Origin of the sequence: Paludibacterium sp., assembly GCF_019232825.1 — a bacterium.
Lineage (GTDB): Bacteria > Pseudomonadota > Gammaproteobacteria > Burkholderiales > Chromobacteriaceae > Paludibacterium.
In genome coordinates, this window is the sequence record NZ_JAFAND010000016.1 from 1 (window position 1) to 44727 (window position 44727).

A 44727-nucleotide genomic window follows, 5' to 3' on the forward strand; every position below is an offset into this window, starting at 1 on the left:
ACCTCGGGGCCCGCGCTCGTTGCGGCTTGAGGCCGCAACGCCACCCTAGCGGGCAAGGGAGAGCATGGCAAGGGAGCGTGGCTGACAGGCGGAACGCTTGGCGTGAACGGGCGCGCGGGCTACACTCCTGTCTTCCTCCGTTTCCCGATCTTCTTGCCGATGTTATCGCGTTCTCTTGGTTTTCTGTTTCCGCTGGCGTTGTTGACCGCGTGCTCCAGCATGCCGCCCGCGCCGGTCAGTAGTGGCGCCGTGTCCCATTCGTATCCCGTGCCGACGGCGCAGGGGGCGATCAGCTTCAGTCCGGAGCCGGTCAGCGCCTTGCCCGACTGGCAGCGGCAAGATTTGACCGGTTCGCTGCGGGCGCTGCGGCAGAGTTGCCGCGTGGTGGCGCGCGAGCCGCAATGGTCGGCGCCTTGCCAAGGGGTGACGTCGCTGACCGATGCCGACAATGCCGGCATTCATCAATTTTTCGAATCGCGCTTCACCGCGTGGAGAATGCACGACGGCGCGCGCGACAGCGGGTTGATCACCGGGTATTACGAACCGATCCTCAACGGCAGCCGCAGTCAGAGCGCGGCCACGCCGTACCCGGTCTATGGCGTGCCGAGCGATTTGGTGTCGCTGACGCTGCCGGCGTCGGCGCGCAACGCGGGCGCCTTGGTCGCGCGCCGGGTGACGGCCAACCGTCTGGCCTTGGTGCCCGGCGCCGCCGTGGCGGCGCCGGGGCAGGTCGCGGTCAATCCGGCGGATTTCCCGCCCGAGGCCCGCGCCCAGCTCAAGGGGCGTATCGAGGACGGCCGGCTGGTGCCGTATTACACCCGGGCGCAGATCGCCGCCGGCATGGGCGTCGACCATGCGCCGGTGCTGGCTTGGGTGGAGGATTCGGTCGAGCTGTTCTTCCTGCAAATTCAGGGCGCCGGACGCATTCAGCTCGATGATGGCAGCATTTTGCGTGTCGGCGTGGCCGATAACAACGGCTATGGCTATCAGTCGATCGGCCGCTGGCTGGCCGATCAAGGGGAAATGTCGTTGGGCGCCGCCTCGATGAGCGGCATCCAGAACTGGGTGCGCATGCACCCGGAGCGCCAGCAGGCGCTGTTTAACGTCAATCCGCGCTATATCTTCTTCCGCACCATGCCGGACAGCGGCGAGGGGCCGGTCGGCGCGCTGGGCGTGCCGTTGACCGACGGCTACAGCATCGCCGTCGATCCGCACTATATCCCGCTCGGCACACCGGTCTATCTGGCGACCACCCAGCCGCACTCGCAGTCGCCGCTCAACCGGCTGGTGCATGCGCAAGATACCGGCAGCGCCATCCGTGGCGCGCTGCGCGCCGACTTCTTCTGGGGGTATGGCGCCGAGGCCGGGCTCAACGCAGGGGGCATGAAACAGGCGGGCAGCATGTGGCTGCTGCTGCCCAACGGCACGACGCCGTCACTGTGATACAAGAGGCGGGAGCGTCGCTCCCGCCTTCCGAGCACGCTCAGAGCAGGGCGACGTGCACGCGCTTGTTGCGCGCGCCTTTGTTTTCGATCTTCTTCACCTGTACCCGACCGACTTCCGCCGTGCGTTGCACGTGCGTGCCGGCGCAGGATTGCAGGTCGACCCCTTCGATTTCCACTAAATGCACTTCGGTCGCGTCCATCGGCGGCGGCGCGGTCAGCGTCTTAACCAGGTCGGGCTGTGCGCGCAACGCTTCTCCCGTGGTGAGGATCAGCCGCACAGCGTGATCCTCGGCGATCAGCCGGTCCAGTTCCCGCTGGATGGTGTCCTTGTCGAGCACCACGCCTTCGGGCAGGTTGAAGTCCATGCGGCCGCCTTCCTGGTTGAGATTGCCGCCGGTGACCTCGTACGGCAGCACGACCGACAGCAGGTGCTGACAGGTATGCATGCGCATGTGGCTATAGCGGCGGTCCCAGTCCAACTCCAGCGTGACCCGCGCGCCGGCGGGCAGCTCGGCGGCGCCGGCGAGGTAATGGACGATTTGCCCGCTCTCGGGATCGCGCAACGTGTTGACCACCGGGTAGCAGGCGCCGTCCGCGGTGCACAGCGTGCCGGTATCGGCCGGCTGGCCGCCGCCGAGCGGGTAGAAGATCGTGTCGGCCAGCACGAGCCCGCCTTGGGCATCATGGCTGACGACAGTGGTGTCGATCCGTTTTTGGTAGGGGTCTTGATAAAATTGTTCGGCCATGGCGAGCGTTCCTCAGTCTTGTTGCGCGAAGGCGACGACCACGCGCTTGTTGCGCTTGCCCTTGTTCTCGATTTTTCTCACCACCATGTGGCCGACTTCGGCCGTGCTGCGCACATGCGTGCCGCCACAGGGTTCGAGACTGACACCCTGAATTTCCACCAGATGCACGTCGGGCTTGTCGAGCGGCGGCGGCAGCGCCATCGAGGCAATCAGATCGGGCTGGGTGATCAGCTCGGCGCTGGGGATCATTTTCATGACGACCGGACGGTCTTCGTCGACCATACGGTTGAGCCGCGCCTCGATGTCGTCCTTGTCCAACTCTTCGCCTTCCGGCAAGTTGAAATCCAACCGGCCGCTATCCGCCGTCAAGTTGCCGCTGGTGACCTCATATTTGAGCACTTCGGACAACATGTGCAGGCAGGTGTGCATGCGCATGTGACGGTGGCGGCGCGCCCAGTCGATATCGACCGTGACCGCGGTGCCGGAGGGGGGGAACTGCGCGTTTTCGGGCAGGAAATGCACGATGTCGCCGCTCTCGGGGTCGCGGCGGGTATTCTCGATCGGCAACGCGGTGCCGTCCGCCAGGGTCAGCGTGCCGGTGTCGCCCGGCTGACCGCCCCCTTGCGGATAGCAAAGGGTGTCGGCCAACACCACGCCGCCGTCGCGATGGCGTACGACGTGGGTATCGAGACGGGTTTGATAGGGGTCGAGGTAGTAGCCTTCCTGCATGGTGATGTTCCTTGCTGCGAGAGAAGAATATTCTTACAGCGTGAGGGCGGGGAACGTCAAATGCAACAGTGGATTCACTGCGATAGAGCAAGGGTCAACCACATCCGCCTGTATCAATGCCGCATCGGCCACGGCATCCAGAAGGGATCGCCGCGCATATCGTTGATGTATTCGCGATGTGCCGGGCGGTATTTGGCCAGGAAAGCCGGTTCGACATCCGCCGGGCAGACCCCCTCGTAGTCCTCGCCGCGCTCGCCGACCTTGTCGCCGTTTTCCGGCGTGCAATAACTTTTCAGCCCTTGCTCGCGCGCCGCCAGATAGGCGGCGCGGTCGAAATCGATGCCGAAGCGCGCGCAGGATTCGACGTGCTTGTCGAGCCGCCACAGGCCATAGCCTTGCTGGCCGTCCTTCATTCCCAGTTGCGCCGGCGTGATGGTTCGGCATTCCTGCTCGTTGAGCGTGGCGCAACCGCTCAGCGCCAGGGTGCAGCAAAGCAGCAGCGGCAAGGTTTTCATCTTATTGCCTCGCGGTACGCAGGTTGGCAGGCAGGCGCGCTGCCGGGTCATTGCTGCGCCAGGGGTTGATGTCCAGACCGCCGCGGCGGGTGTAGCGCGCGTACACGGTGAGCGTTTCCGGGCGGCACTGCCGCAGGACGTCGGTGAAAATGCGCTCGACGCACTGCTCGTGGAATTCGTTGTGCTGGCGGAAGCCGATCAGATAACGCAGCAAACCCTCGCGATCGATGCGCGCGCCGCGGTAATGCAGCGTGACGCTGCCCCAGTCGGGCTGGCCGGTGACCAGGCAGTTGGATTTGAGCAGATCGGAGCAGAGGGTTTCCTCGACCACTTCGCCGGCATCTGCGTGCAGCCGCGAGGGATCGGGACTGTAATCGTCGATGGCGATGTCGAGACCGTCGATCGATTCTCCCGGCAGCTCGGCGAAACGCTCGGCGGCGAAATCGGCGGGACGCGTCAGCGCGACCGCGACCGGCGCGCCGGCGGCTTGTCTCAGGTCGCGCGTCAGGCAGTCGACGAGCGCCCGATCGTCGTCGAGCCGCGTTTGATTGAAGGTGTTCAGATACAGTTTGAACGACTTCGATTCGATCAGGCAGGGCGATTCGGCCGGAATGGCGAAGGTGGCGATGGCGATTTGCGGTTTGCCGCGGGCATTGAGCCAGGACAGTTCGTAGCCGTTCCAGATGTCGACGCCGCGAAACGGCAGCCTGGCTTCATCGACGCCGATTTCCTCGCGCTTGACGCGGCGCGGGATCGGAAACAACAGCGAGGGGTCGTAGTGGTCCTGGTAATCGACCTTTTTGCCGAGCGGCGAGTGTTCAGGTTGCTGCGTGGTCATGCGGGGATAAACTCCATCATTAGGGTCTGCAGGTTATTCTACGGCGCGTTGCTGCGCGAACGCGCCCTACATCCATCGTAGCGTGCATTCGCCGCAGGCAATGCACGTCCTTATAGTGTGCTAAGGGTGTTGCAAGTGACGCGGACGCAGTCCGAGCGTCCATAACGCCAAAAAATAACCGCTGGCGCCGAGCCCGATCAGCAGCGCGAGCCCAAGGACGCGGCTGCCGCCTTGGCTGTCCCAGCCGGCGGGCAAGCGGGCTTGCGTTTGCCAGAGTATCAGCGCCATGGCGGCCAGCGCGGCCGCGAGCCGGGCCAGGTAGGCCGGCCATCCCGCGCGGGGGCGGTAAATGCGCGTCCGCCACAGTTCATAGAGTAGCAGGCCGGCATTAAACAGCGAGGCGAGACCGATGGACAGGGCGAGCCCGGCGTGGCGCAGCGGCGCGATCAACAGCAGGTTCAGCGCCAGGGTCGCCAACAGCGTCCATAGCGCGATGCGCACCGGCGCGCGCAGGTTTTGGCGCGCGAGAAAACCCGGCACCAGCACCTTGATGAGTATCAGGCCGGTGAGGCCGAGCGCGTAGGCGACCAGCGCCTGGCGCGTCATGGCGGCGTCGAAGACGGTGAAATGGCCGTAGCGGAACAGCGTGTTGGTCAACGGCCCCGCCAGCATGCCTAGCCCGAGCGTGGCGGGCAGCGCCAACAGCAGCGTCAGACGGATGCCCCAATCCAATAGCCCGCTATAGGCGGCGTGGTCGCCTTCGAGCGCGTGCCGGGCGAGCGACGGCAGCAAAATGGTGCCGAGCGCGGCGCCGAGCACGCCGGTGGGAAACTCCATCAGCCGGTCGGCGTAATACATCCACGACACGCTGCCGCTGGGCAGGAACGACGCGAAGGTCGAGTTGAGGAGCAGCGAGATCTGCGCCACCGACACGCTGAAGATGGCGGGCAGCATGCGTCCGACCATGCGCCAGGCGGCGCGGTCGGAGAGATCGAGCCGCGGCCGTGGCAGCAGATCGAGGCGCTTGAGCGCCATGAGCGGGTAGGCAAGCTGCAGGCAGCCGCCGACGAACGTCGCCCAGGCCAGCGCCATGACCGGCGGCGTGAAGCGGTGCGCGAGGCCGAGCGCGAAGGCGATGAAGGTGAGATTGAGGATGGCCGGCGTGAAGGCCGGAATGCCGAAACGGCTCCAGGCGTTGAGAATGCTGCCGGCCAGCGACGACAGCGAGATCAGAACGATGTAGGGCAGGGTGACGCGCACAAGCGCCACGGTCAGGGTGAACGTCGCGCCGTCGCGGCCGAAGCCGGGCGCCATGAGCCAAACCAGCGCCGGCGCGGCGAGCATGGCCAGCGCGGTGAACACGGTCAGCGCGAGGCCGAGGGTGGCGGCAAGCCGGGCGATGAAGGCGCGGGTTTCCGCATGGCTCTTGCCATGGCGATGTTCGTTCAGCATCGGCACCAGGGCTTGGGCGAACGCGCCCTCGGAGAACAGCCGGCGCAGCAGGTTGGGCAGCTTGAACGCCACGAAGAAGGCATCGGTGGCGACCCCTGCGCCGAATTGGCGCGCGATGAGCGCGTCGCGCGCAAAACCGAGGATGCGCGACAACAGGGTGATGCTGCTGACCCGGGCCAGCGTTTTGAATAAATTCATGCCAGTGAAGCAGGGGGAGGGCGAAAGGCCTCAAGTGTAGCGTAAAGCCCGGCCCACGTTGTTTTTCCCGCCGCCGCGCCACCGTGTTGGCCCCCTGTCGGGATTCTTCTTGCAAAACTACAACTTAAAGCATAAAATCGCGGGTTTCAGATTCAGTTCACCAGGAGAAAGTTTCATGGCTAATAGCGCACAAGCTCGCAAGCGTGCACGCCAGGCTCTCATGCAGCGCGCGCACAACGCCAGCCTGCGCACTGCGTTCCGTACCGCAGTGAAGAAGGTCATCAAGGCTATCGAAGGCGGCGACAAGGCTGCCGCGCGCGAAGTCTTCCAAGCGTCGGTTAAGGTCATCGACCGTATCGCCGACAAGGGCGTGTTCCACAAGAACAAAGCCGCTCGCCATAAGAGCCGTCTGTCCGCCCAGATCAAGGCCATGGCTGCCTAAGCTGTTCGGCCGTACAGACATACGCAATAAGGCTCCGCAAGGAGCCTTTTGTGTTTTTGGCCGCGCGCGGCGCTTACGCGGGCTCGGCCAGCAACGCCGCGGCGGCGCGCGCCATCTCGCCTTCCTCGTCGGTCGGCACGATGTAGGCGTGGCGCAGGCTCGTCGGCGCGGTCAGCCGCCGCGCCTGCGCGAGGTTGGCCGACAGATCGAGCTCGAAACCGAGCCAAGACAGCTGTTTCAACACCCGCGCGCGGATTTCCGGCGAGCGCTCGCCAATGCCGGCGGTAAAGATCAGCGCATCGATGCCTTTCATGCAGGCGGCCAAGGCGCCGATTTCGCGCACGACGCGATAGCAGAACAACTCCACCGCCTCGCGCGCCGCCGGCAGCGTGCTGGTCAGCAGCTGGCGCATGTCGGCCGATAGCCCGGAAACCCCCAAGAGCCCCGAATTCTTATACAGCTCGCGCCGCACCTCGCGCACCCCCATGCCTTCGTGCTCCATCCAGTAAAGCAGCACTTCCGGATCGATCGCGCCAGGCCGGGTCGACATCATTAAGCCTTCGACGGTGGAAAACCCCGTGCTCGCCGCCACACTCTCGCCGCTGGCCAGCGCGCAGGCGCTGGCGCCGCTGCCGAGGTGACACACCACCACGCGCGCCTGATCGAGTCCGAGCGCGGGCAAACGGCGCGCGATCGATGCATAGGACAGGCCGTGAAAGCCGTAGCGGCGGATTCCCTCGTCATGCCAATGGCGCGCGATGCCGAAGCGGGTGGCGACCTCCGGTTGCGTGGCATGAAACGCGGTGTCGAAGCAGGCGATTTGGCATAGCGCGGCGTCGAGCGCGCTGAAGGCGTCGATCACGGCCAGGCTGACCGGCTGATGCAGGGGGGCCAGCGGCACCCATTCCTCCATGCGCTCGCGCACGTCGCCGGTCAACCGCACCGGCTGCGTATAGACGCCGCCGCCATGCACCACGCGGTGCACCACGGTGTCGACGCGCATGCGGTGGTCGGCCAGTGTGTTGATCATCGCCGCGACCGAAGCCTCCTTGCCCGGTTCCTGCAAGGGTTTTTCCTCCAGACGATTGCCGCGGGCATCCGATAAGGTGAGGACGCTGCCGGCGGCGTCGCCGAAACGGTCGATCAGGCCGTCAACCAGCAAGTCGGCGCCATTGTCGGCGTAGACACGGAATTTGAGCGTCGCGGATCCGGCGTTGACGGCAAGCAGGCTAGGCCTCATGCGATTTTCCCGATCTTGCGCCGGCGATGCGCCAGCAGGTTGGCGATGGCGGCCGATGCCAGGCGGCCGGGTGCGTCTTCGGAACGGCTGGTGAGCACGATGGGCGCGCGCGCGCCCATGACGATGCCCGCCGAGGCCGCCGCGGCGAGATAGGTCAGCTGTTTGGCCAGCATGTTGCCCGATTCGAGGTCCGGCACCAGCAAAATATCCGGACTCCCGGCCACCGGCGAAACGATGCCCTTGGTGTCGGCCGCTTGCAGCGAGATGGCGTTGTCGAAGGCCAAGGGGCCATCCAGCACCGCTCCCCGGATCTGGCCGCGGTCGGCCATTTTGCACAGCGCGGCGGCGTCGACCGTGGAGGCGATTTCCGGTGTGATGGTCTCCACCGCGGACAGGATGGCGACCTTGGGTTCGGCAATGCCGAGCGAATGGCATAAATCGATGGCGTTCTGGCAGATGTCGCGCTTGGTCATCAGGTCGGGGCTGATGTTGATGGCGGCATCGGTGATGAACAGGTAGCGCGGGTAGCTCTCCACCCGCATGATGAAGACATGACTGATACGGCGGTCGGTGCGAATCCCGGTGTTGCGCGCCAGGATCTCGGTCATGAATTCGTCGGTGTGCAGGCTGCCCTTCATCAGGATGTCCGCCGCGCCTTCGCGCACCAGCGAAACGGCCGTTTCGGCGGCGGCGTGGCTGTGGGGCGCATCGATGATTTCGATATCCTGCAGGTTGATTTCGATGTCTTCCGCCAGGCGGCGGATTTTGCTTTCCGGGCCGATCAAAATCGGTGTGGCCACCCCGTCCAGCAGGGTGTCGACGGCGCCTTGCAGCGACTCGCGGCTGCATGGGTGCGCCACCGCCATGGGCAGCGGCCCCAGCCGTTTGGCTTCGTCACGGATGTCCTCGAAGGCGTGCGTATCGCGTAGCAACATGGAGACTCCCCTGTTCGATGTCATTAAGCCATGATATTGAAGCCGCCGTCGACGTAGACCGTGGCGCCGGTCAGGGCGCGCGCGGCGTCGGAGATCAGAAAAGCGGCGACTTGACCGACATCCTCGATGTCCACCAGACGGCTTTGCGGCGCGCGCGCGATGGCCTCGCTGATCAGACTGTCGAAGTGGGCGATGCCCGAGGCGGCGCGGGTCTTCAGCGGTCCGGGCGAGAGCGCGTGCACGCGAATGCCCTTGGGACCGAGCTCGTGCGCCATATAGCGGCTGACGCTTTCCAGCGCGGCTTTGACGGGGCCCATGATGTTGTAATTTTCCACCACTTTGTCGGAGCCGTAGTAGCTCATGGTCAGCAGCGTGCCGCCGGCCGACATCAATGGTTCGGCATGGTGCGCGAGTTCCAGGAAGGAGTAGCAGGATACGCGCATCGCTTGCTGGAAGCCGGGCAGCGAACAATCCACCACGCGGCCGTGCAGATCCTCCATTGGGCAGTACGCGATCGAGTGCACGACGAAATCCAGTTTCCCCCAGGTTTGCCGTATTTGCTCGAACACCGCGCTCATCTGATCAGGCTCTTCGACGTTGAGCGGCAGAACCAGCTGCGCGTCCAGGCCTTCGGCCAAGGGGCGGACGTATTTCTCCGCTTTTTCGTTCAAATAGGTGACCGCGAGTTCGGCGCCGTGTTCGCGCAATACGCTGGCGCAGCCGTAGGCGATGCTTTGGTCGTTGGCGATGCCGACCACCAGTCCCTTCTTACCTGCGATGATGTTGCCAATGCCGTCCATGAAACCTCCATGCCAGATGAATGCTTCATGTTAGCTGGATATTGTTGCAATGCAATATACGCGACACGTCCGTCGGCAAGGTGGCTGCGATAACGCGCGTTGTCAGATATAATCCTGCATTCTCCTTGAGTTTGCGCCGGTTGACCTCATCTGCGCCTCAGGTGCGGTAGCCGGGCGCCGCCCTTTCGATCGAGCCCCGGGTTTGTGAATGCCATGATTGCGGAGTATGCAATATGCCGATTTATGAGTACCGCTGCGACGACTGTGGCAGCCAAAAAGAACACCTGCAAAAAATGACCGACGAGCAGATCGCCCAATGCCCGTCCTGCGGCAGCACCAAGTATCGCAAGCTGCTGTCGGCCGCCGGTTTTCAATTGAAGGGCAGCGGCTGGTACGCCACCGACTTCAAGGGCGGCGGCTGTCCGGCGGCGTCCGATGCCGCCTCGGGTGGCCATAGCTGTTCCGGAGCTTGCAATCACGGCTGATATGAAACCGATCAAGATGACCCTCAAGGGGTATTTGGTCACAGGCCTGTTGCTGTGGCTGCCGCTGGCGGTGACGCTGTGGGTGCTGAACCTGATCGTCGGCACGCTGGATCAGACGCTCAACCTGCTGCCGGACGCATGGCGCCCCGAGCACCTGATCGGCGTCAACATTCCCGGCATGGGCGTGATCTTCGCGGTGCTGGTGCTGTTGGGCACCGGCATGTTGACGGCCAACGTGCTGGGCCAGCGCTTGCTGATGTTCTGGCACGGCGTGATTTCGCGCACGCCGGTGGTCAAGTCGATCTACAACAGCGTCAAGCAGGTCAGCGACACCTTGCTGTCCGATTCCGGTCAGGCGTTCCGCCGCGCGCTGCTGGTGCGTTTTCCCCACCAGGATGCCTGGACCGTGGCGTTCCAGACCGGCCGGCCGTCCGATGGCGTGGCGCCGCTCTTGGGTGAGGACGAATATGTCAGCGTCTACGTGCCGACCACGCCGAACCCGACTTCCGGCTACTTCATCATGGTGGCGAGAAAAGATACGCGCGAGTTGGATATGAGCGTCGACGAGGCGCTGAAATATGTGATCTCCATGGGGGTGGTGGCGCCTCAGCCTGGGCGCAAGCGCTGACCGTTCACCGGCCGCCGCCGCTTGGCGGTTTTTTGCTGTTCATGCGACGGACTTTCCGCTGACGGGGCGCCGGATTTTGTTTCGGCGCCCAAACGCGTTAAGCTACCCCTCTTTACGAATTTGAATGAATTGAAGCGATTGTAACTATGCGAACCGATTACTGCGGACTGATTGACAAGAAATATCTGGGCCAGACCGTGACGGTCAAAGGCTGGGCGCATCGCCGCCGCGACCATGGCGGCGTGATCTTCATCGACCTGCGCGACCGCGAGGGCCTGGTGCAGGTGGTGATCGATCCGGATACGCCGGAAGCCTTCGCCACAGCTGACGCCAGCCGCAACGAGTTCGTGCTGTCGATTACCGGGATCGTACGCGAGCGTCCTGCCGGTACGCACAATACCAATCTGATTTCGGGCGAAATCGAGATCCTGGCCAAAGCCATCGAAGTGCTCAATACCGCCGCCACGCCACCGTTCCAGATCGACGATGAAGGTCTGTCGGAAAACGTGCGCCTGACCCACCGCGTCATCGATCTGCGCCGGCCGCAAATGCAGAAGAACCTGCGCTTGCGTTACCGCGTCGCCATGGGTGTGCGCCAGTATCTGGACCACATGGGCTTCATCGACATCGAAACGCCGATGCTGACCCGCTCGACGCCGGAAGGCGCCCGAGATTATCTGGTGCCCTCGCGCGTGCATCCGGGCGAATTCTTCGCCCTGCCGCAATCGCCGCAGCTGTTCAAGCAACTGCTGATGGTGGCCGGCTTCGACCGTTACTATCAAATCACCAAATGCTTCCGCGACGAGGACCTGCGTGCCGATCGTCAGCCGGAATTCACCCAGATCGATATCGAGACCTCGTTCCTGTCCGAAAACGAGATCATGGACATCACCGAAGGCATGACGCGCGAGATTTTCCGCGATGTGCTGGGCGTCGATCTGCCCGCCTTCCCGCGTATGACCTATGCCGATGCGATGTTCTATTACGGTTCCGATAAGCCGGATATGCGTGTGCCGCTCGCCTTCACCGAACTGACCGATCTGATGAAGACGGAGTCGTTCAAGGTGTTCCGCGCCGCCGCCGACCTGGCCAACGGCCGCGTCGCCGCGCTGCGCATTCCGGGCGGCGCCTCGCTGTCGCGCAAGGAAATCGACGATTACACCCAATTCGTTTCCATCTATGGCGCCAAGGGCCTGGCTTATATCAAGGTCAATGACGTGAGCAAGCTGACCAACGGCGAGGACAGCGGTCTGCAGTCGCCGATCGTCAAGTTCTTGTCCGAGGCTGCACTGGCCGAAATCATCAAGCGCACCGAGGCGCAAAACGGCGACTTGATCTTCTTCGGCGCCGATCGCGCCAAGGTGGTCAACGAGTCGCTGGGCGCGCTGCGCATCAAGATCGGCCACGAGAAGGGCTTTGCCAGCAAGGAATGGAAGCCGCTGTGGGTGGTGGACTTCCCGATGTTCGAGTATGACGAGGACGACGACCGCTGGACCGCTTGCCACCATCCGTTCACCTCGCCCAAGCCGGGGCACGAGAACCTGCTGGAAAGCGCGCCTGGCGACTGCCTGGCTCGCGCCTACGACATGGTGCTCAACGGTTGGGAAATCGGCGGCGGTTCGATTCGTATCCACCGCGCCGAGGTGCAGGAAAAGGTATTCGCCGCGCTGAAGATTTCGCCGGAGGAGCAGCAGAACAAGTTCGGCTTCCTGCTCGACAACCTGAAGTTCGGCGCGCCGCCACATGGCGGCCTGGCTTTCGGTTTGGATCGCCTGGTGACGCTGATGGCGGGCGCCGAGTCTATTCGCGACGTGATCGCCTTCCCCAAGACGCAGCGCGCGCAGTGCCTGTTGACGCAGGCGCCCAACCGCGTCGACGACAAGCAGTTGCGCGAGCTCAATCTACGCTTGCGCAAAACCGAAGAGGCTTGATGCCGCTTGGCATGATGTTGCTAAAATCGAACGGGCGCCCCAGCGGGCGCCTGTTTTTTTGTCTCGGCCAAAATGTGGGTAACACATTGATATGTCAAGCATATTGACAAAGTTTATTAACCCGATATGAATTTACTATTTCCTGTTCTCCAGGGCCTACGCTATAAATATGCCAACTCCTGGCGCTAGACGCCACACAGATGCTAAAAAGGAGATCCATGATGGCAGTACTCGTTGGTAAGCAAGCGCCGTTTTTCCATGATGAAGAAAAACGTTTCGCCGCCGTACTGGGCGATGGCCAGATCGTAGAAAACTATAATTTTCAAAAAGCCGCCGCAGGCAAATATGCCGTGGTGTTCTTCTACCCTCTGGATTTCACGTTCGTGTGCCCGTCGGAACTGATCGCCTTCGATCATCGACTCGAAGAATTTAAAAAGCGAAATGTCGAGGTCATTGGCGTATCGATTGATAGCGAGTTTACCCACAACGCATGGCGTAACACCGCCATCGAAAAGGGCGGCATTGGGCAAGTGGGGTACACCCTGGTCGCCGACGTCAACCACGCGCTGGCGCGCGCCTTCGACGTCGAATCGGAAGAGGGTCCGGCTTTCCGCGGCACCTTCCTGATCGACAAGAGCGGCGTCGTACGTCATCAAGTGGTGAACGATATGCCGTTGGGCCGTAACATCGACGAAGCGCTGCGCATGGTTGATGCGCTGCAGTTCTTCGAAGAGCACGGCGATGTATGCCCGGCTGGTTGGAACAAGGGGCAGAAGGCCATGCAGGCAAGCATTAGCGGCGTGGCATCTTACCTGGCGGAAAACGCGCAGTCGCTGTAAAGAGAAAACAAGACGTCCGTGTCGTCAGCACGGGCAGGAAGCCAGCCGCTTAGGCTGGCTTTTTTGTGTTTATTCGTTATGATAAATGGGTAGTGCGAGTGGAGCACATCGTGGCGACGAGTGAACTGAACCCCCAGCTGGCCAAGTGGCTCGGCGCGTTCAACGAGCGCGTTGAACGCATGTTGGCCGCTGGCTACAAGCCGACGGCCATCGGCGCGCGTGAAGCACTGGCGGGGGTGACGCGGCAACTGACACCGGATGGGCCGGCTGTCGCCTGGGTCAATGACGATCTCATTGCGGGACGCGACTACACGGTGCCTGTGCGCATCTATCACCCCGCGCCGGAGGCGGCTCGTCCCGTGGTGTTGTTCTTGCACGGCGGCGGCCATACCGCCGGCGGCGTGACGGTCTATGATCCTATTTGCCGCCGGCTGGCCGCCGACAGCGGGCAGGTGGTGGTGGCGGCGGAATACCGCCTGGCGCCGGAGAACCCCTATCCGGCCGCGCTTCTGGATGCGTACACCGTGGCGAAGGGGGTGTTTGCCCTGTTGCAGGCGCGGCAACTGCCGTTCACTTTCCGGCTGGCCTTGGTGGGCGACTCCGCCGGCGGCGCGCTGGCGGCCACGCTCTCGGCGCGGTTGCAATACGAGCCGGCGGTGCCGCTGACCCATCAGGTGTTGTGCTATCCCTGTCTCGATTACACGATGGCCACACCGTCGATGGCTGAAAATGGGGAAGGGTATTTTCTGACGCGGGCGCGCATCGCCTGGTATTTCGATCAGTACTTTCAGCATGGCGAAGACCGCCGCGCGGCCTCGCCGTTGTTCATGCCCATCGGCCCTCATATGCCGGCCACACTGGTGATCAGCGCGGGCTTCGATCCGCTGCGCGACGAGGCCGGCCAATACTTGCAGCGCATGCGCGCGGCGGGCGTCCGCGCCGAGCATCTGCATTTGCCGGATATGTTGCATGCCTTTCTGAATATGGCCGATTTGGCGCCCGCCGCCTGCGATCAGACCTACCGCCGCATTTCCGCCTTTCTGGCCTGAAGCGGCATGGCGGACGGGGGCGCTTGATCGAGGATGATGCGCACCGGCGTCATTTGAATCAGCGCCGCCACGAGCGTCGCCAACGCGCAGCCGACCCACAGCGTGGTGCCGCCGGCGGTGCCGTAAATCCAGGCGCCCAATGCCGGCGCGAACAGCGTGCGGCCCGCCCAGGCCGCACTGTAAAGCCCCATGTAGCTGCCCCGTAACCGTCCCTCGGATCGCCGCATCACCAGTTGGATGAACGCCGGCGAGATCAACAGCTCCGAAGTGGTCTGCGCGATGACCATCAAAATTGGCCAGATGGGCTGCGGGCCGACGAGCAGCAGCAGATAACTCAAACCGGTCAAGATGACGCCCCATTGCGCGCAGCGGCCCACGCCCCAGTGGTACATGCGGTGGGCGATCGGCACTTGCAGGAACACCACCATCAGGCCGTTGATGGAAAACAGCACCCCGAGCCAGCTGGGGCCGAGATGGTTGTATTCGGCCAAGTACAGGCCGACCACCGAGTAGAGCTGATCGAACACCGCCGCCGCGACCACCATGCCGCACATCAAGCGCAGATAGGGTATGTCGCGCCACGGGCTCAGATGCGCCAGACTGGCTCCTGGGTCTTCGCTATGGCGCCGTTCCAGCACAACCGGCACGCGGCGGTAGGCCAGCGCGAGCCAGATGCCGGCGATCCCGGTGGCGATGCCGTTACTGAGATAAACCCACTGAAATCCCAGCGATGCGAGAAAACCGCCGGTTACGCCGCTCAATGCCACGCCGAGGTTGATGGCGACGCGCAGCATGCCTTGTGCCTGCGGGCGTCGCGCCGGGGGGCAGGGCTCCATCGTCAAACGTTGATTGACCGGCCGGAAGGCCCCGTCGCAGAAGCCGGACACCAACAGCACCGGCGCGAATAGCCACAGGGGAATCCGGGTGGCCAGCACCAACAAGGACAGTGCCGAGCCGGCAAGGAACAGCTTGGACAAGCGTCGGCTGTCGTAGCGGTCGGACAGGCTGCCGCCGCCATACGCGCCGATCAGACAGCCAAAGCCATAGGCCGACACCATGGTGCCGACCCAACGGTAGCTGACGCCGTAGTCGGCATGCAGATACAACGGCAGAAACAGCTTGGCCATGCCGCCCATGTTGTTGACCAGCGAGCAGACCAGTTGGATGTAAACCGAGCGGGGGAGTCCGCGGTAGGGCTCGATCAGTTGTCGCCAGGTCGTGCGCAGCGTTGCCGCCATGTAAACAGACTTTCTGCTAAATTTGTCGTTGTTAGTAACACTTCTAAACCATTGAGGGCACAAACAGCGTAGGCGTATGGATACGCTATAAGGGAAGCTGTTGCTCAACGGTGTGCATCATGCGCGCCTGTGCCGCCGCGGCCGGATGGATGCCATCCGGCTGAAATTGACTCAAGTCGCCGGCGAATCCCGCCATCAGGCTGGGCACATAGGCAAGACGGGCTTGGCGCGCCAGCCGCTCATAGACCGCGTGGAACGCTTGCGTGTAGGCCGCGCCGTAATTGGGCGGCAACTCGATGCCGACGAGCAGTACCCGCGCATGGGCCAGCCGACAGAGTTGAATCATGCGCTGCAGGTTGGTTTGCATGGCCGGTAGCGGCAGACCGCGCAGCCCATCGTTGCCGCCGAGCTCCAGCACGACCCAGTCCGGTTTGTGTTCGGCGAGCGCCTGTGGCAGGCGGGTTAGACCGCCCGCGGTGGTTTCGCCGGATACGCTGGCGTTGATTACCCGATGGCGCGGCGCCAGACGCTGCGTCAGCAGACTGACCCAGCCCTGGCCCGGCAGTAGGCCATAGCCGGCCGAGATGCTGTCGCCGAACACCATGACGGTGGCGGCCTGCAACGGGGCTGCCAGACAGAACAGCAGAAGCCAGTACGAGACGTAACGAAGGGGGCGCGCGCATATCGCCATGAGTCAGCATCCGAAAAAAGCAGTACTGTCTGCCGTGCATGTGGCACGGCATATTCTATTTCAACACGAAACAATCCCCATTCTGCATGACGTTTGTTTGGATGTATACCAAGGCGATAGCGTAGCAATCGTCGGCGTTTCCGGCTCGGGCAAATCGACGCTGTTGTCGCTTTTGGCCGGGCTGGATCTGCCCTCGGCCGGCACCGTCTCGCTGTTCGATCAGCCTTTGGCCGCGCTCGACGAAGACGGCCGGGCTCTGCTGCGCCGTCGCCATGTCGGGTTCGTGTTTCAAAATTTCCAGTTGATGCCGCAACTCTCCGCGCTGGAAAACGTGATGCTGCCGCTGGAGCTTGCCGGGACGCCGCGCGCGCGGGATTTGGCGCGCGCGATGTTGGAACGGGTTGGGCTGGGGGAGCGCATGCGGCACTATCCGCGGTTGCTGTCCGGCGGCGAGCAGCAGCGCGTGGCGCTGGCGCGCGCCTTTGTCGGCCGGCCGGCACTGTTGTTCGCCGACGAGCCCACCGGCAACTTGGACCCCGCCTCCGGGGCACAGGTGATCGATTTGTTGTTCGAGTTGAATCGCGAGCAGGGCACGGCGCTGGTGCTGGTGACGCATGACGCGGATCTCGCCGCGCGTTGCCGCTCGGTCTATCGCCTATCGCAAGGCCGGCTGCAGGCGGATCCGCGATGAAAGGCTTGCGCATGGCGTGGCGCTTCGGTTGGCGCGAAGGCGTATCGGGCGAGTTGACCTTGCTTGTGCTGGCATTGCTGCTGGCCGTCTGCGCCACCAGCAGCGTGGCATTCTTTGCCGACCGCGTCCGACAGGGCTTGGTGCTGCGCGCCAATCAGCTGATGGCGGCCGATATGGTGATCAATGCCGATACGCCATTGCCGCCGGCGCTCGCCGACGAGGCGCGCCGGAACGGCTTGCAAGTCAGCGGCAGCGTGACGTTCCCTTCGATGGCGATGGCCGCCGGACCGGTCGCCTTGGCCAGCTTGCGCGCGGTGCCGGGCAATTATCCGTTGCGGGGCGACATGCGCATCGGTCTGGCCGACGGCCGCGTGCGCCAGGGCGCGCTCAGGCCCGGGCCAGGCGAGGCCTGGGCCGACCCGCGGCTGATGACGCGGCTGTCCGTGCGGCTCGGCGATACGATCGAGATCGGTCAGCGGCGCTTGCGGCTCACGGCCGTGTTGCTGCGCGAGCCGGATAGCGCGCTGGACACGTTCGCCCTGATGCCGCGTTTGCTGTTCAATCAGACCGACCTGGGCGCCACCGGGTTGATGGGGCCGGGCGCAAGGGCGCAGTGGCGCTTGATGGTCAGCGGGCCCTTGGCCGCGGTCAACGCCTGGGGGCGCGCCATCGCGCCCCGCTTGCCCGCCGGGGCGCGTATCGAGAATGTGGAGGAAGCGCGCCCTGAACTGCGCAACGCCATGGATCGCGTGCGCCGCTTTCTCGGCTTGACCGCGATGCTGACCGTGACGTTGGCGGCCGGCGCGATGGTGCTCGCGGTCAGGCGTTATGTGGCGCGCCATTGGCAATCCGTAGCGGTGTTGCGCTGTCTTGGCGCCACGCAGCGGGAACTCGCCACGGTGTTTACGCTGTTGTTCGCCGTGCTCGGCTTGGCCAGCGGGGCGCTCGGCGCTGGGCTCGGTTATGCGCTCCAGGAAGCCCTGACGCGAATGGCGATTCCGGACGCGCGCGACGCGCTGCCTCCGCCGGCGGCCTGGTTGTTTGCATTGGGGCCGGTGACCGCATGGGTTCTGCTGTGCGGGTTGGCGCTGCCCGCTTTGGCGGCGCTGTACCGTGTCCCGCCCTGGGCGGCGCTACGCGACGAATGGACACCGAGATCGGTCAGTATGGGGCTCCCGCCGTTGGCGATCCTGGCTTTGGTTGCCTTGTCGTTGTGGCAAGTCGGCGATTGGCGGTTGGCGGGGTGGTTGTTCGCCGGGCTTTGCGGCTATTTCCTGCTGGCCGGTCTCGCGGCTTGGGGCATGGTGCGCGGCACGCGGCGGCTGGCGCACGGCGGCGGCGCCATCGGATGGCGCTTCGGCGTGGCGGCTTTGGCGCGCCGGCCTTGGCTGGCCGTGTTGCAAGTGGTGGGGTTGTCCATGGGGCTGTTGGCATTGCTCACGCTGACGGTGGTGCGCACCGATCTGCTCGATACCTGGCGCCGTGGCGTGCCGGTCGACGCCCCCAATCAGTTCGTCATCAATCTACAGCCGGATCAGGTGCCGGCTGTCGACGCGGCGTTTGCCACGGCGGGACTGCCGCCGCCAGCGCTTTCACCGATCGCACGCGGCCGCCTGGTGGCGATCAACGGACTGCCGGTCCGTCCGGCGCAATTCGCACCAGGGGAAGCGCAGCGGTTGGCGGCGCGCGAATTCAATCTGTCCTGGCGGGACGATCTGCCGCCCGCCAATCAACTGGCGGCGGGCCGCTGGTGGACGGCGGGCGCGAGCGGCGAGTTTTCGGTCGAACAGGGACTGGCGCAGAAACTGGCGATCAGGCTGGGCGATCGGCTGGCATTCGATGTGGCGGGTTCGCGGCTAGCGGGGCGGGTGACGAGTTTACGTACCGTGGCCTGGGATAGTTTCCGCGTCAATTTCTTCGTTTTGATGCCGCGTACCATGTTGGCGGGACGGGAAACCAGCCTGGTGACCAGTTTCTACCTGCCGCCGGCGCGGCGCGTCTTCGCCGATCTACTGGTGCGGCGTTTTCCCAATCTGACGGTCATCGACGTAACCGCCGTGCTGGAGCAACTGCGCGCGGTGATCGACCGGCTGGCGCAGACGGTGGAGGCGCTGTTCCTCCTGACACTGGCCGCCGGCGTGCTGGTGCTGTGGACCGCGCTGAGCGCCACCGGCGACGAGCGCTTGCGCGACGCGGGCTTGATGCGTGCGTTGGGCGCGTCCCGCCGGCAACTGCGCACGGTGATGATGGCGGAGCTTTTGTGGCTAGGGGCTTTTACCGGGCTCTTGGCCGGCGCCGGCGCGATGGCGCTGGGAGGCTTGGCCGGGTGGAAGCTGTTTGATCTGCCGTTTGCGCTCGACGGGCGTTTGCCCTTCCTCGGCCTGCTCTGCGGCGTCGTATTGGTGCCGCTTGCCGGCTGGCCGCTGTTGCGCCGTGTGTTGCGGCAATCCCCGCTCTCGACGTTGCGCGCGCGTTGAACTGGAAAAAAGGACAGGTGTGAGCTTTGATGAAATGTATTTTCGGGGAGGATCCATGATGGAATTCGCTGAAGTCAAACCGGAACATTTCATTACTTTGTCGCGCGACCCACATCCGCATATTTTGATCGACCGCTATCTGATGCAGCTATGCGGTGGCGGTACGACGGCGCCGGCTTATCACAAAAAAGTCATGGCCGCGGCTGGCTGGAAGCATCACAGCTTGACGCCGTTCACCAAATATCCCGCTGAAGCCAGTGTCGCCTATAACCGCGTGCGCGATGCGTTGCGTGCCTGCGATCAGACGCCGGATGCGCTTCTGGTCGCGCTGGGCGGTGAGGCGGCAGACCCGATGCGGGAGTGATGGCTCTAAGCCTGTCCCAGCGCCAGCGCGATCCGATCGGCGCTGGCCAGACTCCAGCGGTCGAGTATGCCCAATATGTCCTCGCGGTTGGCGGGGTGGCGTTGCGCCGACAGGGTCAACTCGGCGCTGCCGGCCAGGGCGATATGGCTGTGCGCGTCCGCGACCTGGCCCACGGCCTGAACGCGCGTCAGGTAATGCGCCATGCCGTCGCCGAGCTCGGCCAAATTCAATACGGTTTCCACAGGCTGCGTGCGCGCGTCGTAGGCCAGCGCGAGCGTCAGCCGCATTGCATCGGCCGTTGGCGCGTCCGCCACCGTCAAGCCATGCGCGCGTAGCGCCTCCGTCATGGCCTGACGGAAGTGATGGTCGAGCGGATTGCCTGGCAGCGCGCGCAGCAATAGCCAATCGCCGTTATCTCCCGGTGCCAGAAAGGACAGCGGTTCGATCAGCACGCTATGGTAGTTGCTCAAATCGATGCCTGGACGGAGGAAGCTGCAGCGGTCAGGGTGCGCCATCGAGATATTGAATGCGCTGGCCGGCAGGGCGGAGAGCGGTTGCATCGCCTGCGCGCCATTGGGTAGAGATAACGCCGACCAGGCTACCAGTGCACAGGCCAGCTTATAAAAAGCATTCATTCAACGCTCATCTATGCTTAGGGTTTAAAAGAGACCATTGAGATATCTATTGGTTCCAAAACCTATACATTTGCATGGTCGGCAGCCGTCCCGCGTCTGGTATCATGCACGTACTTTTCCCTGCTGGCGCTTGGCCGGCGGGTCGTATTGACTTCGTGGACGCAGTTTGACTATGAGATGGTTGATTCGCTTGATGCTGGTGGCGGTGCTCACGGCACTGGTCTGGTTTTCCTGGGTGGTGTTCGTGCCGGTGGAGCCGCCGACCTCGCCTTACGCCATCACGGTCGGCCCCAGCCGTACCTTGTCGCAAGTCGCGCATAGTCTGAAGCAGGAGGGCGTCATCAGAAGCCGTGACGTCATGGTGTTGCTGGCGCGTCTGCAGGGTACCGACCGCCGCATCAAGGCCGGGCTGTACCGCTTCCAGGGGCCGATCAGCCTGTGGGAGATCCTGCAGCGCTTCGCCGCCGGCAATCCTGACGAGGCCAGCATTACCGTCGTGGAAGGCTGGACGTTCCACCAGTTCCGCGTCGCCGTCGATCAAAGTCCGGACGTGCAGCATGACAGCACCGGCCTCGACGACGCCACGCTGTTGGCGCATATCGGCGCCAGCGAGCCGCAGGCGGAGGGATTGTTCTTTCCCAGCACCTATTATTTCACGCCGGGATCCAGTGATATCGATCTGTATCGCCGCGCTTATGCCACCATGCAGCATAAGCTGCTCGAGGCGTGGCAAGCGCGCGCCAACGGCCTGCCGATCACCTCGCCCTATCAGCTGCTGACGTTGGCCAGTTTGGTGGAAAAGGAGACCGCCCGCGCCGCGGACCGCACCTTGATCGCCGCCGTGTTCGTCAACCGGCTGAACAAGAATATGCGTCTGCAGACCGACCCTTCGGTCATTTATGGGATGGGCGACGCGTATCGCGGTAACATCTCCAAAGCCGACCTGCGGCGCGATACGCCATACAATACCTATACCCGCAACGGTTTGACGCCGACGCCGATTGCGTTGCCGGGCGCGGCGTCGCTGCTGGCCGCCGCGCACCCGGCGGCCAGTGACGTGCTGTATTTTGTGGCGCGCGGCGACGGCGGCAGTTATTTCTCGCAAACGCTAGACGAGCATAACGATGCAGTACGTAAATTCATTCTGAAGAAGGGCAACTGATCGATGCCTCCCCGTTTTATCACCCTTGAAGGTATCGACGGTGCCGGCAAGAGCTCGCATTTGGACTTCATCCGCCAGTGGCTCGCCGAGCGCGGCATCGAGACGGTATTCACCCGCGAGCCGGGCGGCACCGACCTGGCCGAAAAATTGCGCGCGCTCTTGCTTGCGCCGGACACCGACGTCTCGCTGGAAACGGAGACCCTGCTTCTGTTCGCCGCGCGGCAGGACCATATTCAGCGCGTGATCCGTCCCGCTTTGGCTGCCGGACGGTGGGTGGTGTCCGATCGTTTTACCGATGCCTCCTTCGCCTATCAGGGGGGCGGGCGCGGGTTGGCTGGCGAACGCATTGCCGTGTTGGCCGACTGGGTGCAACAGGGGCTCGAACCTGATCTGACGTTGTTGTTCGACGTACCGACCGACGTGGCGCAAGAGCGCATGGCCGCCACGCGCTCGCTCGACCGCTTCGAGCGCGAAGCGCGCGATTTCCATGAGCGCGTGCGTGAGGCGTATCTCGCGCGCGCCGCGCAATACCCCCGCTTTTGCGTGCTGGATTCGAGCCGCGCCCTCGAGGCCGTGCGCGCCGACATCGCTGCCCGCCTCTCGGGGCTGCTGATGGAGCAACGCTGATGCGCTACCCCTGGCAGAAGGCGGATTGGCAGCGTATCAACCGGGAGCGGGACCGGTTGCCCAACGCCTGGCTCTTGACCGGGCTTGCCGGCATCGGCAAGTCGGCTTTTGCCGAGGAGCTGGCGCGATCGTTGTTGTGCGACCGGCCCGGACCGGATCATGCGGCTTGCGGCGAATGCGAATCCTGCCGGTGGTTTGCGCTGGGCAGTCATCCCGATTATCGCCGGCTGTCGCCGGTAGAGGCCGAGGACGAGGACAAGGCCGGGCGCAAATTGCCGGTTATCAAGATCGAGGCCGTGCGCGAGATGATCGAGTTCGCCCATCTGACGTCGCATCGCCATGGCCAGCGCGTGGTGCTGGTGGAGCCCGCCGAAGCGCTCAACCCCGCCGCGGGCAATGCGCTGTTGAAAATTCTGGAGGAGCCGCCAGCGGATGTGTTGTTCCTGCTGGTGGCGCATGCGCCGCAGCGTCTGTTGCCGACGATCCGCAGCCGCTGCCGTCAGTTCGCCATGACCGCGCCGGCAGCGGACGAGGCGCTGGCATGGTTGCATGGGCAAGGCGTGGCGGACCCGGCGACGGAGCTCGCGCATCACGGCGGCGCGCCGTTGTTCGACCACGACCCGACGTTGGCGGCCGCGCGCAAAGCGTTCGTCGAGGGGTTGATCCAACCGACGCTGGCCAATGTGCTGCTGATGAGCGAGCGTGCCGATAAGCTCAAGCTCGCGCTGGCCGTACCGCTCGAATGGCTGCAGATGTGGCTGTTCGATTTGTCGTCGATGCGTCTGTCCGGCACCTTGCGCTACTATCCCGACCACCGCGTGGCGCTCGACAATCTGGCGCGGCGCGCCGACCTGACGCAGTTGATGCAGGCCGCCGGCGCCCTCGACAAGCTCGCACCTTACGGCCAACATACGTTGAATGTCAGGCTGCAGCTGGAGTCGGCGCTGATGGAATATTTGAAGATTTTTGCCTGAGCGCCGCTTACCGCGCTTTGTTTGCTGAGAACGCCATGCTTGTCGATTCACATTGCCATTTGAATTTTCCTGATCTGGTCGCCCGGTTGCCCGAGGCGCTGGCGGCCATGCGCGCCGCGGCGGTCTCCCACGCCCTGGTGATCGGCGTCGCGCTGCCGGATTTCCCGTCGGTGCTGGCGCTGGCCGAGGCGCACGACAATCTGTGGGCGACTGTCGGCGTTCACCCCGACAATCCGGATGCCGTCGAACCCACGCGCGAACAGCTCGTCGAGCTGGCGCGCCACCCGCGCGTGGTCGGCATCGGCGAGACCGGGCTCGACTATCATTGGTGCCAAGGCGATCTGACCTGGCAGCACGAGCGTTTTCGCACGCACATCCGTGCCGCGCGCGAATGCGGTCTGCCGTTGGTGGTGCATACGCGCGAGTCGGTCGCCGACACCTTGCGTCTTTTGGCTGAAGAGCACGCCGGCGAGTGCGGCGGCGTCATGCATTGTTTCACCGAAGACTGGGAGAGCGCCAAGCGCGCGCTCGACCTGGGCATGCACATTTCGATCTCCGGCATCGTCACGTTCAAGAATGCCGGGCAGGTGCGCGACGTGGCGAGCAAAGTGCCGCTCGACCGTCTATTGGTGGAAACCGATTCGCCCTACCTGGCGCCGGTGCCCTATCGCGGCAAGCAAAACCAGCCGGCTTACGTGCGCCATGTGGCCGAGTGCATTGCCGATTTGCGTGGCATGCCATTCGAACAGCTGGCCGCAGCCACCAGCGCGAATTTCTTCCGGCTGTTCGCCAAGGCGCTGCCGGTGAAGGCAGAGGAGGGTGCGGCATGAGCCAGGCCGTCGATCTCGTTGTGCTCGGCTGCGGGTCGAGCTCCGGTTCCCCGGTGATCGGCTGCGATTGCCCGACTTGCCGCTCGGACGATCCACGCAACCGCCGTCGCCGTGCAAGCCTGGCGGTACGCTGCAACGGGCGCACCTTCCTGATCGACACCGGACCGGATCTACGCGCTCAGGCGCTGGAGCACGGTATCGATTGGCTCGACGCTGTGCTTTATACCCACCCGCACGCCGACCATCTCAACGGCATCGACGATCTGCGCGCGTACTGCTATCGCCGCAAGGGGGCGCTGACGCTCTACGGCAATGACTTCACCCTGACCAATATCCGCCAACGGTTCGGCTATGCGCTGCACGCGCCGTCGACGCACTGGGACAAACCGGTCCTGACGCTGATCGAGGCCAGCGCGCCCTTCGAGCACGAGGGCGTGCGCCTGACGCCGTTGCCGTTGGCGCACGGCGCCTGGCCTTGCCTCGGTTGGCGCATCGGCGACATGGCCTGGCTGACCGATCTGTCGACCATTCCCGAGACCACGTTGCCGCTGCTCGACGGCGTGCGCGTGGTGTTTCTCGATTGCTTGCGTCATACACCCTATCATTCGCATTTGTCGGTCGAGGAGTCGTTTGCGTGGGCACGGCGTATCGGTGCCGAACGCACCGTACTGATCCACATGACGCATGAACTGGAATACCACACTTTGCAGGCGCTCTGTCCGCCAGGTGTCGAGGTGGGATACGACGGCATGCGCATCCGGCTGGAATGACCGCTACGCAAGACTTTGCCAGGTGCCGCCCCGAGAGGTCGGTATTTTTTTATGCGTGGCCACTAACTTATTGGCATTAGATGCGGGAGATTTACTTGTTTTATTAATACAAAAAGATATCAACAAATATATTTAAGTTACACCTATTTGACTCGTAAAAAATCACCGCAGAGACTGAGTACTTTCTGATGCTGATCGGTGAATTTAGTGTCTACCCCTGTTAGAAAACCCCTGCCCCCTTGGGCGCTCATCCTGCTCGCCATGCTGCTTGGCGTTGTCGCGGGCATGGCGCTGGGCGAACGCGCCGTGTGGCTGAAGCCGCTGGGCGATCTGTTCGTCGCCCTGATCCGCATGGTGGTCATGCCGGTGATCTTCGTGTCGCTGGTCAGCGCGGTGACGTCAATCAGCGATTTGGCGCGTATGCGCCGCATCGCCTGCAAAACGTTGGCGATCTACTGTGCGACCATGATGCTGTCCGCGACGCTGGCCATGTCGCTGGCCAAGGCCTTCGGTATCGGCCGTGGATTGTCTTATGCCGGCCACGCCGTGGTGCCCGGCGTGGGGCTCGACTGGTCGAGCTTGATGCCGGCCAATCCTATCCAGGCGATGGCGCAAGGCCAGGTGCTTCCCGTGATGTTGTTCGCGTTGCTGTTCGGCATCGCGGTCAATCTGAGCGGCGAGTCCGGCCGGCCCGTGGCACGCTTCTTTGAGGCGCTCAACCAGGTCATCTTTCAGTTGATCGGCATGTTGCTGCGTTGCGCGCCGGTTGGCGTGTTCGCTTTGATGGCCGCGGTGAGCGCCACGAGCGGGGTAGGCATGCTGGCGCAATTGGGCGCGCTGGTGGGGACGCTTTATCTGTCGTGCCTGCTGGTGCTGACCGCGGTGTACGGCGCGTTGTTGTTTCTCGCCGGGCTCAATCCGCTGCCGTTCATGACCAAGATGATCCCGGTGCAATTGTTCGCCTTCTCCACCTGCAGCTCCAACGCCTCATTGCCGATGACGCTGGAGACGGCCAACCGTCTTGGCGTGCCGCACGCCATCTCGGCCTTCGTGCTGCCGTTGGGGTCAACCATCAATATGAACGGGCTCGCGACCTACCTTGGCGCCGTGTCGGTGTTTGCGGCCAATGCCGCCGGCGTGGAGCTGACGGTGACGCAGATGGCGATGGTGGTGCTCACGACCACGCTTGGCGCGCTGGGCGCCGCCGGCGTGCCGGGGACCGGTCTGGTGGTGATGAGTTTGGTGTTGTCGAGCGTGGGCTTGCCGCTGGAAGTGATTGCCATCGTCGCGGCGGTCGACCGCGTCATCGACATGATCAATACCTCGACCAATATTTCCGGCGATGCGTTGGCGGCGGTGCTGGTGGCCAAGAGCGAGGCCCAGTTTGACCGGGAAGCGTATTCAGCCTGAGCCGGGTGCCGTACCGCCGGCGCACGGGAGGCGCGCCGGCGGCGGGAAAGTGTCAGAAATAGTTGATGCCCATCGCGCCCTTGACTTCCGACAGCGTGCGGCCGGCCGCCTCGCGCGCCTTTTGCGTACCGGCTTTCAGAATGGCCATGACCTGCGCCGGGTCCTTGGCGAATTCTTCCCGGCGCGCGCGGATCGGTGCGAGCAAGGTTTGCAGAATGTCTTCCAACCGGCGCTTGATCACCATGTCGCCCAGACCGCCGCGGCGATAATGCGCCTTGAGCTCTTCCACCGCCGTTCTATCCGGATCGAAGGCGTCCAGGTACGTGAACACCACGTTGCCTTCCACTTGTCCCGGATCGGCCACGCGAAGATGGTTCGGGTCGGTGAACATCATCTTCACCGCCTGGCGGATGTCGTCCTCCGACGCCCCCAGCGACAGGGCGTTGCCCATCGATTTGGACATCTTGGCCTTGCCGTCGATGCCCGGCAGGCGCGCGCCGTCTTCCGGCACCAGGGCCCGGCACTCGACCAGAATGTCGGCATCCACGCTGTTGTTGAAGCGGCGCACGATTTCGTTGGTCTGCTCGATCATCGGCACCTGATCGGCGCCAACCGGCACCACGGTGGCCTTGAAGGCGGTGATGTCGGCCGCTTGGGCGGCCGGGTAGGTGAGGAAGCCGGCCGGAATATCGCGTTCAAAGCCGCGCAGCTTGATTTCGTCCTTGATGGTCGGGTTGCGTTCGAGGCGCGCCACGGTCACCAGGTTCAAGTAGTAGGACGACAGTTCGGACAACTCCGGCACCAGGCTCTGAATGAAGATGGTGCTTTTGGCGGGATCGATGCCGACGGCCAGATAGTCGAGCGCCACTTGCAGCACGTTGTCGCGCACTTTGACGTAGTTGCCCATGTTGTCGGTCAGCGCTTGCGCGTCGGCGAGCAGCAAAAATTGCGGGCAGACGTCCTGCAGCACCACGCGGTTTTTCAGCGAGCCGACGTAGTGACCCAGATGCAGCGGGCCGGTGGTACGGTCACCGGTCAGAATGATGTCGCTTGCGCCGACTTTTTGTGAATCCATGAAGCAGTCTCCATTGTCAGAATCTGTGGCGACCGCCGGCCGGGACCGGGAATGAAAACACCCGGGGTTCGCCTGGCCGGCCGCCTCCGGGTGTGGGGGTACGACTCTCCCGTGGCGCCTAGTCGCGGCGCCACCACCAGCTGGAGAGGCATAGGGTTGATTTCGTCATGGCAAGTATATGACCACGTTGAGGCGTTTCCGTCAAGGCGATCAGAAATGACGCTCCAGCGTCGCCTTGTGCATGATGGTCGAGGCGATTTCCTCGATCGACTTGTGCGTGGTGCTGATGAACGGCACCGCGTGCTGACGGAACATCGATTCGGCCTCGTTCACCTCGAAACGGCAATTGTCGAGGCTGGCGTAGCGCGAATCGGGCCGGCGCTCTGAACGGATATGATGCAGCCGCGCCGGGTCGATGGTCAGGCCGAACAGCTTGCTGCGGTAGGGAAGCAGGATCTTCGGCAGCGAGGTAGTGTCCAGATCTTCCGGCGTCAGCGGGTAATTGGCCGCCTTGATGCCGTATTGCAGCGCCAGGTACAAACAGGTGGGCGTCTTGCCCGAACGCGATACGCCGACCAGAATCACGTCGGCTTCGGTCAGGTCCTTCAATTTCACGCCGTCATCATGGTTCAGCGAGAAATTCACCGCTTCGATCCTGTGGTCATACTTTTCTTCGCTGACCATCCCGTGCGCCTTGCCCACCGTCAGCGAGGCGCTTTGCCCCAGCTCCTTTTCCAGCTCGGCGATGAACGTCTCGAAGAAGTCGATGGTCAGCGCACTGTCGATACGCAAAACCTGCCGAATTTCCGGATTGACGATACTGGTGAAGACCAGCGGCTTGTGATGATCGATTTGCGCGCGTTCGCGAATGCGCGCCGCCAACGCTTCCGCTTTTTCCACCGTGTCGATGAAGGGCACGGTCTCGCGATGGAATTCCAGCGTGTCGAACTGCGTCAGCAGCGTCTGTCCCAGCGATTCGGCCGTGATGCCGGTGCGGTCGGAAATGAAAAAGGCGGAGCGGCGGTGTGGCATGGATGCACCTGTTTGTTCGAGAAAACCGGAGTTCAAGTATATCGTGTTGTGATGATGACGCTCGGATTGTCATAAGGTTTTTGTCTTGCCCAGTTTCCCGCCGTTGGTAGTTTGAAGCCACCATTAATTTTACATGAAGATATTTTTACGGTGGTTATATGCTGCTGGAATTTTCAAAAATGCGTCGGAAACCCCGGTTAAATAGGATTGTGCGTCGCAAAATGGGCTACGCAAACCCTTGGCTATTCGGATAGAATTAGCGCTTCTACCGTTCCAATCCAATACAGGAAATGAAGTGATGGCAGAGAATTACGTGATCTGGTTCGAAGCGCTGCGCATGACCGATGTCGAGCGGGTGGGCGGCAAAAACGCCTCCCTGGGTGAAATGATCAGCCAGCTGACCAGCTCCGGCGTCCGTGTGCCGGGCGGTTTTGCAACCACAGCCGAAGCCTACCGTGATTTCCTGCAGCACGATGGTCTGGCCGACCGCATCAATGCCGCGCTCGCCAAGCTCGACGTGGAAGACGTGTCCGAACTCGCGCGGGTCGGCAAGGAAATCCGCCAGTGGATTATCGACATTCCTTTCCCGGAAAAGCTGGACAAGGAAATCGCGACCGCTTGGGCCAAGATGGTGGCCGAAGCCGGCTCGGAAGACATTTCCGTGGCCGTGCGCTCTTCGGCGACGGCGGAAGACCTGCCGGACGCATCCTTCGCCGGTCAGCAGGAGACCTTCCTGAACATCCGCGGTCTGGAGAATGTGAAAGAGGCGATCAAACATGTGTTCGCCTCTTTGTACAATGACCGCGCCATTTCCTATCGCGTACACAAGGGCTTTGCCCATGATGTGGTCGCCTTGTCGGCGGGCATCCAACGCATGGTGCGCTCCGACCTTGGCGCCGCCGGCGTGATGTTCACCATCGACACCGAGTCGGGCTTTGACGACGTGGTCTTCATCACCGCGTCCTACGGTCTGGGCGAAACCGTGGTGCAAGGCGCCGTCAATCCGGACGAATTCTATGTGCACAAGCCGACGCTCAAGGCCGGTCGCCACGCGATCCTGCGCAAGAACCGCGGCTCCAAGCTGATCAAGATGGAATTCACCGATGCCTCGCAAGCCGGCCGCTCGGTGCGCACAGTCGACGTGTCCGAACAGGAGCGCATGAGTTTCTCGATCAGCGAGGCCGAAGTGACCGAACTGGCCAAATACGCGCTGATCATCGAACAACACTATGGCCGCCCGATGGATATCGAGTGGGGCCGTGATGGTCTGGACGGCAAGCTTTATATTCTGCAGGCGCGGCCGGAAACGGTGAAGTCGCAGGAAAATCGCGTGGAAACCCTGCGCCGTTATCGCTTGAAAAACCGCTCCGACGTGCTGTGCCATGGCCGAGCGATTGGCCAGAAGGTGGGGCAGGGCGTCGTGCGTCTGATCAAGAGCGCGTCCGAAATGGATCGCGTCAAGCCGGGCGATGTGCTGGTCACCGACATGACCGACCCGGATTGGGAACCGGTGATGAAGCGCGCCGCGGCCATCGTGACCAATCGCGGCGGTCGTACCTGCCACGCGGCGATTATCGCGCGCGAACTCGGCATTCCGGCCGTGGTCGGTTGCGGCGACGCCACCGACGTGCTCTCCGACGGTATGTCGGTCACCGTGTCCTGTGCCGAAGGCGACACCGGCCACATCTACGATGGTCTGTTGGACATCGAAGTGATCGATTTGGCGCTCGACAAAATGCCGAAGAGCCCGGTCAAGATCATGATGAACGTCGGCAACCCGGAATTGGCCTTCGATTTCGCCCAGTTGCCGAACGAAGGCGTCGGTCTCGCGCGCCTGGAGTTCGTCATCAACCGCCAGATCGGTATTCATCCGAAGGCGCTGTTGGAGTTCGACAAGCAGCCGGAAGACCTGAAGAAAGTGATCCGCGAGCGCATCGCCGGCTACGCCAATCCAGTGCAGTTCTATGTCGACAAGCTGGCCGAGGGCATTGCCACACTGGCTGCCGCCTTCTATCCGAAGAAGGTCATCGTGCGCACCTCGGACTTCAAGTCCAACGAATATGCCAACCTGATCGGTGGTCAAGGCTACGAGCCGCACGAGGAAAATCCGATGATCGGCTTCCGCGGCGCCGCCCGTTATGTCGCCGAGGCGTTCCGCGACTGCTTCGAACTGGAATGCCGCGCGCTGAAGAAGGTGCGCGACGAAATGGGCCTGACCAACGTCGAGGTCATGATTCCGTTCGTGCGCACGCTGGCCGAGGCGGAAAAGGTGATCGAGCTGTTGGCCGCCAACGGTCTCAAGCGGGGCGAGAACGGCCTGCGTCTGATCATGATGTGCGAGCTGCCGAGCAACGCCGTGCTGGCCGAGCAGTTCCTGCAGTATTTCGACGGTTTCTCGATCGGTTCCAACGACATGACCCAGCTGACCCTGGGTGTCGACCGCGATTCCGGCGGTCCGATCGCCTCGACCTTCGACGAGCGCAACGAAGCCGTGAAGGCCATGCTGTCGATGGCCATCCAGGCATGCCGCAAGCAGGACAAGTACATCGGCATTTGCGGCCAGGGCCCGTCCGACCATCCGGATTTCGCCAAGTGGCTGGTGGAACAGGGCATCGCCACCGTGTCGCTCAATCCGGATACCGTGGTGGAAACCTGGATTTATCTGGCCAAGGAACTCAACGGCTGAGTTCTCGGCGCGTTGAAGATAAAAACACCGTCCTTTGATTGGGCGGTGTTTTTTATTGTGGTGTCACAAGGTGGTACAACGGGCAGTATTTGCCCGGGGCTGGCTTGAACTCGTGGGGCCCCTGCGCCATGTTAACGAGTGCTAATCGCCAATATGGATAGGAGCTCATCATCATGAAGACCAGTGCGCGTAATCAGTTTTCCGGCAAAGTCGCCGCGGTCCAACGCGGGTCCGTCAACGACGAAATCGACATCGAGGTTGCCCCGGGGCTTCACCTCGTGGCGATCGTCACGCGTGAAAGCACTGACTCGCTGGGATTGGCGCCGGGGGTGGCCGCCATGGCATTGATCAAGTCGTCTTCGGTCCTGCTCGTTATCGATGACGCGCAGGTGCGTTTCTCGGCCCGTAACCAGCTGCGGGGAAAGGTATTGCGCGTCATCCCCGGCGCCGTCAATAGCGAAGTGGTCGTCGATGTCGCGTCCGGTGTGGCGATCACCGCGATTGTGACCAACGAGAGCGCCGTGGCGTTGGGTTTGTCTGCCGGCAAGCCGGTGTCGGCCTTGTTCAAGGCGTCTAGCGTCATTGTCGGCGTGCCGGTCTGAGCCGGGGCCGAGCCGTCGCGCGACGGTCGATATCGCGCAAAATGGCCGGGACATCCCGGCCATTTTCAGGCTGTTGATTTAGTGGTTTGCAGCGGTTCTGGAGGCCCCGGCAAAGCCGGGCCTCAGTGGCCACTGACTGATTTCGCAGCCTGTCCATCGATTCCCACTCCCCCTGCCCTCTCCCTGAGAGGGGGCGCTCGCTTCGCGAGCATGGGTTTGTCAACACCCTCATTTTTTTACATAGCGCCGCCACTCTGGCCAGCGATTCGACAAACGTCATCTCCCCGGCGACAATATGCTCTTTGCAAAAGTAGTTAACGAACCATGCCTGAAGCATGGGATGGGGTTGCCGTGCCGTATCTTGCCATTCTGACCGCGATGTTTCTGTGGTCGAGCACCTTTGTGGTTCTCAAGCTGGTGTTCGCCGTTTTCGATCCGATGTTCGTGTTGTTCGCCCGCATGCTGGTGGCCTCTTTGTGCCTCGGGCTGTTGGTCTGGCTGCGCGGCGGCTTACGCTACGACTATCGCGCCGGCGACTGGAAATGGCTACTGTTGTTGGGGCTGATCGAGCCCTGTCTCTATTTTCTGTTCGAAGCCAATGCCTTGCGCTATACCAGCGCATCCCAAGCGGGCATGGTGACCAGCGCCATGCCGTTTCTGGCGGCGCTGGGCGCCATGGCGTTCCTGCACGAACGGTTGTCGGTGTCCAAGTGGGCGGGCATGGTGCTCTCCAGTGCCGGCATTGTCTGGTTGACCTGGTCGGGCCAGCCGGATGCGCACGCGCCTAATCCGCTGTTGGGCAACGCATTGGAATTGGCCGCCATGGGCTGCTCGGCGGCCTTCGTGCTGATCGTCAAGAAGCTATCGGATCGGTATTCGCCGCTGTTGATGACCGGCATGCCGGCGCTGATGGGGTGCGTATGGTTCGGCGCTGGCACGCTGTTGCCTGGCGTGCACTGGCCGCAGCACTATCCGCTCGTGCCGAGTCTGCTGATTCTGTACCTTGGTGCCGCCGTCACCTTGGGGGCCTATGGGTTGCACATCTGGGCCGTGACGCGCGTGCCGGTCACGGTGGCCACTTCCTTCAACAACCTGATCCCGGTCATGACCGTGCTTGGCGCCTGGGCTGTCTTGGGCGAGACGCTATCCGTCACGCAGACGATGGCTTGCGGACTGGTGCTTGTGGGCGTGCTGATCGGCCAGCGTCGATAGCGCTATCGCCAGCGCCATCCTGCGCGCATCCCCGTGAACGGCGCGTCATCGAGCGCGATATCGCCATGGCGGCCCGGTGATAGCCGCCGCGGCGCCCAGTCCAGGCTGTCGAGCTGATGGCTGTCATTCAGGAACCAGTGCGGCAATGCCTGTGGTTGGCCACATGCGCCCAGTGTCACCCCCGTCGGCGAACGCTGCAGGCAAAGGAAGGGATGGCGCTGATTGACCAGGCGATACTGCGCATCGACGCGCCAGCGTTGCGCCGACGCGTGGGTTTCGCAGGCTGCTAGCGTCAAACGCCAGGCACCATCCGGCCGTAGGCTGAGGCAACGCTGGCTGTCCTGCCAGACGAGCTGCCTATAAGCGCGTTCTTCCGCCATATTGATTCCTTGGCCAATGTAATCTGGCCGATCTCGCTGCCAACTCGCGCCTAGCCGGGCCCAATCGAGCCGGCGCGCGCCGCCCGGCGCGCCCGCCAGCATGGCGGTGTCCTGCGTCGGCTGCCAGCGGAAGAACTGGTGATTGTCGGCGATATCGGCTTGGCCGATGGTCAGCTGTGGTCCACGCGCCTTGCCGTGCACGATCAACGACAAGTCTGGGCTGGCGCTGAGCACCAACTGGGCGCCGCGGTTGCCCGGTGTTTCGTCTTGATGATGAAAGCGCGTGGCGCGCCACGTCCAGTGCTGGGTGGGCTCTCCGGCGCGGCATGGCTGCAGCGCGGCGTGGCCGGTGTAGCGGTAGGCGAGGGCGCGATAGCTGCCGTGCCGCGCCTGCCCCTGGCGCGTTTGGTTGCGCCCCAGGCACAGCCAGGGCGAGGCCAATGGGGTCACGCGGCCATCTTTCTGCATGATCCATCGCTGCGCGGCCGTGCCGTCACAGTCGCGCGCGGCAACGCCGCGCTCGTCGGCGGCAAACCCCGGCGGCGGGCTCTCCTGGGCGCTCAGACAAAGGCGGGCGCCGCGTAGCGGCAGATTTCCGCCTTGCAAAACAATCGGCTGGCCTGCGCCAGGCGCGAGCGCCGGCAAGGCCGCCGGCGGGGGAGGCGCTGTGCGCACCGCCGGGCGCTCGCCGGCGATCGGCTCCGCGATCGGCTGCCACAGCACGGTCTCGCGCGGCGCGTCGGTGGTGGCAAAGTGCAGCAGGCCGTCGGGCAGCGCTGCCAGCAGCCGCACATCGTCGGCGATGAGCGGGTTGAGCCGGGTGGTGATCGCCACGCGTGGCGATCCCTGGATATGCCGCAGCGCCCAGCGTTGTGATGGCCGTCCCGCCACGCAGCGCTGCAAGCCGACGAAGGCCGGCCGGGCGTCATCGGTGGCCTGATGCAAGCCGGTATTGCCAAGACAGTGACCGGGATGCTGCCGGCTGGCGAGCCGGCCCTGATCGAGAATCCATTGCTGCGCGGCATTGCTGGCCTGGCAGGGCGTCAGCCGCGCCAACCGCTCGCCGGGCGTGCGCAGCCGGGCGTCGGGGCCGGCATCGGTCAGACAGCGCTGGCCTAGTTGTAGCCGGTAGAGCGCGTGGGCTGCGTGTTCGCGCGTATGCAGCGCGTGACGCCAGGGATCGGGCGGCGGAAGGGGGGGGCGCGGTTCGCCGGCCGGTCGCGCCGCCGGCGCCGCATGGCGTTGCCAGTCGGCGCGTAGATCCGGTTGCTCCCACCAGGCGAGCACGTGCCGGGTTTGCGGCTGGTAACCGAGCATCAAGTGAGGCTGGGCGCGATTGATCAGGCGTAACCCGCGGGTATCCCAATGCTGGCGCGCGTCACCCGGCCGGCAAGCGCGCAGTACGGCGATATCGCCACGGCTTTCCGGATGAGCGGGCGTATTGTGCTTGACGACGCATTGGCCGGGGTAAGCCAAACTGTGAAGCGCGCCCTGGTCGTCCAGCGCCCAGCGCTGGCCGGCCGAGACGGTATCGCAGCGCGCCACATAGAGCTCGCGCCAGTCATCGTCTTTCTTTGGCGCGCCGGTTTGCAGGCACTGGCCGTTGCCGAGTTCGAAGCGTTCGAAACGCAACCAAGGCCGTTCGCGGCGCGCGCGCGCCAACTGTTGCGCCAAGGTGTTGTCCGGGTGGTAGTACTTGCGGATTGCCGCCACATCCTCGGTCGACAGCTCCTGGAACCATCGGCCGGTGTTGCCTGGCCCATGCCGCAAACGCACGAGCAGGGTGTCGGCCGGGTCGCCGAGCGCATCGAGCCGTTCGCCCTGCAGTCCGTCGTTGTAAGTGATCGAGTCGAAATCGACCGTGGTGCGCGGGTCGGCATACTCCGCCAGGGCCTTCGGGCGCCGCTCGCGGTCCATGATGGCCTGAAAGCGCTGGTTTTCATGCAAAAAGCCCAACGTGTGCATCAGTTCGTGCAGGGCGACCGCACGCGTTTTGCATTCCGCGCGGTCGGTGATTTGCAATGTGGCATGCGCGGGCAGGAAGCCGACGCTGGCCATGCCGCAGAAACCCCTATCCGGACTATCCGGCATCAGGGAGAAGCGCACCCGGCGCGGGTGATCGGGGCTCGCGATAAACAGCACCGCACGCTCGGTCTTCTGTTCGATGTGCCGCATGGCCTCGACGATCGCCTGGCGCGTAGCGGCATCCACCGGGTGTTGCGGCTGCAGCACCCAGCCGTTGGCGTCGATGGGCGCGGCGACGAACTCGTAGTACACCACGCCGCCCGGCCACAAGCGCCAGGTTTGATCGGCGGCGAGGTGAGTGGGCATGGCGTGGCCCCAGACGAAGCCGGGCGCAAACAACCACGGCAGGGCGGAAAGGACGCGCCGCGCACAGGATGAATCGTGCATTTGATGGGGACTCCAGGTCGCAGTGGATATGAAACGCGCCATACGGTGGCGCGCTGCTTAGTCACGACCTGCGCGATATTCAATCTGCGTGCAGAGGGATTTGGCCAGTATCTCTCGCCAGATTCGGGTTTGTCTGTCGGCGAGCGCGCTGCCCAACCGCGCTGACTCGACCTTCTCGCGCGTCCTGCCTAGGCTGGAGCATTCTCGATGGCGAGGGGGTGGCATCATGTATAGGCAACGTGGTGGCCGGGGGTTTACCCGACCGCTTTCCTTGGCGCTTTGGATCGCCGGCGCGCCGGCTTGGTCGGGACCGCCCGCCGGATTCTACGATGCGGCGGCCGGACTGGCGGGCGAGCCGCTGGCCGCCACGCTGGCCGTCATCAGCAACCGCGAGCATCGACCGCTGTCGTCGCGCGCGCTATGGGACGCCATCGCCCAGACCGACGAGGATCCGGCGAATCGCGCCAACGTCCGTACTTTGTACAGCAACCGCTCCATACCCAAGGTCTGCCGCGAGGGGCGCGCCCAGGCGCGCTGCAGCGAAACCTGGAACCGCGAGCATGTTTGGCCCAAGTCGCGTGGTTTCCCGCAAAAGTCGCAATGGGCCCATACCGATCTGCATCATTTGCGCGCCGAGCTGCCGCGCTGCAATAGCGCGCGCGGTCATCTGGATTTCGGCACAGGAGGCGAACGGGTGGCCGGGTGCGCCACCTCGAAGCGTCACCGCGGGCCTGACTGGTGGGAGCCGCCGCGCGAGGTCCAGGGCGATGTGGCGCGCATGCTGTTCTATATGGCGATCCGTTATACCGGCGGGGACGCGGCCAGGGACCGCACGCCGGATCTACGGCTGGTGGACGAGGTGGCGATGGGCGCCGCCGGCCCGAGGATGGGCGCGCGCTGCATGCTGCTGCGCTGGCACGAGCAAGACCCGGTATCTCCGCGGGAGCGGCGGCGCAATGACGTCATTGCGCGTCTGCAAGGCAACCGCAACCCGTTCATCGATCACGCGGATTTCGCGCAGCGGATTTGGGGCGGCGCTTGCGCCACGCCGCGGCCCGCGGTCGAGGTCAGCCCAGTTCCTTGAAGAGCTCCTTGACCCGCACCACGCGCAGCGCCACCTCCTCGATGCCGATTTCCACACGCAGCTTGTCTTGGCCCGCCAGGCGGTAATTGCGTTTGCTTTGAATCAGGCTGATGATTTTCATCGGCTCGATGGGCGGGTTCGGTACGAAGGTGAGCTGTATGGCGCTGTCGCTGGCGTCGACTTTCTGCACGCCAAGCTGCTTGGCCGTCAGCCGCAGACGGTGACTGTCGATCAACGTCTTGACCGATTGCGGCGGCAGGCCGAAGCGGTCGATCAGCTCTTCATGGATGGCGTCGACCTCATCGTCGCGTTCGCAGGTTGCCAGCCGCTTATACAGCACTAGCCGCTCATGCACATCCGGGCAGTAATCTTCCGGCAGCAGCGCCGGGCTATGCAGGTTGATTTCGGTCGTGACGCCAAGCGGCGCGTCCAGATCGGGCTGGCGGCCCTTTTTCAAATCGCGCACCGCCTGTTTGAGCATTTCGGTGAACAGCGAGAAGCCGACCTCCTGCATTTCCCCCGACTGCCCCTCGCCCAATACCTCGCCGGCGCCGCGGATTTCCAGGTCGTGCATCGCCAGATAAAAACCGGCGCCGAGTTCCCCAGACAATTGAATGGCCTCAAGCCGCTTGGCGGCGTCGCGGGTCATGCCGTCCGGGGTGAGCAGGTAGGCGTAGGCCTGGTGGTGCGAGCGGCCGACACGGCCGCGCAGCTGGTGCAGTTGCGCCAGGCCGAACTTGTCGGCGCGGTTGATCAGAATGGTGTTGGCGTTGGGGATGTCGATACCGGTTTCGATGATGGTCGAGCACAACAGCACGTTGAAGCGCTGCTGCAAGAAGTCGCGCATCACCTGCTCCAGCTCGCGCTCGCGCAACTGGCCGTGGGCGACGCCGATGCGTGCTTCCGGGATTAACTCGGCCAGCTTCTCGCGCATGTTCTCGATGGTGTCGACTTCGTTGTGGAGGAAGAAGACTTGACCGCCCCGTTTCAGCTCGCGCAGCACCGCCTCGCGGATGACACCGTTCGACAGCGGGGTAACGAAGGTTTTGACCGCCAGTCGGCGCGATGGCGCGGTGGCGATGGCGGAGAAGTCGCGCAGGCCTTCCAGCGCCATCGACAACGTGCGCGGAATCGGCGTGGCGGTCAGCGTCAGCACGTCGACGTTGGCGCGCAGGCGCTTGAGCTGCTCTTTCTGCCGCACGCCGAAGCGGTGCTCCTCGTCGATGATCACCAGTCCCAGATTGTGGAAGACGATATCCGGCTGCACGAGTTTGTGCGTGCCGATGACGATGTCGACCGACCCCTTGGCCAGCCCTTCGAGCGCGGCCTTGGTTTCCTTGCCGGAGCGAAAGCGCGACAGCTCGGCGATTTTCACCGGCCAATCGGCAAAACGGTCGCTGAAGCTCTGGAAATGCTGCTCGGCCAAGAGCGTAGTCGGCACCAGCACCGCCACCTGCTTGCCCCCCATGACGGCGACGAAGGCGGCCCGAAGCGCGACTTCGGTTTTGCCGAAGCCGACGTCGCCGCACACCAGGCGATCCATCGGCTTGCCGGCGCACATGTCGCCGATGACGGCCTCGATGGCGGTGGCCTGGTCCGGCGTTTCCTCGAAGCCGAAACCGGCCGCGAAGGCGTCGTAGTCGTGGTGCGACAAGGTGAACTGATGGCCTTCGCGCGCGGCGCGCTGGGCGTAGAGGTTGAGTAGTTCCGCCGCGGTGTCGCGCGCCTTTTCCGCCGCCTTGCGTTTGGCCTTTTCCCACTGCGGCGCACCCAGCCGGTGCAGCGGCGCCGCGTCGGTGGCGGCGCCGGCATAACGCGAGATCAAATGCAATTGCGATACGGGTACGTACAGCTTGGCGTCATCGGCGTACTCGAGCTGCATCATTTCGCTGGCGCCTTCGCCAAGGTCCATCGACACGAGCCCCATGTAGCGGCCGATGCCGTGCTGCTCGTGCACGACAGGGTCGCCGATTTTGATTTCCGCCAGATCGCGCAGCACGGCGTCCGATTGCGCCCGGGTTTTGGCGCGTCGAGTGGCACTCTTGGCGATGTGCTGGTAGAGCTCGGTTTCCGTAATGACCGCGACGTCCGGTTGGCTGAGTTGAAAGCCGCGGAACAACGGCGCCACGGTCAGTGCCAGCCGCGCGCTACCGGTCAGGAACCGCTGCCAGCCATCGACGGCTTCCGGGCGGATGCCGTTTTCGGCCAGGAACGCCAGCATGGTTTCACGGCGGCCCATGCTTTCGGCGGTGAGCAGCACCCGCGCCGTCTGCGTGCGCAAGTAGCTGGCGAGCCGATTCAGCGGCGCTTCGGCGCGGCGGTCGACGGCCAGGTTTGGCAGCGGCACGACCCCGGTTTCGACCTCTTCGCCGGCGGGAATGTCCAGGCGGGCGAAATCCTTCAATCGACGCATAAGGTCGTCCGGGCGCACGAACAGCTCGGCCGGCGGCAGCACGGGGCGCTCGCTGTCGCCCCTCGCCATTTGGTGGCGCGCTTCGATGTCGCGCCAAAACTGCTCGGCATCGGCGACATCAACCCGCAACAGCGCCAGCAGCGTGTCCGGGCCCAGGTAATCGAACAAGGTGGCGGTCTGTTCGAAGAACAGCGGCAGGTAGTATTCGATCCCGGCGGGGAACAACTGCTGCGACACGTCGCGGTAGATGCGGCTCTTGGACGGATCGCCCTCGATTTTTTCGCGATAGCGCTGGCGGAACTGGGTGACGCCGTTTTCGTCCGTCGGATATTCGCGCGCCGGTAGCATGCGAATTTCCTGTACCGGATACAACGTGCGCTGCGTATCCGGATCGAAGGTGCGCAGCGTTTCGATTTCTTGGTCGAACAAGTCGATGCGGTAGGGCAACACCGAACCCATCGGGAAGAGGTCGATCAGGCCGCCGCGCAATGAAAATTCGCCCGGCTCCATCACTTGCGTGACGTGGTTGTAGCCGGCGGTGATCAGATCGGCGCGCAGCCGCTCGACGTCGAGCGTATCGCCGGTTTTGAGGAAAAAGGTGCGCGCCAGCAGAAAAGCCACCGGAGGCAGGCGAGTCATCACCGTCGGCAATGGCGCCAGCACCACATCGCACTCGCCATGGCGGATCTGCCACAGCGTCGCCAGACGCTCGCTGACCAGATCGCTATGCGGCGAAAAGTGGTCGTAGGGCAACGTTTCCCAGTCCGGGAACAAGGCCACGCGCAGCGTGGGGTCGAAGAAGGGCAGCTCGGCCTGCAGCCGCTGCGCCGATTGGGCTTCGGGAGTAAGAATCAACAGCGGGCGGCCGGCGTGCCGGGCCAATCCGGCCAACCAGGCGGCATCCACACCTTCAGGCAGGGCGCCAATGCGTTGTTTCTGTCCTTGACTAGGAATTTCTGGGTATTTGTCCAACATAAAGTGCTTCACATTCATGGCGCTCACGGTATTATACCAGCAGCCCGAAGGCTGTTTCAGAAAGGTTCCCGATAGGATTATGTATCCTAGATAACGGGCAGCCGGCCGAAGGGGTGACGATGAGGAATCCGCGGGCGTGAATGCCAAAAGATTGTTCGATGCAGGGGGCTTCCTCTGTTTTCTCGCTGCCCTGGCTCTGTGGCCCCGGGCACCGCTTGCCGCCATTTCCCTGGCTTCATTTTTGCCGCATGGACTCTTCGCCGCCCAGGTGGTCCGCTCGCGCCGCGTTGCACCGGTTCTGTGGTGGCCGCTATGCGCGTTTGTTGTCGCGCTGTGGCTCATGCCCACCGGCTGGGCGCTTTGTCTCGCGAGTTCCCTCTATTTGCTTGCCGGCACGCTGTCGTTGGCCGGTCTGACCGCCGAGGTCGACTGGCTGGCAAGCCCTCTCTCGCTGTTGCGTCTTCTGGCGCGGCTGGTGCTCTATCCGGCGCTTCTTGTGGCGCTGCTGCTGTCGCTGCAGACGATGTTGTTCGAGGTGTCCGCGCACATGGGGTTGTGGGCCGGGATGGCCTGGGGCGACGTGAGTCTGAGCGTCGTGGCGCTGGTGCCGCTGGCGCTCTGCGAGCGCACGCTGGCGCGTCGGCGTCTATTCGAGCTGTCGCTGTATTTGTTGCTGACGCTGGGGCTTGGCTTGGCGCTCTATCCCGCCCGCCATCAGCTGCTGTTCCCCAGTGCATTGCTGTATCTGCCGGTGATCGTGGTGGCCGCCTTCCGCTTGACCTTGCGCGGCGTGTCGCTTATCAGCGTGATGGTGATGGTGATGCTGACGCTGTTTAACGCCGGCGGACCTTTCTACGGTGCGCTGGCGGATGGCCTGGTATTGCTGTCGGCGGTGCTGGTTGGGCTGATCGTGGCGGCGGGGGTCGAGGTGCAGCGCCGCCACGAGCGTCGGCTAGGCGAGTTTCAGGCGCGCATCGAGGCGCTGGTCAACAATAGCCCCAACCTGATGGCCTTCAAGGATCTGGATGGCCGCTACGCCATGGTGAACCGGGCCTATGCCAGCTATGTGGGCAAGGCGCCGATAGAGATCCTCGGCAAGCGGCCTTCCGAGCTGTTCCCGCTCGACGTGGCCACGCGCATTCGCGGGCAGGACGAGATGGTGCTGCGTTGCCTGGAACCGCGACAGTTCGAATACGCCAGCGATCTGCATGACAGCCGTTATTCGCTGCTGGAGACCAAGTTCCCGCTGTTCGATGCGCAAGGGCTGCCGTCCGGCATCGGTTCGGTGGTGACCGACGTGACCGAACTGCGCCAACAGCAGCAGGCGGTGGTGGAGGCCGAGCAGAAATATGGCGCGCTGATTGAACAATCGCTGGCCGGTATCTTCATCTTTCAGGATAGCCGCCTGGTCTATTTGAACGAAAAACTGGCCGAGATGTTGGGAGGATCCCCCGAGTCGCTGGAGGGGTACCGGCTGGAAGACTTGGTGGCGACCGGCGATCTCGTCCGAGTGCGCGAGCTGATTCGCCAGCGTTTCGACGATAACGTGCAAGTGATGCACTACACCACCCGCATTTCGCGCCGCGATGGTTCGCTGCTGGATGTCGAGGTGCATAGCCGGCTCTTTGACTACAACGGCCGCCCAGCCAGCATCGGGTTTGCCCTCGATATTTCCGACCGCATCGCCGCCGACGCCAATCAGAAGCTCACCGCCAAGGTATTCGAAACCTCTGCCGAGGGGATTCTCATTTGCGACGCCGAATTGCGCATCATTGCGGTCAACGGCGCCTTCAGCCGCGTTACCGGCTATCAACGCGAGGAGGCGTTGGGCAAGGTCTCGCGCGTGTTTAGCGATGAGAGCCGCAGCAACTACGCCGAAATGATGAGCGCGCTCAACGAGCAGGGCTATTGGCGTGGCGAGCTGTTGGACCGGCGCAAGAACGGCGATTGGTATCCGGCCGAATTATCGCTGTCGCTGGTGCGCGATCCCCAAGGCGAAGTGGTGAATTATGTCGGCCTGTTTGCCGATATCACCGTGCGCAAGCAGGCGCAGGAGCGGATGAATTTCCTGGCCAATCACGACCCGTTGACCCGCCTGCCAAACCGCAGCTGCTTGATTTCGGCTCTGGAAGATCAACTGCTGACCATGTCCGAGGGCGGCGGCAAGCTCGCGGTGATCTTCATCGATCTGGACCGCTTCAAGCTGATCAACGATTCGTTCGGCCATCAGTCGGGCGATGAGCTTTTGCGAGTGATCGCCATCCGCTTGGCCAATACCGTCGGCGAGCGCGGCATGCTGGCGCGGCTGGGTGGCGACGAATTCACTTTGCTGATGTCGGATTTCGAGAACCTCGGCGACCTATCGATCATCGCCGAGCAGGTGCTGGGGGTGCTGGCCAAGCCGTTGCAGCTGGAAGAGCACGAGGTGTTCGTCACCGGCAGTATCGGCATCAGCGTCTATCCCAACGATGGCGCCGACGCGCGCACGCTGCTGAAGAATGCCGATGTGGCCATGTATCGCGCCAAGGACGCCGGCAAGAATACTTACGAGTTCTTCAACGCGGAAATGAACGCCCAGACCGTGGAGCGGCTGGTGCTGGAAAACAGCCTGCGTCAGGCGTTGGAGCGCGACGAGTTCGAGCTGCATTTCCAGCCGCAGGTGGACGCGGTCACCCGCTCCTTGATCGGCGTCGAGGTGCTGTTGCGCTGGCGGCATCCGCAGCAAGGGTTGGTGGCGCCGGGACGCTTCATCCCCTTGGCGGAGGAAACCGGGCTGATCAAACCGATCGGCGCCTGGGTGCTCAAGGAGGCTTGCCGCCAGCTCAAGCGCTGGGACCGCGAGGGGTTGTCCGTGCCGAGGCTGGCGGTCAACCTGTCGGCGCGTCAGTTCGAGCAGGCCAACCTGATCAGCCTGGTGCACGCCGCGCTGGAAGAAAGCGGCATCGCGCCGCAGCGGCTGGAACTGGAAATCACCGAAAGCATGATTATGCAGAACCCGGTCGAGACCGTGCGCATTCTCAATGAACTGAAAAACCTGGGCGTGCAGCTGGCGATCGACGATTTCGGTACCGGCTATTCCTCGCTGTCGATCCTTAAACGATTCCCCCTCGATTCGCTCAAGATCGATCGCTCGTTCGTCGATGGGCTGCCGCAGGACGGTGACAGCGCGGCGATCACCGAGGCGGTGCTGGCGATGGCGCGCAAGTTGGGTTTCTCGGTGGTGGCCGAGGGGGTCGAGCATGCCGGGCAGGCCAACTTCCTGCAGGCCATCGGCTGCGACAGCCTGCAGGGCTACTATTTCGGCAAGCCGATGCCGGCCGAACATTTCGTCGCCTGGCTCGCCGAGGGCGAGACCTCGTTGCCGCCGCGCGCGGTCGATGCTTGAGCGTCCGTTGCGGCGGTTGCATTCGACGAGCCCGCGCGGTTAAATAGCCGCGAACCTTCCTATGAGTCAATAATGAGCAACAAGCGCCTGATACACGGGTTTCATGCCGTGAACGCCCGTCTGTGGCAAAACCCCAAGAGTCTGATCGAGATTTACCTGGCCGGCGGCCGCCAAGATGAACGCGCCCGCGCCGTGGCCGAGCGGGCACAGACCGAGGCGGTCAAGGTGCATGTGGTCGACAAGGCCCGGCTTGACAGCCTGACCGGCAACGCGCGTCACCAAGGCGTGGCGGCGTGGATCGACGCCAGTCACCGAGTGGTGGATATCGCCGATGTGCTCGATAGTCTGCAGGAGCCGCCGCTGTTGCTGATCCTGGATGGCGTGACCGATCCGCACAATCTGGGCGCGTGCTTGCGTGTGGCGGATGCCATGGGGGCGCATGCGGTGATCGCACCCAAGGATCGCGCCGCCAGCATCAACGCGACGGTGTCCAAGGTGGCCTGCGGCGCGGCCGAGACCATTCCCTACATCATGGTGACCAATCTGGCGCGCACGCTGCGAGACCTCAAGGATGCCGGCATCTGGATTGCTGGCACCACGATGGAGGCGGAAACCGATTTGTTCCATTTCGACCAGCGCGGGCCGCTGGCTTGGGTAATGGGGGCGGAGGGCGAGGGCATGCGCCGCCTGACGCGCGAACATTGCGATGCGCTGGTGTCGATTCCGATGTTCGGCACGGTGGAGAGCCTGAACGTATCGGTATCGTCCGGCATGGTGTTGGCCGAGAGCCGCCGTCAACGCGTACTGGCCGGGGAGGGTAAGGGATGAGTGATACGCCTCGCGATTGCGGTTGCGCGCCGCAATCGGACAAATCGGTGGTGCAGCCGGACAAGACTCGGCTGTTGCAGCGTCTGGCGCGCATCGAGGGCCAGGTGCGCGGCATCGGCGGCATGATCGCCGACGATCGTTACTGTGTCGACATCCTCACCCAGGTGGCCGCAGTGAAGTCGGCGCTCGACGCCGTGGCGATGCAGTTGCTGGAAAACCACGTGCATGGCTGCGTGGCGCGTTCGTTCGGCACGTCCTCGGCCGAGGATATGGCGGCCGAACTGTTGGATGTCGTCAAGAAGATTCGTTGAAAGCGGGGAGGGCGTAGCGTGTGTTCGCGAAGCAACGCACGTTTCAACGCACGGTGACACCAGGTTCGGGGAGCGTTCGCTCCCCGCCTCCAGGTTAGGGTGTTAATCGGCGGTCAACACCAAGCATCCCGCCACCTCGCGCAGGCGCGCGGCGTTTTTCAGGTACAACCACGACGACTGGGCATCGACCG

38 protein-coding genes are annotated in these 44727 nt (G+C 63.5%); 23 read left to right on the top strand and 15 right to left on the bottom strand.

Annotation, left to right across the window (positions count from 1 at the left end; genetic code table 11):
• Positions 1-159 precede the first annotated feature (159 nt).
• Positions 160-1443, top strand: a complete 1284-nt coding sequence (locus JOZ06_RS01440; RefSeq protein ID WP_293227961.1) for an MltA domain-containing protein — start codon at positions 160-162, stop codon at positions 1441-1443.
• A 40-nt stretch (positions 1444-1483) separates the two neighbouring features.
• Here JOZ06_RS01440 and JOZ06_RS01445 read toward each other — a convergent pair whose 3' ends face one another.
• From JOZ06_RS01445 to murJ, 5 genes are all read right to left on the bottom strand, one after another.
• The gene (locus tag JOZ06_RS01445) at positions 1484-2191 is read right to left on the bottom strand and encodes an alanyl-tRNA editing protein (RefSeq protein WP_293227962.1); all 708 of its coding nucleotides are present in this window, start codon (positions 2189-2191) and stop codon (positions 1484-1486) included.
• Between the two features lie 12 nt (positions 2192-2203).
• The gene (locus JOZ06_RS01450; protein WP_293227964.1) at positions 2204-2920 is read right to left on the bottom strand and encodes an alanyl-tRNA editing protein; all 717 of its coding nucleotides are present in this window, start codon (positions 2918-2920) and stop codon (positions 2204-2206) included.
• Positions 2921-3033: 113 nt separating this feature from the next.
• Positions 3034-3435: a DUF2799 domain-containing protein gene (locus JOZ06_RS01455; RefSeq protein ID WP_293227966.1), complete on the bottom strand. Its 402-nt coding sequence runs from the start codon at positions 3433-3435 to the stop codon at positions 3034-3036.
• 1 nt (position 3436) lies between these two features.
• Positions 3437-4273 carry an NADPH-dependent 7-cyano-7-deazaguanine reductase QueF gene (queF, locus tag JOZ06_RS01460; protein WP_293227968.1) on the bottom strand — a complete coding sequence of 279 codons (837 nt, stop codon included), beginning with the start codon at positions 4271-4273 and terminating at the stop codon, positions 3437-3439.
• 120 nt (positions 4274-4393) lie between these two features.
• Positions 4394-5923, bottom strand: coding sequence for a murein biosynthesis integral membrane protein MurJ (gene murJ, locus JOZ06_RS01465; RefSeq protein ID WP_293227970.1), 1530 nt, complete (start codon positions 5921-5923; stop codon positions 4394-4396).
• A 175-nt stretch (positions 5924-6098) separates the two neighbouring features.
• Here murJ and rpsT point away from each other — a divergent pair, with 175 nt between their 5' ends.
• Positions 6099-6365: a 30S ribosomal protein S20 gene (rpsT, locus tag JOZ06_RS01470; RefSeq protein ID WP_293227972.1), complete on the top strand. Its 267-nt coding sequence runs from the start codon at positions 6099-6101 to the stop codon at positions 6363-6365.
• 73 nt (positions 6366-6438) lie between these two features.
• Here rpsT and JOZ06_RS01475 read toward each other — a convergent pair whose 3' ends face one another.
• From JOZ06_RS01475 to fabI, 3 genes are read right to left on the bottom strand one after another with little or no spacing between them, the layout of a single operon-like run.
• Positions 6439-7605 (bottom strand): acetate/propionate family kinase, encoded by a 1167-nt coding sequence (locus tag JOZ06_RS01475; protein ID WP_293227974.1) that lies wholly within the window; start codon positions 7603-7605, stop codon positions 6439-6441.
• Entirely contained in the window at positions 7602-8540 is a 939-nt protein-coding gene (locus JOZ06_RS01480; protein ID WP_293227976.1) for a phosphate acetyltransferase, read from the bottom strand. The genes JOZ06_RS01475 and JOZ06_RS01480 overlap by 4 nt, the downstream gene beginning before the upstream one ends.
• Before the next feature lie 23 nt (positions 8541-8563).
• Entirely contained in the window at positions 8564-9340 is a 777-nt protein-coding gene (gene fabI / locus JOZ06_RS01485; RefSeq protein ID WP_293227977.1) for an enoyl-ACP reductase FabI, read from the bottom strand.
• Between the two features lie 233 nt (positions 9341-9573).
• Here fabI and JOZ06_RS01490 point away from each other — a divergent pair, with 233 nt between their 5' ends.
• From JOZ06_RS01490 to JOZ06_RS01510, 5 genes are all read left to right on the top strand, one after another.
• A complete protein-coding gene (locus JOZ06_RS01490; protein ID WP_293227979.1) occupies positions 9574-9825 on the top strand; it encodes a zinc ribbon domain-containing protein in 252 nt (83 codons plus the stop codon).
• 1 nt (position 9826) lies between these two features.
• On the top strand, positions 9827-10453 hold the full coding sequence (locus JOZ06_RS01495) for a DUF502 domain-containing protein (protein WP_293227981.1): 627 nt from the start codon (positions 9827-9829) through the stop codon (positions 10451-10453).
• A gap of 146 nt (positions 10454-10599) precedes the next feature.
• Positions 10600-12384, top strand: a complete 1785-nt coding sequence (gene aspS, locus JOZ06_RS01500; RefSeq protein WP_293227982.1) for an aspartate--tRNA ligase — start codon at positions 10600-10602, stop codon at positions 12382-12384.
• A gap of 221 nt (positions 12385-12605) precedes the next feature.
• Entirely contained in the window at positions 12606-13223 is a 618-nt protein-coding gene (locus JOZ06_RS01505) for a redoxin domain-containing protein (RefSeq protein ID WP_293228026.1), read from the top strand.
• A 110-nt stretch (positions 13224-13333) separates the two neighbouring features.
• Positions 13334-14272 carry an alpha/beta hydrolase gene (locus JOZ06_RS01510; RefSeq protein ID WP_293227983.1) on the top strand — a complete coding sequence of 313 codons (939 nt, stop codon included), beginning with the start codon at positions 13334-13336 and terminating at the stop codon, positions 14270-14272.
• Here JOZ06_RS01510 and JOZ06_RS01515 read toward each other — a convergent pair.
• Positions 14242-15510, bottom strand: a complete 1269-nt coding sequence (locus JOZ06_RS01515) for an MFS transporter (RefSeq protein WP_293227984.1) — start codon at positions 15508-15510, stop codon at positions 14242-14244. The two genes, JOZ06_RS01510 and JOZ06_RS01515, sit on opposite strands and share 31 nt — an antisense overlap.
• Before the next feature lie 85 nt (positions 15511-15595).
• The gene (locus tag JOZ06_RS01520) at positions 15596-16201 is read right to left on the bottom strand and encodes an arylesterase (RefSeq protein ID WP_293227986.1); all 606 of its coding nucleotides are present in this window, start codon (positions 16199-16201) and stop codon (positions 15596-15598) included.
• Between JOZ06_RS01520 and JOZ06_RS01525 the strand changes: the two genes are divergently transcribed.
• From JOZ06_RS01525 to JOZ06_RS01535, 3 genes are read left to right on the top strand one after another with little or no spacing between them, the layout of a single operon-like run.
• Positions 16200-16892, top strand: a complete 693-nt coding sequence (locus JOZ06_RS01525; RefSeq protein ID WP_293227988.1) for an ATP-binding cassette domain-containing protein — start codon at positions 16200-16202, stop codon at positions 16890-16892. The two genes, JOZ06_RS01520 and JOZ06_RS01525, sit on opposite strands and share 2 nt — an antisense overlap.
• Complete coding sequence (locus JOZ06_RS01530) at positions 16889-19369, top strand: FtsX-like permease family protein (protein ID WP_293227990.1); 2481 nt, start codon at positions 16889-16891, stop codon at positions 19367-19369. The genes JOZ06_RS01525 and JOZ06_RS01530 overlap by 4 nt, the downstream gene beginning before the upstream one ends.
• A gap of 19 nt (positions 19370-19388) precedes the next feature.
• Positions 19389-19733 carry a hypothetical protein gene (locus JOZ06_RS01535; protein ID WP_293227992.1) on the top strand — a complete coding sequence of 115 codons (345 nt, stop codon included), beginning with the start codon at positions 19389-19391 and terminating at the stop codon, positions 19731-19733.
• 5 nt (positions 19734-19738) lie between these two features.
• On the opposite strand, the gene JOZ06_RS01540 is transcribed toward JOZ06_RS01535, so the two are convergent.
• Positions 19739-20368, bottom strand: coding sequence for a DUF3313 family protein (locus JOZ06_RS01540; RefSeq protein WP_293227994.1), 630 nt, complete (start codon positions 20366-20368; stop codon positions 19739-19741).
• A 172-nt stretch (positions 20369-20540) separates the two neighbouring features.
• Here JOZ06_RS01540 and mltG point away from each other — a divergent pair, with 172 nt between their 5' ends.
• From mltG to JOZ06_RS01570, 6 genes are all read left to right on the top strand, one after another.
• Positions 20541-21530: an endolytic transglycosylase MltG gene (gene mltG / locus JOZ06_RS01545; protein WP_293227996.1), complete on the top strand. Its 990-nt coding sequence runs from the start codon at positions 20541-20543 to the stop codon at positions 21528-21530.
• Positions 21531-21533: 3 nt separating this feature from the next.
• Positions 21534-22157 (top strand): dTMP kinase, encoded by a 624-nt coding sequence (gene tmk / locus JOZ06_RS01550; protein WP_293227998.1) that lies wholly within the window; start codon positions 21534-21536, stop codon positions 22155-22157.
• Positions 22157-23131 carry a DNA polymerase III subunit delta' gene (gene holB / locus JOZ06_RS01555; RefSeq protein ID WP_293228000.1) on the top strand — a complete coding sequence of 325 codons (975 nt, stop codon included), beginning with the start codon at positions 22157-22159 and terminating at the stop codon, positions 23129-23131. The genes tmk and holB overlap by 1 nt, the downstream gene beginning before the upstream one ends.
• 35 nt (positions 23132-23166) lie before the next feature.
• Positions 23167-23961, top strand: a complete 795-nt coding sequence (locus tag JOZ06_RS01560) for a TatD family hydrolase (protein ID WP_293228002.1) — start codon at positions 23167-23169, stop codon at positions 23959-23961.
• Positions 23958-24731, top strand: coding sequence for an MBL fold metallo-hydrolase (locus tag JOZ06_RS01565; RefSeq protein WP_293228003.1), 774 nt, complete (start codon positions 23958-23960; stop codon positions 24729-24731). Before JOZ06_RS01560 ends, JOZ06_RS01565 begins: the two co-directional genes overlap by 4 nt.
• A 207-nt stretch (positions 24732-24938) precedes the next feature.
• On the top strand, positions 24939-26141 hold the full coding sequence (locus JOZ06_RS01570) for a dicarboxylate/amino acid:cation symporter (protein WP_293228004.1): 1203 nt from the start codon (positions 24939-24941) through the stop codon (positions 26139-26141).
• 52 nt (positions 26142-26193) lie between these two features.
• On the opposite strand, the gene trpS is transcribed toward JOZ06_RS01570, so the two are convergent.
• Positions 26194-27216, bottom strand: a complete 1023-nt coding sequence (gene trpS, locus JOZ06_RS01575) for a tryptophan--tRNA ligase (protein WP_293228006.1) — start codon at positions 27214-27216, stop codon at positions 26194-26196.
• Positions 27217-27426: 210 nt separating this feature from the next.
• Positions 27427-28248, bottom strand: coding sequence for a pyruvate, water dikinase regulatory protein (locus JOZ06_RS01580; protein ID WP_293228007.1), 822 nt, complete (start codon positions 28246-28248; stop codon positions 27427-27429).
• Between the two features lie 298 nt (positions 28249-28546).
• On the opposite strand from JOZ06_RS01580, the gene ppsA reads away from it, so the two are divergent.
• The 3 genes from ppsA (at position 28547) to JOZ06_RS01595 (ending at position 32748) form a co-directional block, all read left to right on the top strand.
• Positions 28547-30934, top strand: coding sequence for a phosphoenolpyruvate synthase (gene ppsA / locus JOZ06_RS01585; RefSeq protein ID WP_293228009.1), 2388 nt, complete (start codon positions 28547-28549; stop codon positions 30932-30934).
• A 173-nt stretch (positions 30935-31107) separates the two neighbouring features.
• Positions 31108-31536: a TOBE domain-containing protein gene (locus tag JOZ06_RS01590; RefSeq protein WP_293228011.1), complete on the top strand. Its 429-nt coding sequence runs from the start codon at positions 31108-31110 to the stop codon at positions 31534-31536.
• Between the two features lie 324 nt (positions 31537-31860).
• Positions 31861-32748: a DMT family transporter gene (locus JOZ06_RS01595; RefSeq protein WP_293228013.1), complete on the top strand. Its 888-nt coding sequence runs from the start codon at positions 31861-31863 to the stop codon at positions 32746-32748.
• Between the two features lie 2 nt (positions 32749-32750).
• Here the strand turns inward: JOZ06_RS01595 and JOZ06_RS01600 are convergent, their stop codons facing one another.
• Positions 32751-35540, bottom strand: coding sequence for a ricin-type beta-trefoil lectin domain protein (locus tag JOZ06_RS01600; protein WP_293228015.1), 2790 nt, complete (start codon positions 35538-35540; stop codon positions 32751-32753).
• Between the two features lie 226 nt (positions 35541-35766).
• On the opposite strand from JOZ06_RS01600, the gene JOZ06_RS01605 reads away from it, so the two are divergent.
• On the top strand, positions 35767-36624 hold the full coding sequence (locus JOZ06_RS01605; protein WP_293228016.1) for an endonuclease: 858 nt from the start codon (positions 35767-35769) through the stop codon (positions 36622-36624).
• Here JOZ06_RS01605 and mfd read toward each other — a convergent pair.
• Positions 36608-40012 (bottom strand): transcription-repair coupling factor, encoded by a 3405-nt coding sequence (gene mfd, locus JOZ06_RS01610; RefSeq protein ID WP_293228018.1) that lies wholly within the window; start codon positions 40010-40012, stop codon positions 36608-36610. The two genes, JOZ06_RS01605 and mfd, sit on opposite strands and share 17 nt — an antisense overlap.
• A gap of 136 nt (positions 40013-40148) precedes the next feature.
• On the opposite strand from mfd, the gene JOZ06_RS01615 reads away from it, so the two are divergent.
• The 3 genes from JOZ06_RS01615 (at position 40149) to JOZ06_RS01625 (ending at position 44536) form a co-directional block, all read left to right on the top strand.
• The gene (locus tag JOZ06_RS01615; protein ID WP_293228020.1) at positions 40149-43397 is read left to right on the top strand and encodes an EAL domain-containing protein; all 3249 of its coding nucleotides are present in this window, start codon (positions 40149-40151) and stop codon (positions 43395-43397) included.
• Between the two features lie 72 nt (positions 43398-43469).
• Complete coding sequence (gene rlmB, locus JOZ06_RS01620; RefSeq protein ID WP_293228022.1) at positions 43470-44225, top strand: 23S rRNA (guanosine(2251)-2'-O)-methyltransferase RlmB; 756 nt, start codon at positions 43470-43472, stop codon at positions 44223-44225.
• On the top strand, positions 44222-44536 hold the full coding sequence (locus JOZ06_RS01625; RefSeq protein ID WP_293228024.1) for a metal-sensitive transcriptional regulator: 315 nt from the start codon (positions 44222-44224) through the stop codon (positions 44534-44536). The genes rlmB and JOZ06_RS01625 overlap by 4 nt, the downstream gene beginning before the upstream one ends.
• Positions 44537-44727: the final 191 nt, after the last annotated feature.

Excerpts from the sequence above, each read along its gene's own strand:
- JOZ06_RS01625 (WP_293228024.1), top strand. The coding sequence starts at position 44,222 with ATGAGTGATACGCCTCGCGATTGCGGTTGCGCGCCGCAATCGGACAAA.
- JOZ06_RS01565 (WP_293228003.1), top strand. The coding sequence starts at position 23,958 with ATGAGCCAGGCCGTCGATCTCGTTGTGCTCGGCTGCGGGTCGAGCTCC.
- JOZ06_RS01505 (WP_293228026.1), top strand. The coding sequence starts at position 12,606 with ATGGCAGTACTCGTTGGTAAGCAAGCGCCGTTTTTCCATGATGAAGAA.
- JOZ06_RS01540 (WP_293227994.1), bottom strand. The coding sequence starts at position 20,368 with ATGAATGCTTTTTATAAGCTGGCCTGTGCACTGGTAGCCTGGTCGGCG.
- JOZ06_RS01495 (WP_293227981.1), top strand. The coding sequence starts at position 9,827 with ATGAAACCGATCAAGATGACCCTCAAGGGGTATTTGGTCACAGGCCTG.
- JOZ06_RS01560 (WP_293228002.1), top strand. The coding sequence starts at position 23,167 with ATGCTTGTCGATTCACATTGCCATTTGAATTTTCCTGATCTGGTCGCC.
- murJ (WP_293227970.1), bottom strand. The coding sequence starts at position 5,923 with ATGAATTTATTCAAAACGCTGGCCCGGGTCAGCAGCATCACCCTGTTG.
- trpS (WP_293228006.1), bottom strand. The coding sequence starts at position 27,216 with ATGGATTCACAAAAAGTCGGCGCAAGCGACATCATTCTGACCGGTGAC.
- JOZ06_RS01445 (WP_293227962.1), bottom strand. The coding sequence starts at position 2,191 with ATGGCCGAACAATTTTATCAAGACCCCTACCAAAAACGGATCGACACC.
- fabI (WP_293227977.1), bottom strand. The coding sequence starts at position 9,340 with ATGGACGGCATTGGCAACATCATCGCAGGTAAGAAGGGACTGGTGGTC.
- JOZ06_RS01595 (WP_293228013.1), top strand. The coding sequence starts at position 31,861 with ATGCCTGAAGCATGGGATGGGGTTGCCGTGCCGTATCTTGCCATTCTG.
- rpsT (WP_293227972.1), top strand. The coding sequence starts at position 6,099 with ATGGCTAATAGCGCACAAGCTCGCAAGCGTGCACGCCAGGCTCTCATG.
- JOZ06_RS01450 (WP_293227964.1), bottom strand. The coding sequence starts at position 2,920 with ATGCAGGAAGGCTACTACCTCGACCCCTATCAAACCCGTCTCGATACC.
- holB (WP_293228000.1), top strand. The coding sequence starts at position 22,157 with ATGCGCTACCCCTGGCAGAAGGCGGATTGGCAGCGTATCAACCGGGAG.
- JOZ06_RS01455 (WP_293227966.1), bottom strand. The coding sequence starts at position 3,435 with ATGAAAACCTTGCCGCTGCTGCTTTGCTGCACCCTGGCGCTGAGCGGT.
- JOZ06_RS01520 (WP_293227986.1), bottom strand. The coding sequence starts at position 16,201 with ATGGCGATATGCGCGCGCCCCCTTCGTTACGTCTCGTACTGGCTTCTG.
- mltG (WP_293227996.1), top strand. The coding sequence starts at position 20,541 with ATGAGATGGTTGATTCGCTTGATGCTGGTGGCGGTGCTCACGGCACTG.
- JOZ06_RS01605 (WP_293228016.1), top strand. The coding sequence starts at position 35,767 with ATGTATAGGCAACGTGGTGGCCGGGGGTTTACCCGACCGCTTTCCTTG.
- mfd (WP_293228018.1), bottom strand. The coding sequence starts at position 40,012 with ATGTTGGACAAATACCCAGAAATTCCTAGTCAAGGACAGAAACAACGC.
- queF (WP_293227968.1), bottom strand. The coding sequence starts at position 4,273 with ATGACCACGCAGCAACCTGAACACTCGCCGCTCGGCAAAAAGGTCGAT.
- rlmB (WP_293228022.1), top strand. The coding sequence starts at position 43,470 with ATGAGCAACAAGCGCCTGATACACGGGTTTCATGCCGTGAACGCCCGT.
- ppsA (WP_293228009.1), top strand. The coding sequence starts at position 28,547 with ATGGCAGAGAATTACGTGATCTGGTTCGAAGCGCTGCGCATGACCGAT.
- JOZ06_RS01580 (WP_293228007.1), bottom strand. The coding sequence starts at position 28,248 with ATGCCACACCGCCGCTCCGCCTTTTTCATTTCCGACCGCACCGGCATC.
- JOZ06_RS01480 (WP_293227976.1), bottom strand. The coding sequence starts at position 8,540 with ATGTTGCTACGCGATACGCACGCCTTCGAGGACATCCGTGACGAAGCC.
- JOZ06_RS01440 (WP_293227961.1), top strand. The coding sequence starts at position 160 with ATGTTATCGCGTTCTCTTGGTTTTCTGTTTCCGCTGGCGTTGTTGACC.
- tmk (WP_293227998.1), top strand. The coding sequence starts at position 21,534 with ATGCCTCCCCGTTTTATCACCCTTGAAGGTATCGACGGTGCCGGCAAG.
- JOZ06_RS01515 (WP_293227984.1), bottom strand. The coding sequence starts at position 15,510 with ATGGCGGCAACGCTGCGCACGACCTGGCGACAACTGATCGAGCCCTAC.
- JOZ06_RS01590 (WP_293228011.1), top strand. The coding sequence starts at position 31,108 with ATGAAGACCAGTGCGCGTAATCAGTTTTCCGGCAAAGTCGCCGCGGTC.
- JOZ06_RS01475 (WP_293227974.1), bottom strand. The coding sequence starts at position 7,605 with ATGAGGCCTAGCCTGCTTGCCGTCAACGCCGGATCCGCGACGCTCAAA.
- JOZ06_RS01530 (WP_293227990.1), top strand. The coding sequence starts at position 16,889 with ATGAAAGGCTTGCGCATGGCGTGGCGCTTCGGTTGGCGCGAAGGCGTA.
- aspS (WP_293227982.1), top strand. The coding sequence starts at position 10,600 with ATGCGAACCGATTACTGCGGACTGATTGACAAGAAATATCTGGGCCAG.
- JOZ06_RS01600 (WP_293228015.1), bottom strand. The coding sequence starts at position 35,540 with ATGCACGATTCATCCTGTGCGCGGCGCGTCCTTTCCGCCCTGCCGTGG.
- JOZ06_RS01490 (WP_293227979.1), top strand. The coding sequence starts at position 9,574 with ATGCCGATTTATGAGTACCGCTGCGACGACTGTGGCAGCCAAAAAGAA.
- JOZ06_RS01525 (WP_293227988.1), top strand. The coding sequence starts at position 16,200 with ATGAGTCAGCATCCGAAAAAAGCAGTACTGTCTGCCGTGCATGTGGCA.